The 57,671-nt window shown below is 47.2% G+C and carries 7 protein-coding genes (1 of these 7 running past the window's edge); all 7 read right to left on the reverse strand.

All coding sequences use genetic code 11. From position 1 onward, the window contains the following. Positions 1-169, reverse strand: the 5' portion of a protein-coding gene (locus BLQ87_RS20315; RefSeq protein ID WP_074610428.1) for a very short patch repair endonuclease. It extends 269 nt beyond the left edge of the window; the window shows 169 of its 438 coding nt (coding positions 1-169); it begins with the start codon at positions 167-169; its stop codon lies beyond the left edge, outside the window. A 48-nt stretch (positions 170-217) separates the two neighbouring features. Next, the gene (locus tag BLQ87_RS20320) at positions 218-871 is read right to left on the reverse strand and encodes an MBL fold metallo-hydrolase (RefSeq protein WP_074610430.1); all 654 of its coding nucleotides are present in this window, start codon (positions 869-871) and stop codon (positions 218-220) included. An 87-nt stretch (positions 872-958) separates the two neighbouring features. Further along, complete coding sequence (locus BLQ87_RS20325) at positions 959-1,930, reverse strand: 2,3-diaminopropionate biosynthesis protein SbnB (protein WP_074610432.1); 972 nt, start codon at positions 1,928-1,930, stop codon at positions 959-961. Positions 1,931-1,969: 39 nt separating this feature from the next. Then, positions 1,970-2,932 (reverse strand): pyridoxal-phosphate dependent enzyme, encoded by a 963-nt coding sequence (locus tag BLQ87_RS20330; protein ID WP_074610434.1) that lies wholly within the window; start codon positions 2,930-2,932, stop codon positions 1,970-1,972. A gap of 116 nt (positions 2,933-3,048) precedes the next feature. Next, the gene (locus BLQ87_RS20335) at positions 3,049-4,812 is read right to left on the reverse strand and encodes an ABC transporter ATP-binding protein (protein WP_074610816.1); all 1,764 of its coding nucleotides are present in this window, start codon (positions 4,810-4,812) and stop codon (positions 3,049-3,051) included. Between the two features lie 64 nt (positions 4,813-4,876). Continuing rightward, positions 4,877-23,125, reverse strand: coding sequence for a non-ribosomal peptide synthetase (locus BLQ87_RS20340; RefSeq protein WP_074610436.1), 18,249 nt, complete (start codon positions 23,123-23,125; stop codon positions 4,877-4,879). Positions 23,126-23,179: 54 nt separating this feature from the next. Further along, positions 23,180-57,160 (reverse strand): non-ribosomal peptide synthetase, encoded by a 33,981-nt coding sequence (locus BLQ87_RS20345; RefSeq protein ID WP_074610438.1) that lies wholly within the window; start codon positions 57,158-57,160, stop codon positions 23,180-23,182. Positions 57,161-57,671: the final 511 nt, after the last annotated feature.

Raw genomic sequence — 57,671 nt, forward strand, 5'->3', positions numbered from 1 at the left:
ACTTAGGCAAAACTATATCAGGTTTCCCAGGAAGATCTTTAACATGTAATCGATAACGAAATCCATGTTTATGAAGAAATTTGCGCACCAAAAGTTCAGGCTTGGTATCCTTCCCTTTAATCTTGCTCATGTTATATGAGCGTACTTCTTTTGAATGCACATCTGTCATAATCGATTATAAAAACAGAATAAACGGCAGATTGTTTATTCCCAAGCACTAATAAAAAACCAGCGGGTCCGGTCTATTCTTCCTTAACCTGAAATTCCTGAACAAATCCCTTTCATCCAACTGAAAATAAAGATTATTGTCCAACAGATAACCCATCTCCATCCCCGGCGCCATCCCAAAAGAATGCCCAGGCCAGATCAACGTATTCTTACTCAACTGCTTCTTCACATACTGCACCGAATCATATAAATCATCTACATCAGTTTCACTACAACTCCCTACCCCTTCAATAAAGATCGTATCTCCCGTAAAGCAATGTCCATTAACCAAATAACACATACTTCCCGCACTATGCCCAGGTGTCAGCAACGCAATGATTTCAAAATCACCCACCACAACTTTCGATAAATGTGCCAGCTGAACCAGGTTCAAACAACTAAAATCATACCGCTCCACTTCTACCGCCGACATATACACCGGCACCCCATATTCTCTTGTAAATTTCCCGGCAAGGTTAACATGGTCCTTATGAGAATGCGTCAGCATCACTCCTTTCAACACAATCTTATGCTCAGACAAATACCCATCGATCAACTCATAATCCCAGGCAGGATCTATTAAAATACCTGATCCCTGATGATGGATCAGGTAACATTGATTCTTCATTACATCATTTGAAACGCGAAAAACTTCAACTTTCATTCTTTCTATTTAAATTTTAAAAACGGAGTATAGCTCCATGCCCTGCAATCAACAGCAGGGACATGGAGCATACTTATATACTTATACTTAATCCGGCAATAAATGGCCAATCTTTCTGTTCAAGGCTTCTGCATAATAATATCCACCAACAGCAATGTCAAAAATTGCCATTCCCATTGGGTTAAACATCACTACATCTGTGGATTTGCGGTTACCTAATCCTTTTCCGATCAGGACCTGATCAATCGTCAGTGTATCGCTTTCCTTTAACCCTTTTTGCAGGTGCATATTCTCAATATCCGTGTTCTGGCGACAAACCTCTTCCCAATTGTCTACGATAATCGTATCCATATGGTCCTTCATTTCCACCGTATAATCTCTTAGCGAAACATTTAGCTGCAAAGAACCTTTTTTAGGTGCTTTATCGATATAAGGCGCGGCCGAGACCGTGCAGGTCACAAATACATCGGAGTTGAGGTAACATTCTTCCCAGGAAGACACCAGTTCTACCTGATCCCTGATTTCTGCATCGATCACAGACTTTTCAATTGGACTCAGGTCATGGATCAGCACCTTCTCAAGCGCAGGTCCTAATATCGCGGTGATCATTTTCAGGTGCGTCTGACCAATCGGGCCGAAACCATTGATCCCTACCACCAGCTTTTTATCTGTGGCAATTCCTTTCAGGTATTCCTTTAGCAATAACCCCGAAACTGCAGCCGTTCTGATGGCGCTCACTGCAGCGGTATTGATCACACAACGCGGAATTCCCGAATCATGTTCATTTAAGATCGTCACCGAGTTTGCCCTTAATTTTCCCTGGTAAATGTTATCCGGAAAACTGGCAATCCATTTGATTCCTGCCCAGGGTGTAACGCCACCTACATAAGCAGGCATGGCAATAATCCTGTTTTTGGCAGCTCCGTAACGGAGGTAAGGTTTCACAGGCTGTGAATAGTCATTTTTGGAAAGCATCTCTACCGATTCCCGGATCACTTCCACAATTTTGTCCCAGTTCACACCAACTTCTTTAATATTATCGGCATTCAGATATAACATAATTTTAATTTTAGCTTGTTTAATTTAATCGTTTGAGTTTTACGCTACAGCAGCAGGTTCTACTAGTTTCTCCGCTAATTCCGCAGCCCAGTCTTTGTTGTAAATCGTATCCAGGTAAGTATGTCCTTTATCCGGAAAGATCAGCAGAGAGCTGCCAGTAGCACCGTAAATCTTAGCGTAATTTTTAGCCGCCAGATAGACTGCACCTGAAGAAGCACCTGCAAAAATGGCCTGCTCATTCAGCAGCTCAGAACAACCTCTGATGATGTCGAGTTGGGTCAGGATCACCACATCATCGATCAGCGCATTTTCAATGATCGGAGGAATCTGGCTCGCCCCGATACCTGAAATAAAACGCTTCACAGGTTTCGCATTGAAGATCACCGAACCTTCTACATCTACGCCGATGATTTGAACTTCCGGACGTTGTTTTTTCAGATAAGAGGAGATCCCGGTGATCGCTCCGCTGGAACTTACCGCGATAAAGATGCGGTCCAGGTGGTCAAAGGAGCTTACAATTTCATCCGCAAGGCCTTGATATCCTTTATAATTATTGGGGTCAGAATATTGATCGGCCACAAAGGAATTGGGAATTTCAGCCTGTAACCTGTCTACCGTTTCTATCCTTCTCAGCAGGTACCCTCCGGTATAATCTCTTTCGGTCACTTTAACCACATCATAAGAGATTAGGTTCAGCAAATTTTCATAGGCAGAATTGATATTCGGGTCGATAACAGGGATAAAACGGAGTTTGAGGATTTTGCAGATCGAGGCAACAGAGATCGCAAGGTTACCGGAACTGGAAGCAATGATGGTAGTGTTTTCATTGATTTTTCCGTCCTTGATTCCATTGTAAATCAGACTATAAGAAGCGCGGTCTTTCGAGCTTCCGGTAAAGTTATTGTATTCCAGTTTCGCAAACATGCTGATGTCATCTTGCCTCAGCTCAATAAGGGGAGTGTTGCCAATAAAGGGCGCTAATTTTTCAAGTTTTTTTAACATAGGGAATAAGAATTAAATTAGGGTTGATGTATATTTTTCTTAGTTTTTCATTAAAGTTTTCTTCACATAGGCGAGCGCATTTAATTTTTAGGGGTATCTTGATTTTATGTTTAGGTTTAATTGAGAAATTGCATTTCGCTAAGGTTCTTGTAAAGGCCACCATGGACACCGATCAGCTCTTTGTGGGTACCTTCTTCTACAATCTTTCCCTTATCGATGACAATAATTTTATCCGCCTGTCTGACCGTAGCCAGGCGGTGAGCGATGACAATAGAGGTTCGCCCCTCCATCAGTTTATCCAGTGCATCCTGAACGAGTTTTTCTGATTCCGAATCCAGCGCAGAAGTCGCTTCGTCCAGAATCAGGATCCTTGGGGCTTTGAGTACAGCCCGGGCAATGGCAATCCGTTGTCTTTGTCCGCCGGAAAGCTGGATTCCCCGTTCTCCCACAACGGTATCTAAACCGAGTGGAAAACGACTGATAAACTCCCAGGCATTTGCTTTTTCAGCAGCCGCGATAATTTCATCGGTCGTTGCCCCTTTGCGGCCATAACCGATATTCTCCCCGATCGTTCCGCCAAAGAGAAAAACATCCTGCGGAACAACGGCAACCTGCATTCTCAGTTCAGAAAGCGGAATATCGGTACCCTTTCTTCCGTCAAAACTGATCTCACCGGCAATGGGATCATACAAACGTAAAAGCAGGGAAACAATCGTGCTTTTCCCCGCACCACTGGAGCCTACAATGGCGATTTTCTGTTTCGGTGCAGCTTCAAAAGAAACACCTTGCAAAACCTTGATGTCTGCTCTGGAGGGATAATGAAAATGAATGTCTTTAAAGCTGATCGATCCGCGAAGCAAATGCTGAGGGGCAATCGTATCCAGATCTGTCAGCGGTTCTATGGGTTCATCCAGTAAATCGAAGAGGTGTTTTGTTGCACCGATACTTTTCTGCAGAGCAGTAAAGACTTCGGCAAGTCCGGTAATGGCAGTAGCCACAAATACAGAGTACAGCAAAAAGGAAAAAAGATCTCCTGAAGCCACACCTGTAGTGACTCCGCGCCAGATCACGGCAACGAGGGTTCCAAAGATCCCCAGGATTACAAAGGAAGTAAAGAATCCACGTTGTGTCCCGCCTTTCATGCCCAGTTTCGCCACTTCATTCGTATGCTCGCGGTAACGTTTCATCTCCCGGAATTCGCTGACGAATGCCTTCACGCTGAAAATTCCCTGCAGGGTTTCTTCGACAATCGTATTCGACTCCGCCACTTTATCCTGCACCTGCATGGCGTATTTACTGATAAAGCGGCCAAAGATTTCCGACACGATCACCATCACCGGTAACAACAGCAACATAAAAATGGTCAGTTGAAAGGAGGTCATGATCAGGAGCACGAGACCACCGCAGACCACCACCAGTTGCCGGATCAGCTCCGCAAGGGTATTGTTAAAAATCTCCTGTAAGAGGGTGATGTCTGAAGAAATCCGGCTGCTCAGCTCTCCTACCCTGCGCTGAAGAAAAATACGCATCGGCATTTTAATCAGGTGGCTATAGATATTCTGACGAAGTGCGGCAAGGGTTTTCTCGGTCACATTGACAAACAGGACGACCCGGAAGAAGGAAAATATGGCCTGTGTAACGAGGATAACAACCAGCCACCAGCCGATATGGGTGTTTTTTCCGGAATCCAGTGCCGCTTTGCCACCATTGATCAGTTCGCCGAGCAGCTTTGGAAAAGCAAGTCCGGAAACACTGGTCAGGATTAAAAAGACCAATCCGCCGCCAAATTCCAGCCAATAGGGTTTCACATAATGAAATAAGCGGAACAAGGGCTTCAGGGAAGTTCCCCGCTTATCTTTATCTTTTATTGAGGTTTGCATGTCTTGAGCATTTTTTTGTGAATGATTCGATAAGACCTGCGCCAAAGCGCAGGCCATCAGTTTCCTATTTTTTAAATTGTTGAAAATGACGCATCAGCTTCGCGGCCAATACATGTACATTGGCATTGCCTACCAGGGAATCATGATCTCCGGGTACGGTAATCGATTTTACATTCCGGGCATATGCGGTCCAGCCGAGTTCAGGTTCTTCATGGACCTCTTCCCATTTGGTATCTACTGCTTTTACAATCAATAGTTCCGCATTAACCTGAACCCGATCCTGAACCTTATCCTGATTCTTTTCTTGATCCTGACTCCGGTCTTGATCCTGAATCCTATTCTGATCGCTAACCTGATCATTGAAATCATATTTCAGAAAACCATTGCTGATCACCAGGTTCAAAATCCGCAGCATAAATGCAGCGTAAGCCCCTTTACTGCCCATATGTTTCATCACGAGCGCAGCAATCACCGGCATAATGCTTTCCCTGTCAGAAAGAGAAAGCGCAGCTTTCATTTCCCAAACCCATTCCGGATAAGGTTCCTTAAGGAAAGCGCCCAGCTCAAAGACCAGCATGGCCAGCTTAAACAAGGTTTCTCCCTGGTTTTCATTTTCATGGAAAGAGCTGTCGGTACTTGTATCTTTATCGAGGATCACGCCTGTTTCCACTACTTCTCCCGCAGCTTCGAGCTGTTTGGTCATTTCATACAAAACAATCCCACCCAGAGAGTGACCGATAAAGCGGTAAGGTCCCTTAGGCTGCACCTCTTTAATCCAGCGGATGTTAAGGGCAGCGATTTCAGCGATATCCTGCAAAGGACTCTCCCCTTCCAATACACCCGGCATCTGCAATCCGTATAAAATACAGCTCTCCTGCAGGGCGAGTCCAAGGGCACTATAAACCTCCGTAACTCCGGAAGCACCAGGCAACATAAATACAGGGAATAAAACAGGGCCGTCGTTTAGCGGAATCAGATGCTCACTAACAGAAAGAGGCAGTTCATCCAGACTTCCTTCATCCGGACTCCCTGCAGCTGCACTTTCCAGACGTTCCGTAATCACCGCAGCCAGGGCATCAATGGTTGGATAATTGAAAATATCCCGAACTTGTACTTTGACGCCAATTTCCTTCCTGATCACAGAGATCAGCCCGATCACTAAAAGAGAAAGTCCGCCGAGTTCAAAGAAATCATCATACATTCCAATTTTAGGAACCTCCAGCATCTCCTGCCAGATCACTGCCAGCTGTGCTTCCAGAGGCGTTCTTGCTGCTACATAAGCAGTAACAAGCATAGCTTTAGCATCAGGATCAGGCAATCCTTTCCTATCGATTTTACCGTTGGAAGTCAGCGGGAACTGATCCATGGTGATAAAGAAAGAAGGAATCATATATTCCGGCAATACGCCTTTCAGCCAGTTCAGCATTTCCTCCTTTTGGTAACCGGATTTGACACATAGGTAAGCTACCAGACGCTTATTTCCGTTCGGATCGTCTTTTACCACCACCACGGTTTCCGCCACAGTTTCATATTGCTGCAACACATTTTCCACCTCTCCAAGTTCAATCCGGAACCCACGGACTTTCACCTGATCGTCCATCCGGCCCAGGTATTCCAGGTTCCCATCCGGCAACCAGCGACCAAAATCACCGGTCCGGTATAACCGTCCTTCCTTACGGAAAGGATCAGGAACAAATTTCTGGGCAGTCAGGTCGGGACGGTTTAAATATCCTCTGGAAACCCCGATTCCGGCTACACAAACCTCACCAACCACGCCCAGGGGACAAAGGTCGAGTGATGGATCAAGCACATAAACCTGCAAATTCTGGATCGGCTTACCCACCGGAATATTGATTTCTTCCGGGGCCGACCGCATCACATAATGACAAATATCATCCGATGCTTCTGTAGGTCCGTAAGCATTAACCACAGGAATCGCTCCGTAAAACGGATGCCCAAACCAATCTTTTAATACGGTCTGGCTCACCGCTTCTCCGGTAACGAGCAGATATTCCAGTTTTCCTGGTTTGACGGCAATATTTCCCCGCAGCAAAGCAGCGAGATAAGAAGGCACGAGTTCGAGTATCGTCACTTCATCTTCCACAAGTGCTTCGAGCAAGGCCACCGGTTCTAACAACAGTTCTGCAGAATAGATCACTGTACGGCCACCAGCGAGCAGCGCAGAAAACATCTGCCACACAGAAATATCGAAGGTATAGGACGCAGTAAACGCCACCGCTGTCGATTCATTTAAGCCGAGGTCATTGACCTTCGCATAAAGGTGGTTTAGCATACCCGCATGTTCTACCATTACCCCTTTAGGTTGCCCGGTAGAGCCTGAAGTATAAATGACATAGGCCAAATGCCCCGGATCTGCAATTTCAGGACTAACATCAACCGTATTTCTGTTGATCGTTACGGTATCAACCATTACGAAAGGAACAGTTGTGATTTCTCCGAGTCTATGGCTCATTCCGGTGCTCGTAACAATCAGCTTTGCATCGGTATCATTAAGGATGTAGTTGATCCTTTCTGCCGGATAAGCAGTATCCAATGGCACATAAGCCGCTCCGGCTTTCAAGATTCCCAGAATGGCGATCATCATTTCCGGACTACGTTCCAGGTAGACAGGAACCAGCACATCCGGCCCTGCTCCTTTCTCCAGGAGGTAACCAGCAAGGCTCTCGGATTGCTCATCCAGCTCTTTATACGTCCATTGTTTATGCTCAAAAACGATCGCGGGAGCTTCAGGACGAAGCATGGCCTGCTCGCGGAACAATCCTACCAGTGTGCGGTCCTGAGGATAAGGCACAACATTGCTGTTAAAGGTGAACAGCAATTGTTCTTTTTCTGCAGGGGTCAGGAGATCGATCTCTGTCCAGCTTTGCACATTTTCTTCTGCCAGCTGCAACAAGACTTGTTTGAAATGCCCCATCATCATGTCTACCGCAGCCGCTTCAAGAATCTCATCGTTATAGACAAAGAGCAAATTGATTTCTGCGCCGGTGATGACATTGATGGTCAAAGGATAATTGGTTTGGGGATGAACCACAGCATCGCTTACTTCCAGTGCGGCACCGCTTTGCATGTCTTCTTCGCTAACGGGATAATTCTGGAAAACAATAGAAGTATCAAAAAGATCGCCCCTTACGGTAGTCAACCTTTGAATATCGTTTAGCGTAGTGTATTGATATTCTCTGCTGTCTAGTTGTCCTTGTTGCAAGGTCTGTAACCACTCGGCAATATTTACCGTCTGATCCAGCTGGATGTATAAAGGAAGGGTATTGATGTACATTCCCACCTTTCTTTCAATGCCAGGAAGGTCTTCAGGGCGACCGGAAACCGTTACCCCGAAAATGATGTCTTTCCTTCCGGTATAACGGTACAAAAGATAAGCCCATACCCCTTGCATCACAGAATTGACGGTCAGGTGTTGTGCTTTCGCATAGTCGGAAACCAATCCGGTTAACCTTGCATCCAGCTGGATGATTCCTTCCTTCATCCCGATTCCACGGGTCCGGTCGGCAATTGCAGTTACAAAAGGCAACAGACAGCCTTCTTCTACTTTGGCCAGATATTGACGCCAGTAGGCAGCAATAGCGTATTTGTCCTGTTTTTCCAGGTAACGGATGTAATCTTCGTAGCGGTCTACCGCTTGTAGTTCCACCGTTTTACCCGCCGATAAAGCCTCATAATTAGCGATCATTTCTCCAAGAAGCACAGGTACCGACCAGCCATCGAGCAGGATATGATGGAAACTCCACAATAAACGGTAACGATCATCCGTCAGCCTGATCAGACACACCCGCATCAGCGGCGCCTTGTTCAGGTCAAAACCACGGTTGCGGTCGGCCTGCTCATAAGCAGCAAGTGCCAGCTCTTTTTCTTCGGCAGATTTGCTGCGATAATCGAGCAAAGTAAACGGCAGAACGGCTTCTTTATACACACATTGCACGGGTATAGCGAACACTTCGTGTTGAAATCCGGTTCTTAAAATGCTATGGTTTTTCAGGATCAGCTCCCAGCTCCGGATAAAAGCATCGGTCTGCAGGGATAACAAATCACAGGAGAACTGTTCCGTAAAAGCCCCCTGTTCGTTGTACAGGTTGTGGAACAACATGCCTTCCTGCAAACCTCCCAAACGATAAATCCCCTCCAGTTGTTCGCGGCGCGGACTGCCATCAACTTCTTCTTCCATAAAGCGGTCCAGCTCTTCCAGCGTAACGTCTTTTGCCAATCCGTAATCGGAAGGATTGAGGATCAGGCTTTGCTGTTCTTTACAATGTTGAATCAAAGTGCCCAGGTATTCCAGATACAACAGGGATAGACGTTCTATCGTAGAGGCCTCGTAATGTTTTTTACTATAGGTCCAGTCGAGGATAAGTTCCCCTCCCTGGATCATGGTATTTAAAGCCAGCTTATCTGATACCGGATAATCTGCTCCAACATTATCTCCTGCCTGTTCCACTGCCATCCCAATGACGCCTTTTTCGGCAACCATGTTGTCCAGTTGTCCGAGGTAATTGAACAAAATGTTCCATGGCTCGATCTTTTGCAGGCTTTGGTCTTTGTTCAGGTATTTTAGCACCCCATAGCCAATGCCTTTTTCCGGGATACTTCTCAATTGTTCTTTGATCAGTCTCAATTGATAACCCGGATCTTTCTCCGCTCCGATATTCAAAGACACAGGGTAAAGGTTGGTGAACCACCCTATCGTACGACTGGTATCTATACCGGCCTTAATGTCTTCCCGTCCATGTCCTTCCAATCCAACAGAAATACCGGGATGACCGGCCCATTCAGACAATGTCTGTGTTAAAGCACACAACAACACATCGTTGATTTCCGTACGGTAAGCTTGTGGCACCTCTTGTAGTAAGGCCTGGGTAGCCGACTTGTCCAGACGGCCAACGATGGTTCCGGTATCATTTACGGTTAACCTTTTAAAATAAACTTTGTCGGTAATTAAAGGGATGTAATTTCCTACTATGCCCGTCCAATAGCCATGTTGCTCTTGCAAAACTTCACTTTTTCCATATTCCAGAAGTGCCTGATGCCATTGGCGATAAGAAATACTTTTGCTGCCCAGCACAGATAATGCCGGAGCATCGGGTTGTGCGAGCATTAAGCTGAGGTCTTCCAGCAGAATCCGCCAGGAAACCCCATCCACAGCAAGGTGATGAACCACGAGTAATAAGCGGTTTTCCGGCTCTTTTCCTGGTGTCAGAAACAATACCGGACGGAAGATGATTCCTTTTTCAATATCCAGGTTGCGCTGAATCTGATCTCCATGTGATTTCAACTGATCGGCAAGCTTCTTTACAGGAATTTTCTGCAAGTCGACCAGCTCCAGTTTGCTGCTTTCTGCGCCATATTCCTGTTCCCAGCCCTCGCTGGTTTTTCGGTAAGTAAAGCGCAGGGCATCATGATAATTGCTCAATTGCTCAATAACCGCCGCCAAGATCTCTGGGCTGATCGTTTTTGAAACGTTTAAAAGTACATGCTGATTGAAATGAGAAACAGCAGGATTTTCCAGATCGAAATACCATTGCTGGATCGGTAGCAATCCACTCGTGCCAGTAAGGAAACCCGTTTCCGATTGAGACTGAACTGATTTTCTGGTCGCCAGTGCGGCCACCAGGCGGGCAATGGTCTGATGGGCAAAGAGGTCTCTTGGCTGGAATTCATAACCCGCACGTTTGGCCCTGCTGACCACTTGTATGGTAATGATGGAATCTCCACCGAGTTCAAAGAAATTATCGTGAATACCGACCTTTTCAATACGAAGCAAATCTGCCCAGATGCTGGCCAGGGCCAGTTCTGTTGCATTTCTTGGCGCTTCATACTGTTCGGTTAAACTTTCATTGGCATCTACCTCCGGCAGCAATTTCCGGTCTACTTTACCATTGCTGGTCAGCGGGAATTTTTCTAATGATACCCATAAAGCAGGAACCATATATTCCGGTAAACGTGCTTTCAGGAAGTCAATCAGCGCTTCCCGGTTGAAGTCCCCTTCGGGTATCAGGTAAGCAACGAGTTGTTTATGTCCGCGATGATCCGGACGGGCCAGTACTACGGCTTGTTTTACCAGATCACTTTGTTGTAATACATTTTCAATTTCGCCCAGCTCGATGCGGTAACCACGGATTTTCACCTGGTCATCGATACGGCCAAGGTATTCTATATTGCCATCCGGTAACCAGCGTGCAAGGTCTCCGCTTCGATACATTCTACCGTATCCTTCCTGATCATTAGAAACGCTCTGATCAAGAGCAACAGTATCATCAAAAGGAACGTCCTGAAGAAGGGAACCTGTATGCTCAAAACCAGCTTCCTGATCCGCCACAATTTTCCGGTTAAAAGCACTTTGATGACCAAAGACTATTTCCTTAAAGAAAGGATTTGGGACAAACTTTTCAGCCGTCAGCTCCGGGCGGCTTAAATAACCCCTTGCCAATCCTGCCCCACCGATACAAAGCTCTCCTGGAACACCAACCGGACTCAACTGGTTGGCGGCATTCAAAATATAGACCTGGGTATGGCTTACCGGAATTCCGATTGGCGGTACCAGTTCGCTGTTTTCTGCAAGCAGCTCATAACTGGTCGTCACCACACTGTTTTCCGTTGGCCCGTAATTGTTGACGATTTTATATCCTAATCCTTCCAGTGAAATCGCCGATAAACGGTCTCCACCGGCAAGCAGGTATTTTAAAGCCAAATCACGTCCCCTGCTTTCCGCTACAAATTCAGGAATCAGAACGGTAGATAAAAAGCTATGGGTCACTCCTGCCTGACTGTAATAATCAACCAATCCGGAAGGCGACAAACGCAGCTCATCATCAATGATATGCAAGCTTGCTCCGGCAACCAATGTTGGCCAGATTTCCCAGCCAAAAGCGTCGAAACCAATTCCTGCGGCAGCAGTACTTACACTTTGCTGATTCAGTTCATAACGTTCCAAATGCCAGCTCAGTAAATTAGAAAGACCGGCATGGGTAATCTCTACCCCTTTAGGCAAACCGGTAGAACCGGAAGTATAAATTACATAAACCAAATCAGACAAACTGATCAGTTGTTCCGGCGCAGTGACCGGATACTCTTCCGTTAACGACTCAAAATCAGCCGAATCCAGCACCTCCACATTTTCCGGAACCTGAAGGTCAAAAAGGATCTGATCCGTACTGATCAGTAAATCTGTTCCGCTATCCGAAAGCATATACAGAATTCGGTCTGCCGGATAACCCGGATCAATAGGCACATAAGCTCCACCTGCTTTCAGGATTGCCAACATACTAATGATCACTGTAGCAGATCTTTCCAGACATACGGCAACCAACACACCAGCACCTACCCCGCTATCGCGCAGGTAATGCGCCAGACGGGAAGATTGTTCGTCCAGTTCCTGATAGCTAAGCCGCTCATTTCCAAAAACAATTGCAGGATGTGCAGGCGATAAAACAGCTGCTTTAGCAAAACGCGCAACGACACCTTCCGAAGGCAGTGCCGAGATACTTTTTGCATTAAAATCGTGCAATAGTTCCTGCCTTGAAGCCGTGTTAAAAATATCCAGATCAGCAAATTTCAACCCTTCTGAACCTATCATTTGTTCCAGCACAGTAGAAAAATGACCGGCAATGGATTTCACATCTGCTGCCGATAACAGGCTGTTGTAATTGAAGTTCATGGCAATCTCCCTTCCGGCAACGATAATGATGCTGAGCGGATAATTGGTATGCTCTTCTGAGGATACATTTTCTACTTTTAATTTCCAGGGTTGTGCATCCAGTGTTTCACTAACGGGATAGTTTTCAAATACCATCAGCGTATCAAACAGATCGCCGGTAATGCCCGACAAGCGTTGGATCTCGCTAAGGCTGTTGTACTGATAGCCTCTGCTTTCGAGTTGTTCCGACTGAATCCGCTGAAGGCCTTTGGAAATGTCTTCAGACAGGCTGATCTTCCCATGAAATGGTAAAGTATTGATATACATACCCACCGCGGATTCTACGCCAGGAAGGTTTTCAGGCCTTCCGGATACCACAATACCAAAAGAAACATGGGTACGACCGTTATAGCGGTACAGCAGGTAAGACCAAACGCCCTGCATGAGCGTATTTACCGTTACCCTGTTTTGCTGGGCATAATTGGTTAAGCGGGAAGTAAATGCGGCATCAAAATGAACAATTTCATCGCCATATCCCCCATGCACCCGTGTCCGGTCTGAGCTGTTGCCGATAAAAGGCAGCAGGGTCGCATCTTCCAGTCCGCCGAGGTATTGTTTCCAATAAGCCCTGGCTTCTTCTTTATCCTGTCTTTCGATATAACGGATGTAGTCCTCATAACGGTCTTCCGGAAGTACAGGCAATGCTTTTCCATCGGATAGCTGCTCGTAATTGTTCAGCAAGCCCTCCATTAACGTCGGCATGGACCAACCGTCTAAAAGCAGGTGATGATGGCTCCATAAGAGGTAAAAACGATTTTCATCGAGTTTGACCAGGCCCATCCTCATTAAAGGAGCGGCCGTAAAATCAAATCCTTTTTTAAGGTCTTCCTCTTCGTAATAACGGATGTACCTTTTTTGTGCTTCCGGGTCCATATGACTGCAGTCCAGGATTTCAAAAGGAATGCTCACATTACGGTAAACACATTGTACCGGAATTTTAAACTCGTTATAATAAAAACCGCTGCGCAGGATGCTGTGGCGCTGTAACAACGCCTCCCAGCTTTGCTTAAAAACATCTGGATCGAGGCCAACAAGCTCACAGGTAAACTGTTTGCTGTAAGCACCCGCCTCCTCGTCGTATAAACTGTGGAACAACATACCTTCCTGCAGACCACTTAAACGGGACATGCTTTCCAGCTGCGAGCGTCGTGGCGTGCCCTGATATTCCGCATCGAGGAACTGATCGAGTTCCTCATTGCTGATTTCCTCCGCTAAATGATAATCTGAAGGGGTAAAAACAGGTTCAGCTACGGCAACACAATGGCTGATCAAATCTCTTAAATGAGCCAGGTAATTTTCTGCCAGAGTAGCCATGGCTTCAGGATTGAAATGACGCCTGCTGTAACTCCAGCTCATCTGCAATTCTCCGCCCTGAATCACACTGTTCACAGAAAGCAATTCCCTTACCGGATGTTCCGGGGCAAGAGACTTACCGGAAGATTCAAGTGCTGCAGAAAGTAAGGTATCTTCTGTTTCGGTCACGATGTTGTCCATCTGTCCGAGGTAATTGAACTCCACTTCCCATGGATCTTTGCCCTGCAATGCAGGTGCTTTGTCCAGGTATTTTAACACGCCATATCCAAGCCCGTTGTCCGGAACCTGACGCAATTGTTCTTTTAAATTCTTCAGTAAAGAAGCAGTATCTCCATCACCGGAAATGTCAAGTACGACAGGATATAAACTGGTAAACCAGCCTACCGTGCGACTGATATCTATCGCTCCGCCGATGTCTTCCCGGCCATGACCTTCCATACCGATCACTACCCGCGAATCTCCGTTCCATCCCGCTAAAGTTAAGGCCAGTGCAGACAGCAAGAGGTCGTTGATGACCGTATGATAAGCACGTGGTGCTTCCTGTAGCAGCTGACGGGTAAACACGGCATCGAGGCTAACCTCATGTTGTGCAATGTCTTTTTCTGTCAACACGCGTGTCCATCGGTACAGGGTTTTAAGTGTTCCTGCTGAAGCCTGCGCGGTAGCCCAGTAAGCAAGTTGCTCCTGCACTTTTTTGCGGTTACCATAATCCAGCAAAGCGGTATGCCACTGACGGTAAGAAGCAGTTTTATACGCAGGAAGTGAGGAACCGTTTAACAACAATTCCAGATCATCCAGGAGGATTCTCCAGGAAACCCCATCCACCGCAAGGTGATGAACCACCAGCAATAAACGGTTGTCTGCATCGGGAGTCAGGATCAGAACTGCCCTGAACACCAAACCTTTTTCCAGATCGAGACTGGCCTGCCAAACATCATTATGTGCTTCAATTGCTGCAGGCAATTCAGCTATTGCAAGTGCAGAGAAATCCGTCATTTCCAAAACAGCAGTATCACCGCCATATTGTTGCTCCCAGCCGTTTTCAACGGGAACATAACGGAAACCTAAAGCATCATGACTCGAAACAAGCTGACTGATCGCTGAAGCCAGTTTTTCCAGACTTAAGCTCTTCTTCACTTTAAGCAAAACAGACTGGTTATAATGAGACAAATCGGATGCATCAGATTCAAAATAATGTTGCTGGATTGGTAACAATCCACTCAATCCTTCCAGTTTACCCTGTTCTCCCGAGGCGGCACCTACCAACTCCGTTGATAAACGGGCAGATAAACCTGCGATCGTCTGATGCTGGAACAAATCCCTCGGCTGAAGGTTAAATCCTGCACGGCGCGCACGGCTCACCACCTGAATGGTGATGATCGAATCACCTCCCAATTCAAAGAAATTATCATAAATACCAACCTCTGGCAGGTGCAAGAGTTCTTGCCAGATTACGGCAAGCAATTGCTCCTGTTCGTTGCGCGGTGCCACGTAGTTATTGCTTTGCAAAGCCCCTTGTTCGGGTTCAGGTAAGTTCTTGCGGTCGATCTTGCCATTGCCGGTTAAAGGCAGCTGATCCATCGCTACAAACCAGCCTGGAACCATATATTCCGGCAGCTGGCTTTTCAGCCAGGCAACCGTTTGTTCTCTGTTAAATTCAGCTTCGCTCACTACGTAAGCCACGAGACGTTTATTCCCGCTTTCATCGGTTTTCACGACAACCGCAGCCTGAATGATACCTTCAGCCTGCTGAATCACCGTTTCAATCTCTCCAAGTTCAATCCGGAAACCACGGATTTTCACCTGGTCATCAATCCGGCCAAGGTATTCTATGGTACCATCCGAAAGCCAGCGGCCAAGGTCACCAGTCCGGTACATCCGGTTTTCCGGAGCTTCAAACGGGCAGGATACAAACCGGGAAGCCGTCAGGTCGGGACGGTTCAGGTAACCCCTTGCCACACCGATTCCGCTCACACAAATTTCTCCCGGAACACCTACCGGACACAATTGTCCGGAAGTAGAAAGCACATAGATCCGCATGTTCTGCACCGGTTTTCCGATCGGCACATTGATCCTTTCCGGGGCTTTAGACATGATATGGTGACAAATATCATCGGATGCTTCTGTAGGTCCGTAAGCGTTCACGACCGGAATTCTGCCATAGTCTTTATGGGCAAACCATTGTGCCAGTAAAGGTTGGCTTACTGCCTCACCGGTTACGAGTAAATAGCGTAACTGATGCAGCGTAGCCGCAATATTTTCCTGTAATACAGCAGTCAGGTACGAAGGAACAAGTTCCAGAATCGTAATCCTGTCACTCTCTACCGCTTCGATCAGCTGTGCAGGTTCCAGCAATTGTGCAGAAGAATAAATCACGGTGGTACCTCCGACCATTAAGGCAGAAAACAACTGCCATACTGAAATGTCAAAAGTATAAGATGCAGTAAAGGCAACTACCGTATTTTCATTGAGTTGCAGATCGTTGATCTTCGCATACAGGTGGTTCAACATCCCTGCATGTTCTATCATTACCCCTTTGGGTTTTCCGGTAGAACCGGAAGTATAAATCACATAAGCCAGATCAGCCGGTCCTGCGGGATGTACAGGAACACGGCTTCCCCAGGTCTGGATTTGTTCCCAGTCGGCATCGATTAGTACCGCATCCAGCTTAGCAAAAGCCTCATTTGAAGCTTTCAGTTCAGCGCTGGTTACAACAACTGTGGCCTGGGTATCTTCCAGCATAAAGCTGATCCGTTCTGCAGGATAAGCAGGGTCAATCGGCACATAGGCCGCGCCCGCTTTCATGATGCCCAAAATGGCTACCGCCATTTGTGCGGAACGTTCCAGACAAACCGGAACGAGACTGTCTGTGCCTACCCCTTTACTGCGCAAATAACGCGCAAGCTGATTGGCACTTTCGTCCAGGGATTTATAGGTATACACCTGATCTTCAAAAACAATGGCTTTCGCATCAGGACTTAGCAACACCTGTGTTTCAAAAAGACTGATGGCAGTTTCGGTATGCGGATAAGCAGTTTCTGTGGCATTGAACCCCTTAAATAATTGTGCCTGCTCTTCTGCTTTCAGCATGTCGATTTCGGCAAGGGTTCCGCTCTCCTGGACCAGCAACTGCTCCAACACCTGTTCAAAATGTCCTGAAATTAAGCGGACATAATCATCTTCCAGTAAAGTACTGTTGTAACTGAACAGGATTCCAATCTCTTCTGCAGCTGAGACAATAAGACTGAGCGGATAGTTCGTCTGTTCCTGTAAGGATGCGTTTTCCAGTTCCAGATGATCTGATGTACCTTCCACGACTTTACTCGCAGGATAGTTTTCATAGACGATGAGGCTGTCGAAAAGATCCCCTTCCACATTGGCGAAACGCTGGGTAACGTTCAATGGGGTATATTGATATTCCCGGCTTTGCAACTGGTTCATCTGTAACTCCTGTAACCATTGTACGATACCCGCTTCAGGATCTATAACGGTATACAGGGGTAAGGTATTGATGTACATTCCTACCGCCCGCTCTACTCCCGGAAGTGCTTCCGGACGACCAGAAACGGTAACGCCGAATACCACATCAGGGCGACCGGTATAGCGGTATAACAAATAAGCCCAGACGCCTTGAATAAGGGTATTTACCGTAACCCGGTGCCGTTGCGCAAAGCGGAAAAGCTGTGCAGAAATCCTGGCATCGATGATGACCGGCAATTCCCGGTAAAGCCCAAGGCCTTTGTTCCGGTTTACCGTAGTACTCACAAAAGGCAGTAAACAACCTTCATTAAGCCCTTTCAGGTAACTGCGCCAGTACAGTTCTTCCTCTTCCTTATCACGTCTTTCCGTATAACGGATATAATCTTCGTAGTTGTCTTTGGCCATCACCGGCAGGCTTTCTCCGGAGATCAATGTTTCATAAGCCAGCAATAATTTTTCCAGCAAGACCGGAATCGACCAGCCATCGAGTAACATGTGATGGAAGTTCCACAACATGCGGTGCCGCTGATCCGTCAAGCGGATCAGTGTGAGGTTCATCAGCGGCGCATTGGTAAAATCAAAACCTTTACGCTTGGCCTCAACTTCATACGCTTTAACGGCCTTTTGCTGATCGGCCTCTTCCATATCCCGGTAATCCAGCATCGTTAACGGCAAGGCTACTTCTGCATATACACATTGAAGCGGAATAGAGAAGCGGTCGTAATGAAAACTGCTCCTCAGGATACTGTGGTGTGTCAAAAGGTATTCCCAGCTTTGCAGGAATGCAGGCACATTCAGATCGGTGATATCGCCCATAAACTGCTCCACGTAAGCACCTGCTTCTTCGTCGTAGATGCTGTGAAACAACATTCCTTCCTGCAAACCACTGAGCCTGTAAATCCGTTCTACTCCTTTAGAGCGGGGAACGCCCTGATGTTCTTCCTTCAGAAAAGCATCCAGTTCATCAATGCTGATGATTCCGGTTAAGTTGAAATCTGCAGGCGTAAAAGAACCGGCAGTTCCAGAGCTGCAATGCGCAATGAGTGTTTCCAGGTAAAAGAGATAGCGATCAGATAAACCTTCCACCCCTTCCCTGCTAAAATGCAAATCAGAATACGTCCAGGTCAGGGTTAAGTTACCGCCCTGAATCACACTGTTGACTGATAATTTCTCCCTTACCGGAAATGCTTCATCAGCCGCGGCACCTGTATTTTCTCCTGCCTCATCCGATACATCTGCTCCATTTAATAAGGCCTCCGTTTCATTCAGCGTATGTCCTACCTGTCCGAGGTAATTGAAAATCAGGTCCCAGGGAGCCTTTCCTTCCAGTGTACTTTCTTTGTTCAGGTATTTTAACACGCCATATCCAAGTCCTTTATCCGGTACAGCGCGCAATTGCTCTTTAACCGCTTTCAGCTGATCACCAATCGACTGCCCTTCTTTTACTTCCAGAAGAACCGGGTACATGCTGGTAAACCAACCTATCGTCCTGCTGGTGTCCAGGCCTTCTAAAATATCTTCCCGGCCATGTCCTTCCAATCCGACAGACACCTTTGAATGCGCATTCCATTCCGAAAATGTCAGGGCCAGTGCACAAAGCAATACATCATTGATTTCTGTATGATAAGCCTTTGGCACTTCCTGCAACAGTTTCTTTGTGGATGCTGCGCTTAGACTGGCGGTATAATTTTGTGTATCTGCTACGGTCAATTGAACCGATGCTGTTTTCTCTGTTTTTAGCGGATGATATTCCTGCTGGCTTTTTTCCCAGTACGGCAGCTGGCTGAGCAAACGACGACGCTGTCCGTAGGTATTTAATGCGGTATGCCATTGTCTGTAAGAACTGCTTTTGGCACCGAGCACCATCGTGGCCGGCTGTTCAGGATGTTGTAACAACAGGCCCAGGTCTTCCAGCAGGATGCGCCAGGAAACCCCATCTATCACCAGGTGATGTCCGGCAAAGAAGAGCCGGTAATGGGCATCAGTTTCTGGTGTCTGGACTAATAACGCGCGGAAAACAATTCCTTGTTCCAGGTCCAGGCCCCGCTGTATGCGGTCGCAATGTGTTGCTATTTCTGCACTCAGCTGATCCGCGGGCACTTGCTGTAAATCTGCAAGCTCCAGTTCGGTCACTTCCGTACCATAATGTTGTTCCCATCCATGAAGTCCGGAGGAATAAGATAACCGCAGGGCATCGTGGTAATTGCTCAGTTCGGCAATCGCTGCGCGGAGCAGGGCGATGTCTGTGGTTTTATCGATGCTCAGCAATACCTGCTGGTTAAAATGGGAAGGATTTGGACCGGCATCTTCAAAGAACCATTGTTGTATTGGCAACAAACCTGCTGTTCCGGCCAACTGCCCTTGTTCTGCGGTCACCTCGGCACTTTTTCTGGCCATCAGCAATGCAGAGAGTTTTTCTATCGTCTGGTAGATAAATAGATCTTTAGGCTGTAATTCATAGCCGGCACGTTTGGCACGGCTCACCACCTGAATCGTGATGATGGAATCTCCACCCAATTCAAAAAAGTTATCGTAGATCCCTACCTGTGCGATGCCCAGCAAATCCTGCCAGATGGCAGTCAGCACCTGCTCTGTAGGATTACGCGGCGGGATATAAGCACTGGAGGAAACGAGTACATCTCCAGGCTCAGGTAAGGCGTTTTTATCGGTTTTTCCATTTTGAGTCAATGGCATTTCTTCCAGGGCTACCCATAAAGCAGGGACCATATAAGCCGGAAGTTTGTCTTTCAGATAGGAAATCAGCAGTTCTCTGTCGAACTCTTGAACAGGAACCACATAAGCGATCAGGCGTTTGTTCCCCTGAGGATCTGCTTTAGCCAGTACGACTACCTGTTTCAGTAAACCGCTTTGCTCCAGGACGTTTTCTATTTCACCAAGTTCAATGCGGTAACCACGGATTTTCACCTGATCATCGATCCGGCCAAGGAACTCAATGTTCCCTTCCGGCAGCCAGCGGCCAAGGTCGCCTGAACGGTATAAGCGCTCAGATTTCAGGAAAGGATGTTCAACGAAACGTTCTGCCGTCAGCTCCGGACGGTTCAGGTATCCACGGGATAAACCTGCGCCACCCAGATAAATTTCTCCACTCACGCCTATAGGAACAGGGTTTAAGCCTGCATCCAGAATGTATGCAGTACGGTAATCCAGCGGCCGGCCGATAGGAATATGCCCGGCATCAGCAATAGGATAAGTTAAAGAGAAAGTCGTGTTTTCGGTAGGCCCGTATCCGTTGACCAAGGCAATTTCCGGATAGGTTTTACGCATCCGGTATACATGTTCATCGGAAAGTTTTTCACCTCCCGCAAGGATCACAGCAAGTCCTTCAAACACGGTAATATCGGTATCGATTAGCTGGTTAAACCAACTAGAAGTAAACCACATTTTGGTTACCCCATGGCGGCGGATCTCTGCTTTCAGTAAAGCACTATCCAGCAGTTTATGCTCCGGACAAAGGATCAGTTGTCCGCCGTTCAGCAGCATCCCCCAGTATTCAAAGGTTGTTGCATCAAAAGAAGCAGAACCGGTAGATAGCAGGACATCCTGTTCGTTCAGGGAAACATAACTTACATTTTTTACAAGGCTAACCACATTTCGGTGTAACACCAATACCCCTTTAGGGATCCCGGTAGAACCGGAAGTATAAATCACATAAGCCAGGTTTTCATCTGTCAGCATGGTCTTCAGCGGACTTTTCGCATGGGCGGAGATTTCTTCCTGCGCTTCCTCAAACACCATCACTTCCACATGATCTGCGAGGTGTGACAATTTTGATTTGTTCTCCTGATCGGTGATGATCACGCTGGCGGCAATGTCATTTAAAATATAGCTGATCCTGGTTGCCGGATATTCCGGGTCAATGGGTACATAGGCCCCTCCTGCTTTCAGGATACCCAGAATACCCACCATCATTTCCAATGAACGGTTCATGAAAATGGGAACCAGGCTTTCTGTAGTTACGCCTTTAATCTGTAAATAATGTGCGAGTTGGTTGGCCTGCTCGTCCAGGTGTTTATAACTGATGGATTGCCCTTCAAAGAAAGCAGCCCTGGCATCAGGTGTTTTTTCTACCTGTGCGGTAAACTGTTCCACAATCGTACCTCCTTCCGGAAGAGAAAGACCGTTTGCAAGGGGAAGTCCAGCAGCAGGAGAAAGATCATCTGCGGGAGAAATGCCCTGCGCAATCTGATTAAAAGTATATAACAACTGATCTTGTTCCGCTGTACTGAGGAGCTGAAGCTCGCTGATCTTTGTTTCCGGATTGGCAATGATTGCAGATAACAATGTTTTAAAATGTACGATCATCCGGGAAATCGTTTCCTCCCGATAGAGTTCTGTGCAATATTCTACCGCAGCTACCAATCCTTTTGCCGTTTCACGCATGGTAAGCGTGAAATCAAATTGAATTTTGCTGTGTTCCATTGGTTCAGAAGAAAGCGCCACATCTTTCAGTTTCAGCTCTCCATCCTCCGGAATATTCAATAGAGAAAAGCAAACCTGGAATAAAGGATTCCGACTTAAATCGCGTTCCTTCACCACCGCATCCACAATTTTCTCTAAAGGCAGGTCCTGATGTTCGTAAGCACTAAGCGTGGTATCTTTTACCTGTTGCAACAATCCGATAAAATCAGGCTGAGCGGAAAGGTCAGTTCTTAATGCCAGCGTATTGACGAAAAAGCCGACCAGCCCTTCCAGTTCCTGTATCGTTCTTCCGGCAGTTGGCGTACCTACACAAATGTCGTCCTGACCGGTATACCGGTACAAAAGAACTTTAAAGGCTGTAAGCAAGGTCATAAATATGGTGGCATCTTGGCGGCGCGACAAAGCGTGCAACGCTTCCGATACCGCCTGATCCAGCTCAAATTCCAGCACGGCACCTTTGACACTTTGCATGGCCGGATGTGGAAAATCTGCCGGTAGATACAGGTTGGAGACCCCAGTCAGGTTATTTTTCCAGTAGTCCAGGTGTTGCTGCTGTACCGGAACCGAATAACGTTCCCTTTGCCAAAGCGCATAATCTGCATATTGCAGTTCAAGGACCGGAAGTTCGGGAGCCCTGTTTTCTAACAGGGCGTTGTAACATTCAATCAGTTCGTTGACAATGATGCCCGCCGACCAGCCGTCGGAAGCAATGTGGTGCATCGTAACCGACAACACAAACTCTTCCTCGCCAAGTATCAGGAGGTAGGCACGCAACATATGGTCTTTGGAAAGGTCAAAAGGCGCATCAGTCAGCTCCTTAACTCCGCTCCTCAAACTTTGCTCGTCTTTTCTGTAAATCAGGTCGTCGATCAGGTTCAGCTTCCAGCCATTTTCCGGCAGGATGCGCTGATAGGCCATTCCTCCCTCCTCTTCAATCACGGTGCGCAGGATCTCATGGCGGTTCACGATAGCCCTTAACGCAGATTCTAAGGCACTTTTATCCAGTTTCCCACGTAACCTCAGTACGGTGGGAATGTGGTAGGCTGTACTTCCTTCCAGCTGATCCAGGAACCAAAGGCGTTCCTGTCCGGAAGACAAAGGAATTCTGGTCACGCTTTCTCTTGGGAAAGGGGTGATCTTGTTATCATCACTAACAAGAGCGTTGTTTCCATGCTTTTTAAAGTAAGTGATGATGTATTCTTTTTTCAGCTTGAGTTCGTCCAGAAGACTGCTGTCTATCTTCTGGTCTTTGTGCATCTTAATCTTTAGCTTGTCTTCATCTAAAGAGATTTTGACACCCTGGTTATTGGCTTTATTTAACAGTTCTACTACGTCAATCAAATTAAAACTAGACATATTTATTTTTTTTATAGGTGAGGTTCTTGGTTTTATGTAGGTGAAGTTCTTCGTTTACAGTTCTATAATTGTGGCGTCTTCGTCAGCAAGATCATCCTGCTGAAGCTGGATATACTTTGCGAGTGTATCTATCGTGCTGAGCTCAAATAAGGTTCTTACGCTGACGTCGGTACCAAATGTTTTCCGGATCGCTGAGATCATCCGCATGACCTGCAGGGAATGTCCGCCGAGCTCGAAGAAGTTGTCGTAAATACCGATCTGGCCTAGTCCCAGCAGTTCCTTCCAGATCTCCGTAAGGAGTTCTTCCGTTGAGTTCCGCGCAGCAACATAAGCGCTGGCCGTCAGGACAGTCACATCGGGTTCTGGCAAACTGCGTTTATCGATCTTGCCATTGGCGGTCAGTGGCATATGTGGAATCTGAACCCACCACGCAGGCACCATATAATCCGGCAAACGTTCCTTCAGGAACTGGATTAACTCCTCTTGGTTAAAGTCTGCTTCTTCAGCCACGACATAACCTACCAGACGTTTATGACCGGCATCATCGGTTTTTAACACCACCGTTCCCTGGGCCACCAGAGGACATTGCTCTAAAGCATTGATGATCTCTCCGAGTTCGATACGGAAGCCACGGATCTTCACCTGATCGTCATTACGGCCAACATAGCTCAGGTTTCCATCTGGCAAAAGGCGACAAATATCTCCGGTTTTATACATCCGCTCCCCGCTTACAAAAGGATCGTTCAGGAAGGCTGCTGCAGTCTGTTCCGGAAGGTTCAGGTAACCACGGGTCACCTGTACGCCAGCGATGTAAAGCTCACCGGATACCCCGGCAGGAACCGGTCTTAACAATTCATCCAGCAGGTAGGCCCTGGTATTACCCACGGCACGACCGATCGGTACACCTTCCTGAAGCACTGCGTCATTCGGATATTCGTACCTGATGGCCACGATACTCGTTTCTGTCGGCCCGTATTCGTTATAGAACCTGACGTAAGGTTTCCATTTTTCGGCCAGTGAAACGCGGCAGTATTCTCCACCGGAAACAATTCGTTTCAGTCCGCCGTAATTCCCGGCAGCCATGGTTTCCAGGAATCCCGGTGTTGCATCGATATGGGTAATCTTTTCATTAATCAGCAGCGCTTCTAGTGCAGATGGATTCAGACGTGTTTCTTCGTCCAGCTGTACCACCGTTCCTCCATAGAATAATGCCAGGAAGATCTGTTCTACCGAAGCGTCGAAATTATAGTTCGAGAACTGAAGGATGTTGTCATCCTCGTCTGTTCCGAATTTCTCCGCGAGATAGGTCAGCAGGTTGATTACCCCCCCATGCTCTACCAGTACCCCTTTCGGCAATCCTGTAGAACCAGAAGTATAAATCACATAAGCCAGATCTGAAGGGCTTTTGCCAATCGCCGGACTTAGGGCTGAACAATTGCTCCAGACTCCTTCCGGATCGTCGAGTAACAAGACCGGCAAACCTGTTTCCGGTAAATTCTCTGCACTGATGCTACTGCTCAGGATCATACCTGCTTTCAGATCTGCCAGGATATAAGCCGTCCGTTCTGCCGGAGAATCCGGAAGTATAGGAACATAAGCAGCACCGGCTTTCATGATGGCCAATATGCCGACCATCATTTCCACAGAACGTTCGATGAACAAAGGAATCATCACCTCCTGACCTGCGCCAAGACTGATCAGGTGATGGGCCAGTTGATTGGAGCGTGCATCCAGTTCCGCATAACTAAGGCGGCTGTCCTGGAAAACCAATGCAGTTGCCGAAGGCGAAAGCAAGGCCTGCTCTTCAAAAAGATCAGTCATGGTTTTATCTGCAGGATAATCAAATTTGTTATCGTCCGCTAACAGGGAGCTGCGTTCTGCTGCCGACAAGATTTCGATGTCGTCCAGCGTTCCTTTTTCAAGTTGCAGTATTTCCAGTAATGCAGCATGGAAATGACCTGCCATGGCTTCTACATATGTAGTATCAAGCAAACTGCTGTTGTAATTAAACGTAATGTTGATTTCATCGCTTGTGCCAATGACCAGACTCAGCGGATAATTGCCCTGCTCGTTCATGCTCAATCCTTCCGTCTCTAACTTCCATGATTGTGCAGAAAAGACTTTGTCGACCGGATAATTTTCAAAAACAAGTAAACTATCGAACAGCTCACCAGCTACCGAAGACCATCTCCGGATCTCATTCAGGCTGCTGTACTGGTATTGGCGACTATTGATCTGATCGGCCTGTATGGCTTGTAACCAGGCCGGGATCACAGGCGAATTGGCGGTAGAAGCCCTCAGTGGCAGGGTATTGATGTACATCCCCACCCTTTGCTCCACACCATTCAAATCGTCCGGCCGGCCGGAAACAATGACGCCGTAACTCACTTCCTGATGACCGGTATAACGGGACAACAGGTAGGCCCAAACCCCTTGCATTAAGGTGTTCAGGGTGATGTGCTGGCGTTGAACGTATTGGGTCAAACGGCTGGTCAGTTCCCGGTCGAGGTATAGGTTTTTGTCTTTAAACTCACCTATCCCCTTGGTCCGGTCTGCAGTAATGCTGATGAAAGGCAGTAAACTCGCCTCTTCCAGGCCGTTCATGTATTTCTGCCAGTATCCGCTTGCTGCTTCCTCGTCCTGTCGCTCCATGTAACGGATATAATCTTCATAACGGTCTTCTGCAACAGGTACCAAAGCTTCCCCGCTAAGGAGTGATTCATAAACCTGCAACAGTTCTCCAAGCAATACGGCCAGGGACCAGCCATCGAGTAACACATGGTGATAAGTCCAGAACAGGCGGTACCGGTTTTCCTCCAGACGAATCAAACGGATGCGCATGAGTGGCGCATTCTTCAGGTCAAAAGCATCCAGACGATCTGCCTGCTCGTAATCATGAACATAATTGTCGCGCTCCTCTTCATTCATCATGCTGCAATCCAGGATGCTCAACGGAATCTCTACCTGGGTATACACACATTGCACCGGAATCTTAAACTCGTTGGTATAGAAACCGCTGCGCAGGATGCTGTGGCGCTGAAGCAATACGGCCCAGCTGTCGGCAAAAACTGCAGTATTCAGGTTGTTTAATATCGTGGTAAACTGTTCAATATAAGCACCCGCCTGATCATCGTATAAACTGTGGAAGAGCATGCCTTCCTGCAGGCCACTTAAACGGGACATGCTTTCCAGCTGTGAACGGCGGGATGCACCCTGATATTCCGCATCGAGGAACTGATCGAGTTCTTCATTGCTGATCTCTTCCCCTAAATGGTAATCTGAAGGGGTAAACACAGGTTCAGCTACGGCAACACAATGGCTGATCAGATCTCTTAAATGAGCCAGGTAATTTTCTGCCATGGTGGCGATGGCTTCCGGATTGAAATGGCGACTGCTATAGCTCCAGCTCATCTGCAATTCTCCGCCCTGAATCTGACTGTTCACACTGATCAGTTCCCTCACAGAATGTCCATCAGCAATGGATTTCCCAGAGGATTCCGGCGCACCGGAAAGTAAAGTATCTTCCGCTTCACTTACGAGGTTATCCAGTTGTCCGAGGTAATTGAATTCTACTTCCCATGGATCTTTGCCCTGCAATGCAGGCGCTTTGTCCAGGTATTTTAACACACCATATCCAAGCCCTTTATCAGGAACCTGACGCAATTGTTCTTTTAAATTCTTCAGTAAAGAAGCAGTAATTCCATTGAAAACGGTCTCTCCATTAGAAGAGATATTTCCATTGGAAGCAGGATCTTCATTAGAAGAGGTATTTCCATTGGAATTGATGTGTCCGTTAGTAGAAACGTCCAGGACCACAGGATATAAACTGGTAAACCAGCCTACTGTTCGACTGATATCGATCGCTCCGCCGATGTCTTCACGGCCATGGCCTTCCAGGCCAATCACTACCCGCGAATTTCCATTCCATCCGGCTAAAGTTAAGGCCAGTGCAGACAACAAGAGGTCGTTAATTACGGTATGGTAAGCACGTGGCGCATCCTGTAGCAACTGACGGGTAAAGACCGCATCCAGGCTAACCTGATGTTGTGCGATGTCTTTTTTGGTCAGTATTTCCCTCCAGTTATACGTGGTTTTAAGTCCCCCTGCCGATGTCGACATACCAGTTCCTGCCTGTGCCGAAGTCCAGTAAGCCAGTTGATTTTGCACTTTTTTCCGGTTGCCATAACCCTGCAAGGCGGTATGCCACTGACGATAAGAAGCCGTTTTATAAGCAGGAAGTGATGAGCCGTTTAACAACAATTCCAGATCCTCCAACAGGATTCTCCAGGATACTCCATCCACCGCAAGGTGATGAATCACCAGCAATAAACGGTTGTCGGTTTCAGCATGAGGGGTCAGGATCAATACTGCCCTGAACACCAAACCATTTTCCAGATCGAGGCTGGACTGCTGCTGGTCATTGTGTGCTTCAATAGCTTCATGTAATTCTGCTATAGCAAGTGCAGAAAAATCAGTGACTTCCAATGCAGTGGTATCCGCACTATACTGTTGCTCCCAGCCGCTTTCAGTGGAAACATAGCGGAAACCTAAAGCATCATGGCTTGCCCCAAGCTGATTAACCGCTGCAGCCAATTTTTCCAGACTTACGCTCTTCTTCACTTTAAGCAGAACAGACTGGTTATAATGAGACAAATCCGGAGAAGCAGATTCAAAATAATGCTGTTGAATCGGCAGCAAACCACTTGATCCTTCCAGTTTTCCTTGTTCTCCCGATGCGGCACCCAAAGCTTCCGTTGACAAACGGAGAGATAGACCAGCAATCGTCTGATGCTGGAACAAATCTCTTGGATGAAGGTTAAATCCTGCACGGCGGGCACGGCTCACCACCTGAATGGTGATGATCGAATCGCCTCCCAGTTCAAAGAAATTATCATAAATACCTACTTCTGGCAGGTGTAACAGCTCTTGCCAGATTCCAGCAAGCAATTGTTCCTGTTCGTTGCGCGGTGCCACATAGGTATGACTTTGTAAAACCGCCTGTTCCGGCTCAGGTAAGTTCTTGCGGTCGATCTTGCCGTTGCCGGTTAAAGGCAATTGCTCCATCGCCACAAACCAGCCTGGAACCATATATTCCGGCAGCTGACTTTTCAGCCAGGCCACCGTCTGTTCTCTGTTAAATTCAGCTTCGCTCACTACGTAAGCCACCAAGCGTTTATTCCCGCTTTCATCGGTTTTCACTACCACTGCGGCCTGAATGATGCCTGCTGCCTGCTGAATCACCGTCTCAATCTCTCCAAGTTCAATCCGGAAACCACGGATTTTCACCTGGTCATCGATACGGCCAAGGTATTCAATCGTACCATCAGAAAGCCAGCGGCCAAGATCACCAGTCCGGTACATCCGGTTTTCCGGAGCTTCAAACGGGCAGGATACAAATCGGGAAGCTGTCAGATCCGGGCGGTTCAGGTAACCCCTCGCCACGCCAATCCCGCTCACACAAATCTCTCCGGGAACTCCTGCCGGACACAATTGTCCGGAGTTGGAAATCACATAGATCCGCATGTTCTGTACGGGCTTACCGATCGGCACATTGATCCTTTCCGGCGCTTCCCACATGATGTGGTGACAAATATCATCAGATGCTTCTGTAGGTCCGTAAGCGTTCACCACCGGAATCCGGCCATAGTCTTTATGGGCAAACCATTGTACCAGTAAAGGCTGGCTTACCGCTTCACCCGTTACAAGTAAATAGCGCAACTCATGTAGGGTAGCCGGGATGTTTTCCTGCAACACTGCAGTCAGATAAGAAGGAACGAGTTCCAGAATCGTAATCCTGTCGTTCTCCACCTGCTGAATTAGTTTTGCCGGTTCCAGCAGTTGTGCGGAAGAATAAATCACGGTAGTACCGCCAACCATTAAGGCAGAAAACAACTGCCATACTGAAATGTCAAAAGTATAAGATGCGGTAAAGGCAACCACAGTACTTTCATTGAGTTCCAGGTCATTGACCTTCGCATACAGGTGGTTCAACATCCCTGCATGCTCAATCATTACCCCTTTAGGTTTTCCGGTAGAGCCGGAAGTATAAATCACATAAGCCAGATCGCCAGGCGCAGCAGGCTGTACAGGAACAGAATTCTCCCAGGTCCGGATTTGCTCCCAGTCGGCATCGATCAAGACCGCATCCAGTGTAGCAAAGGCTTCGGTTGAAGCTTTCAGTTCAGCACTGGTCACGACAACTGTGGCCTGAGTATCTTCCAGCATAAAGCTGATCCGTTCTGCAGGATAAGCAGGATCGATCGGCACATAGGCCCCTCCTGCTTTCATGATGCCCAAAATGGCTACCGCCATTTGCTCTGAACGTTCCAGACAAACCGGAACGAGGCTGTCCTTTCCGATCCCTTTATCGCTCAGGTAACGTGCAAGCTGACCGGCACGTTCGTCCAGTGCTTTATAGGTATACACCTGATCTTCAAACACAATGGCATTTACATAAGGACTTAGGAAGGCCTGTCTTTCAAAAAGGCTGATGGCAGTTTCGGTATGCGGATAAACTGTTTCTGTGGCATTGAACTGGCCAAGTAACTGCTCCATTTCTTTGCCATCCAACATTTCCAGTGCTCCGGTTGGAACAGCAGGATTTTGAACCGCAGCTTTTAGTAAGGTTTCAAAATGTCTGCTAAATTTCTCTATTGTTGCTGCCGTGTATAAGTCTGTACAATAAGTGATATAACCGTTCAAAATGCCATTGCTTTCCAGCATATTGACCGTCATGTCGAACTGTGCCGTTGCGATGTCGACTGTTTCTGTAGTCAGCTCCAGCTCTCCCAGACTCAGTTCCGGTACTTCCGGCGTATTGTGCAATTCAAACATCACCTGGAATAAAGGCGTACGGCTGAGGTCTCTCTCTTTTACCACCGCTTCCACCACTTTTTCAAATGGCAATTCCTGATTTTCATAAGCGTTCAGCGTGGTTTCTTTCAGCTGCTGCAGGAAGTCAATAAAGGAATTCGTTGGTTCATACTCACTGCGTAAAGCAAGGGTATTCACAAAAAAGCCGATCAGTCCTTCTGTTTCCTCTTGTCCCCTTCCTGCAATGGAACTGCCCACACAGATATCTGTTTGTCCGCTGTAACGGGCAAGCAGGACTTTAAATGCTGTTAGCAAAGTCATGAACAAGGTTGCCTCCTGCTGACGTGAGATCAAATGTAACTGCCCCAGCAACTCCGCAGAGAGTGCAAAAGTGTGTATCGCAGCGTTTTTACTTTGCAATGAAGGACGCTGGAAATCTGTTGGCAGCTGCAGGGCTTCTGTACCCTTAAGTTGTTCTTTCCAGTAATTCAACTGCTTGCTGAGTAATTCCGGTGTCAGGTGCTTCCGTTGCCAGATGGCAAAATCTGCATACTGAATTTGCGGTGCAGGCAATTCGTTTGATTTACCACTTGAAAAAGCTTCGTAATACGCAGCAAGTTCATTCACAAGAATAGACACAGACCAGCCATCGGAAGCAATATGGTGCATCGTCAGGATCAGTACCGCATCCCATTCGCCCAATAAGATCAGGCGGGCACGAAGCATGTGATCTGTTGCCAGGTCAAAAGGCTTCATCGTAAATTCGGAAAGAACCGCAGGCAACAGGCTCGCATCTTCCTGCTCTTTTGCAGAAAGTTCAATAGATTCCATTTGCCATAAATCTTCTCCCAGAACCTCCTGACGCGCTTTACCATCTTCTTCCAGGATCACGGTCCGCAGGACTTCATGACGGTTCACAATCTGGCGGATTGCCTGTTCCAGTGCAAAGCGGTTCAGATAACCTTTTAGCCTTAATGCTGCAGGAATGTGATACTGGATACTGCCTTCCAACTGGTCAATAAACCAGAGTCTTTCCTGGTTAAAGGACAGCGGAATGTGCTCCGGCCTGACTTGTTTTTCAATACTTTCTCTAAGTAGCTGAGGAGTCTGTTGCTCCAGATAAGCGGCTAAGCCGGCAATATCAGGATAGGTAAACAGGCTCTTCACTGCGATTTCTGTCTGTAATATTTTCCGCGATGCCGAGATCAGGCGCATGGCGAGCAGGGAATCTCCGCCAAGGTCGAAGAAGTTATCGTGGATACCGACCTTTTCTACCTGGAGCAGCTCTGTCCAGATGCCAGCCAGGGCCAGTTCTGTTGCGCTTCGTGGCGCTTCATACTGTCCGGTTAAACCGTTATTGGCATCTACCTCCGGCAGCAATTTCCGGTCTACTTTACCATTGCTGGTCAGCGGGAATTTGTCCAGTGATGCCCATAACGCAGGAACCATATATTCCGGTAAACGTGCTTTCAGGAAGTCTATGAGGGCTTCCCGGTTAAAGTCCCCTTCGGGTATTAGATAAGCGACCAGTTGTTTATGTCCGCGATGATCCGGACGGGCCATTACTACGGCCTGTTTTACCAGATCACTTTGCTGTAATACGTTTTCAATTTCACCCAGCTCGATGCGGTAACCACGGATTTTCACCTGGTCATCGATACGGCCAAGGTATTCTATGTTGCCATCTGGTAACCAGCGTGCAAGGTCTCCACTTCGGTATATTCTGCGGTATTCTTCCTGATCAAAAGAAAGGTTCTGATCTGTCACAGATCCATGGTTGAAAGCATTTTTATAACCAGAAACTATTTCCTTAAAAAAAGGATTTGGGACAAACTTTTCGGCAGTCAGCTCCGGGCGGTTTAAATAACCCCTTGCCAACCCTGCACCACTGATACAAAGCTCTCCGGGAACACCAACAGGACTCAACTGGTTGGCGGCATTCAGGATATAGACCTGGGTATGACTTACCGGAATCCCGATTGGCGGCGCCAGTTCGCTGTTTCCGGCAAGCAGTTCATAACTTGTCGTCACCACGCTGTTTTCCGTTGGCCCGTAATTATTCACAACTTTATACCCTAATCCTTCCAGCGAAATCGCCGATAAACGGTCTCCACCAGCAAGCAGGTATTTTAAAGCCAAATCACGTCCCCTGCTTTCCGTTACAAATTCCGGAATCAACACCGTAGATAAAAAGCTATGGGTTACTCCTGACTGGCTATAATAATCAACCAGCCCCGAAGGTGATAACCGCAGTTCATCATCAATGATATGCAGGCTTGCTCCGGCAACCAATGTTGGCCAGATTTCCCATCCAAAGGCATCAAAACCAATTCCTGCGGCAGCAGTACTTACACTTTGCTGATTCAGTTCATAACGTTCCAAATGCCAGCTCAGTAAATTAGAAAGACCAGCATGGGTAATCTCTACCCCTTTAGGTAAACCGGTAGAACCGGAGGTATAAATCACATAAACCAAATCAGATAAACTGATCAGTTGTTCCGGTGCAGTGACCGAATATTCTTCCGTTAACGACCCAAAATCAGCCGAATCCAGAACTTCAATACCTTCAGGAATTTCAAGGTGGGCAAACAGTTCTTCATTGCTGATCAGTACATCAGACCCACTATCGGAAAGCATATATCCGATACGCTCTGCCGGATAACCCGGATCGATCGGAACATAAGTCCCCCCTGCTTTCAGGATCCCCAGCATACTAATAATAACTGCGGCAGATCTTTCCAGACATACAGCAACCAACACACCAGTGCCTACTCCATGATCGCGGAGGTAATGTGCCAGACGGGAAGATTGTTCGTCCAGTTCCTGATAACTAAGCTGTTCATTTCCGCAAACAATTGCGGGATGTGCAGGCGATAAAGCAGCTGCTTTTGCAAAACGTGCAACCACATCAGCTGTCGGCAATGCCGAAATGCTTTTTGCATTGAAATCCTGCAACAATTCCTGCCGCTGCGCAGCAGAAAGTATTTCTATTTCATTTAATAATACATGATCTGAGGCCACCATGGCTTGTAATGCCTCATTAAAATGTCCGGCTATCGCTTCCATATCGGCAGTTGCCAACAGGGAACTATTATAGCTGAAGTAAACCGTAATTTCTGCGGCCACCATCACCGCTACGGTAAGCGGGTAATTGGTATGTTGTTCTTTTCTGAAATTTTCGACGTTCAGGCTAAGTGCCTGACCTGTTTCAGGAGCAGAAGGATAATTTTCATAGACGAGCAAGCTGTCAAATAAATCGCCCGAAATTCCTGCCCAACGCTGTATTTTATTTAAGGAAAGGTGTTGGAATTCCCGGCTTTCCAATTGTTCTTTCTGAATGCACTGCAACCAGTCTGCTACCGTTTGTTGCCCCTCAACAGTAATGTGGAAAGGCAAAGTATTGATGTACATGCCGACGGCACGTTCCACCCCAGGTAAGCGGTCGGGCCTGCCCGATACGGTAATTCCGAAAGTCACTTCCTGCTGTCCGGTATACCGATGCATCAGATAAGCCCATACGCCTTGCATCAGGGTATTCATCGTGATGCGCTGACGTTGGCTATAGCGCGACAAACGGTTCAGGATGCCTGCATCCAACTGCAACACATGCGTCCGGTAATCTCCGATTCCTTTATTCCGATCGGCCGTAGAACTGATGAATGGCAATAAGCTGCCTTCAGAAACTTTCGACAGGTAATTTCTCCAGTAAGCTTCCTCTTTCTCCTGATCAGACTGTTCGGTATAGCGGATATAATCCTCATAGCGGTCTTCTGCAGGCGATGGCAATGGTTTCCCGGCAAGCAATAACTCATAATTTGCCAGTAAGCCTTCCATCAATACCGGCATAGACCATCCGTCGAGAATGATGTGGTGATAGGTCCAGCACAGGTGCTGCTGCTGATCATTCAAGCGGATCAGGCAGATGCGCATTAAGGGGGCAGTACTAAAGTCAAAACCTTTGAGTAAATCTGCCGCTTCATAATCCAGGATCGCCTGTTGCTGTGCAACTGCATCTTTATCGCGGTAATCCAATAAAGTCAGCGGAACCGTTACATTTTTATAGACAGCCTGTACCGGAATGGCAAAGGCATCGGTATAGAAAGCAGTCCTCAGGATGCTGTGTTGTTTTAGCAAATGGTTCCAGCTGCCGATAAAGGCATCCACATTCAGTCCCGACAATTCTCCGGAAAACTGTTCCACATAAGCATGTGCGGTATGGTCAAACAATCCATGGAACAACATTCCTTCCTGTAAACCACTTAAACGGTACACACTTTCTATTTCAGTTCTGCGCGCTTTCCCCTCAGTTCCTTCTGTTTTCCCCTCCACCTCTTCCTCCATAAAACGGTCCAGCTCTTCAATACTAACCACTCCGTTCAGGCCAAAATCAGCAGGTGTAGCGATCGTTACTTTTTGTGCAACACAATGGTCCAGGATGGCTTTTAAATGTTTTAGATAGGCATCAGCCATTCCTGCCACACTTTCTTCATTGAAATGTTTGTTACTGTAGCTCCAGTAGAGCTGCAGGCTATCGCCGAAAATCATTCCGGCAACCGATAAAGGCTGACTAACCGGTGTTTGATCCGCCGATGCGGCAGCAAAGGAATCCCATTCCGGACGACTAAAATTGCCATGACTGGAACCCGAGCCCGACTGTCCAAGGTAGTTAAACAAAACATCCCATGGATCTTTGTCGGCTTTTGCCGGATTGCTGCCCATGTATTTCCATACGCCATATCCCAGACCTTTATCCGGAATTTGCCGTAATGTTTCTTTCACCTGTTTCAGCGAATCCCCAGGTCCATTTTTTGCTTCCAGAAGTACCGGATAGATCGTCGTAAACCAACCCACAGTACGGCTCAGATCTATATTTGAGGCAATGTCTTCACGGCCATGCCCTTCTAATCCGATAGATACCGTTGCCGTTTCATTCCATTCCGCTAAAGTCAGCAGCAAAGCTGTTAACAAAATGTCGTTGATTTCCGTGCGGTAGGCTTTTGAAGCTTCCCTTAAAAGCCGGTCGGTATACACCGGGTCGAGTTCAACTTTATAGCTGTTTATCTCTCCCAGACGGAGCTGCCCTTCCGGTTGTTTATCCGTTCTCAAAGGCACAAATGCCTTGCTGATCTCTTCCCAATAGCTTTGCTGCGCAAGGAATTTCTTCCCCTGACCATAGCTATTTAAAGCATGATACCATTGTCTGTAGGCACTGGTTTTGGCACCCAATACTACCGATGCCGGTTGTCCGGCATGTTGCAGCAGGAGTTCCAGATCTTCAGAAAGGATGCGCCAGGAAACGCCATCTACCGCCAAATGATGAATGATGAAACACAGTTGATGTGTTTCCACAATGGATGGCGACAGGAATAACAAGATCCTGCATAACACCCCTTTTTCAATATCCAGTCTTTCCTGATTTTCCAGCGTACGGATGGCGACCTCTTTATGGAAGTTCTCCTGATCCAGGAATTGCAGGTCGATGACTTGCAGCTCCGGCAATTGCTCCGTATAAGTCTGGGTCCAGAAACCGTCTTTTTCCTGATACGCAAAGCGGATCGCATCGTGATAACTGATCAGCTCTGTTACTGCTGCAAAAAGTACTTTCAGGTCCGTATCTTTAACCAAAGAGAAGCTCAGTTGCTGGTTATAATAAGACCTGGCAGGATTTTCTGCCTGCAGGAAGCGTTGCTGAACCGGCAATAATCCGCTGCTTCCCGATAACAATCCTTGTTCTGAATCTACTGTTGCACTTTGCTGAACTGCCAGCTGTGCCGCCAGACGTGCAACCGTCTGAGCGGTAAATATATCTTTCGGGTTCAGTTCATATCCTTTGCGTCTGGCACGGCTCACGACCTGAATCGTGATGATGGAATCTCCGCCCAGCTCAAAGAAGTTGTCGTGAACCCCGATTTTGTCCAGTCGCAGGACTTCCTGCCAAATGGTTACAAGGGCCTGTTCTGTTTCATTGCGTGGTGCAACATAATCGCTGACTAGCAAAGCATTGATATCCGGTTCCGGCAATGCCCTTCGGTTTACCTTTCCATTTGCCGTCAGCGGAAGTTTTTCCAAAGCCACAAAAAGCATGGGAACCATATAATCCGGTAACCTGGTTTTCAGGTAAGTCAGGATCGCTTCTTTATCAAAAGTCCCTTCCGGTACGATATAACCTACCAAACGTTTGTTTCCAGCTTCATCAGCTCTCGCCAGGACGACTGCCTGATCGACCAGTTCACAAGCCCTTAATGCCGTTTCAATTTCACCAAGCTCAATCCGGTATCCCCTGATCTTCACCTGATCATCGTTCCTGCCGATGAACATGATGTTTCCATTCGGCAGGTATTTCACGGTATCGCCCGTGCGGTAGAAACGCATGCCGCTCTCCGGAGCAAAAGGATCTGTAATGAATTTTTCCGCAGACAGGCTTTCGTTATTCAGGTAACCCTTTGCAACGCCATATCCACCGATCAGCAATTCTCCAGGCACCCCTACCGGACATAAATGTCCGTTGGCATTAACCACGTAGACTTTGGTATTTGAAAATGGCTTCCCGATTGGGATATTTTCCTGATCTGTATAAATATTTTTCACCACATGAAGCAGTTTACCGATCGTGGTTTCGGTAGGTCCGTAATGGTTGACCACCATACAGTTGCTTCCTGACTGCCTGATCTGCTGAACCAGTTCTCTGGAAAGTGCTTCTCCTCCAAAAATGAGGAGTTTTTCCGGCAGGAGCAGAAAATCAGGTGTAGAGAGTGCTTTCCAATGTGAAGGCACAATTTTAATGCAATCTACCGGATGTTGAGAAAGATAACTTTTCAATTCATCAGGGTCATTGACGGCTGCTTTAGAGAAGACATGCAAAGCCCCACCATTTCGCAATGCGGTAAATAAAACCGTATTTCCAAGGTCGGTGGCAATGCTCGACATCAGACCGAAAGAGCGGCATTCCAGAACCGGAAGCGCATCCTGTAAACCCGCCATATAATCCGACAGGTTATGGTGGCTCAGCAATACCCCTTTCGATTTTCCGGTACTTCCCGAAGTATAAATCACATAAACCAGATCGGTCTTAGTTACCTTTACTGCCGGAGCATGAACCGGATAGCTGTTCCACAAACCGGCTTCCGAATCCAGGCTTAGCACCTGATCATCGGAAAGCGACAATAATGGTTTACAGGCGGCACTGCTCAGGGCGATGGTAGCTCCTGTATCTTTCAGCATATGGCTGATCCTATCGGCCGGGAAATCCGGATCGATCGGTACATAGGCTGCTCCAGCCTTTAAAATTCCCATCAGACCGACGATCATGTTCAGCGAACGTTCGATGCACAATGGCACTAATGCGCCTTTCTGAACGCCTTTATCAATCAGGTAATGCGCCAACTGGTTGCTTCGCTCGTCCAGTTCCTGATAGGTCAGGGATTCCTGTTCGTACATCAGCGCGGTAGCTTCCGGAGTACGGATTACCTGTTCCGTAAATAAATCTACAAAAGTGAGTTCTTCGCGATAGGTAACTGCTTTCTGACTAAAGCTTGTTATTTCCTGAAGCTCAGTTGCGCCGAGCAGGCTCAATGAACGCGGACTAATCACTGCTCCTGAAGCGAGCTGTAGCAAGACCTGTTCAAAATGTTTTGAAATCATGTTTACCTGACGTTCGTCCAGTAATTCCTTGTTGTATTCAAAACGAATGTGGATCTCTGCTCCGGCCATGATCACCAGCCATAAAGGATAATTGGTTTGTGAAGTGATCGAAGCATCTTCCATCTTCAGTTGCCATTTCCGGCCTTCCAACACTTCCGTTACCGGATAGTTTTCAAATACCAGTAAGGTATCAAACAGTTCTCCCTCTACTGCTGCCAAGCGCTGCAGCTCATTTAATGGGGTATATTGGTATTCGCGGTTCTGTAATTGTTCCGTTTGGATCGACTGAAACCATTCCGAAAGCGGGTTGTCAGCCACTTTCACAAACAGTGGTAAGGTATTGATGTACATTCCTACCGCCTGTTCAATTCCTGTTAAAGCTTCCGGGCGACCCGATACGGTGACGCCGTAAACGACGTCCGGGCGACCGGTATAGTGAGACAAAAGACAGGCCCAGACACCTTGCATTAAGGTGTTCAACGTAATGTGATTGCGTTGTGCATAGGCAGATAGCAGGGCAGTTGTTTCTTTGCCGACAACCCTCTCTTTCAGACGGTAAGTTCCGATTCCCTTACTACGGTCGGCGGTGGTGCCGACAAATGACAGTAAGCTTCCTTCCTGAACAGGCTCCAGGTAATTTCGCCAATGGTTTTCGGCTTTCCCCTGATCGTCTTGCTGCAGGAAGCGGATGTAATCTTCGTAACGGTCTTCCTTTAGCAAAGGCAAAGCATTTCCGCTGATTAATTCTTCATAAGCTTCCAGTAATTCCTGCAATAAGACCGGTACAGACCAGCCATCCAGTAAGATGTGGTGGAAGCTCCAAAGCATATGGGTACGTTGCTCATCCAGACGCGATAAGCAGATGCGCATCAAAGGAGCCTGTGTAAAGTCAAAGCCTTCCAGACGGTCTGAGGCCGCATAGTCATGCAAAGCCTGTTGCTGTGCCGCAGCATTCAGATGGCGGTAATCAAAAACAGACATCGGTAAAGTCAGTTCTTTATACACGCATTGCACCGGAATGTTAAAAGTATCATAATAGAAAGCACTTCTCAGGATGGTATGCCTGCGCATCACCCAATTCCAGCTTTCCATCAGCAGCGTTTCATTTACGGAAGTCAGTACGGTATTGAACTGCTCCACATAATTTCCGGCAGCAGCATCATAGAGTCCATGAAATAACATCCCCGACTGAAGCCCGCTTAACGGGTACAACCGATCGATCAGGGTTCTTCGTTTTTTACCATGAGCACTTCCGCTACCGGGAACATTGGCGTTAGCGGGAACATTTTCTTCAAGAAAACGGTCCAGTTCCTGGTAAGTCATCACTTTACCCAATCCGTAATCGGAAGGCGTAGCAAGCGGACTGCTTACTGAAACACAATGGTCAATCAGGGCATTCAGGTGCTGAAGATAGCTTTCGCCGATGCGCTCAATACCTTCGACAGTAAAATGTTTGGTGCTGTAGCCAATGTCTATGATCAGTTCTCCGTTGCGGACCATGCTGTTGATGGCCAGCTTGTCCTGGAAAATAAAATCTCTACCTACGGAAGCACCTGCGTCTTCAGTAGCAATAGACAGGTGTCCGACTCCGCCTGCGGCATTGTCCACTTGTCCTAAATAGTTAAATACGACATCCCATGGGTTTTTGCCCTGCAGGGATGGAGATTGATTAATGTATTTCAACACGCCGTAACCAATCCCCTTTTCAGGGATCAGGCGCAGTTGTTCTTTGGTGTTTTTAAGGACATCAGCTGCTCCTTTTTCGGTACCGATGGTTAACAGTACAGGATACAAGGCCGTAAACCAGCCTATTGTCCGGCTGATATCCGCAGCCTCAGAAATGTCTTCCCGGCCATGGCCTTCCAGCCCGATGGAGATCCGGGTACTTTCATTCCATTCTGTTAAAGTAAGGGCCAGAGCGCTCAGCAAAATGTCATTGATCTCGGTATGGTAAGCTTTCGGTGCTTCCTGTAATAAGCTGGAAGTTTGCAGCGCATTTAGCGTTAATATATAACTGGCAGTATCGCCTGAGCTGATCGCTGTGAGGTCTTCTTTTTCCGTTTTTAATGGCAGGTATTGGGTTGTTGTAGTTTTCCAGTAATTTTCCTGATTCAGTAGCGCCGGGCGCTTACTATAAGTCTCCAGTGCTCCCGCCCATTGGCGGTAAGCATAACTTTTAGCAGCAGTTAAAACCGGATTTTCTGAAGGACCTTCGGGCAAGTTTTCGGCAGGACCTTCCATCAAGAGTACCAAATCGTCCAGTAGGATTCTCCAGGAAACCCCATCAATGGCGAGGTGATGTACCACGATGAGCAAGCGGTCAAAGGACTCCGTTTCCGGTGTCTTCATCAATAGGGCACGAATCAAAATGCCCTGCTCAATGTCCAGGCTTCCCTGTAAGCGGTTACCTTCCTCCCTGATCGCTTCAGCAAGCTGATCCTGGGAAACGTACTGAAGATCTGCAAGCTCCAGTTCTCCTTCATAGGTTCCGTACAACTGAATCCAGCCATCCGGACTTTGCTGATAGCTGAACCTCAGCGCATCATGGTATTGTATCAATGCTTTAATCGCTTTTTCCAATGCCGGAGCAGCGGTGTTTTTAGCGATATTTAATAAAAGGTGCTGGTTAAAATGTGAGCTGACCTGTGCGGCATCTCCAAAAAACCATTGTTGTATTGGTAATAAATCACTTTCTCCGCTCAGTAGTCCCTGTTCTCCGGTGATAGATTTAAAGCTGGATTTTTCCAGCTGAGCAGCCAGTCTGGCCAGGGTCTGATGGATAAACAGATCTCTTGGCTGGAATTCATACCCCGCACGTTTCGCTCTGCTGACTACCTGTATGGTAATGATGGAATCTCCACCGAGTTCAAAGAAGTTATCGTGGATGCCGACTTTTTCTACGCGGAGTAAATCTGCCCAGATGCTGGCCAGAGCAAGTTCTGTTGCATTTCTTGGCGCTTCATAATGGTCGGTTAGCGCGGCATTGTTGTCTACCTCAGGCAGCAATTTCCGGTCTACCTTTCCATTGCTGGTCAGCGGGAATTTGTCCAATGATGCCCATAACGCAGGAACCATATATTCCGGTAAACGTGCTTTCAGGAAGTCTATGAGTGCTTCTCTTTTAAATTCTCCTTCTGGTATCAGGTAGGCAACCAGTTGTTTATTTCCACGATGATCCGGACGGGCCATTACTACGGCCTGTTTGACCAGATCGCTTTGCTGTAATACGTTTTCAATTTCACCCAGCTCGATGCGGTAACCACGGATTTTCACCTGATCATCGATACGGCCAAGGTATTCTATATTGCCATCAGGTAACCAGCGCGCAAGGTCTCCGCTTCGGTACATTCTGTCATTTCTTTCCTTAAAGAAAGGATTCGGGACAAACTTTTCGGCAGTCAGCTCCGGTCGGTTTAAATAACCCTTCGCCAATCCTGCACCACCGATACAAAGCTCTCCGGGCACACCAACCGGACTTAACTGGTTGACGGCATTCAGAATATAGACCTGGGTATGGCTTATCGGAATCCCGATTGGCGGTGCCAGTTCGCTGTTTCCTGCAAGCAGTTCATAACTAGTCGTCACCACACTGTTTTCGGTTGGCCCGTAATTGTTGATGATTTTATACCCTAATCCTTCCAGTGAAATCGCCGATAAACGGTCTCCACCGGCAAGCAGGTATTTTAAATTCAAATCACGTCCCCTGCTTTCCGCTACAAATTCCGGAATCAGCACGGTAGATAAAAAGCTATGAGTCACTTCTGCCTGGCTGTAATAATCAACCAGCCCCGAAGGAGACAAACGCAGCTCATCATCAATGATGTGCAGGCTTGCTCCGGCAACGAGTGTTGGCCAGATTTCCCAGCCAAAAGCATCAAAACCAATTCCTGCGGCAGCAGTACTTACGCTTTGCTGATTCAGTTCATAACGCTCCAAATGCCAGCTCAGCAGATTGGAAAGACCGGTATGCGTAATCTCTACCCCTTTAGGCAAACCGGTAGAACCGGAAGTATAAATCACATAAACCAGGTCAGATAAACTGATCTGCGCTTTAGGAGCAGTTACCGGATACCCTTTTGTAAACACATCAAAATCAGCAGCATCCAGAACTTTCACATTTTCCGGAACCTGAAGACCGGAAAGCAAAGCATGGTTACTGATCAGTAAATCCGTTCCGCTATCTGAAAGCATATACAGAATTCGGTCTGCCGGATAACCCGGATCAATAGGCACATAAGCACCTCCTGCTTTCAGAATCCCTAACAGACTAATAATCACTGCGGCAGATCTTTCCAGACATACGGCAACCAACACACCAGCTCCTACCCCGTGATCGCGCAGGTAATGTGCCAGACGGGAAGATTGTTCGTCCAGTTCCTGATAACTAAGCTGTTCATTTCCAAAAACAATTGCCGGATGTGCAGGCGATAAAACAGCTGCTTTTGCAAAACGTGCAACGACATCGGCCGTCGGCAATGCCGAGATACTTTTTGCATTAAAGTCATGTAACAATTGTTGCCTTGCAGCCGCACTGAAAATATCCAGGTCAGCAAATGTCTGCACTTCTGAAGCGATCATTTGCTCCAGCGCTGCTGAGAAATGACCGGCAATAGATTTCACATCTGCTGATGACAACAGGTTATTGTAATTGAAGTCAATGGTAATTTCGCTTCCAGCAATGATAATGATGCTGAGCGGATAATTGGTATGTTGTTGTCCAACATCCACATTACTCAACTTTAAGCGCCATGGCTGGGCTTCAAGCGCTTTGCTCAGCGGATAGTTTTCAAACACCATCAGCGTATCAAACAGATCGCCGGTAATGCCCGACAAGCGTTGTATTTCGCTGAGGCTGTTGTATTGATAAGCCCTGCTTTCCAGTTGTTCCGTCTGGATCTGCTGAAGGCTATTGCTAATATTTTCAGATAAGCTGATCTTCCCATGGAAAGGCAAAGTATTGATGTACATCCCGATTGCGGATTCTACACCGGGAAGATTTTCAGGTCTGCCGGATACCACAACGCCGAATGAGACTGCTGTCCGACCGGTATACCGGTAAAGGAGGTAAGACCAGACGCCCTGCATCAGCGTATTCAGGGTCACCCTGTTTTGCTGCGCATAACGCGTTAAACGGGAAGTAAATGCGGCATCAAAATGAATAACTTCATCTCCATATTCACCATGGCCTTTCGTCCGTTCCGACTGATTGCTGATAAATGGCAATAAGGTGGATTCTTGTAACCCATCCAGGTATTGTTGCCAATAGTGCTCTGCGGCATCCTTATCCTGTCGTTCTATATAACGGATATAATCCTCATAACGGTCTTCTTTAAGGACTTGCAATGGTTTTCCATTGGACAACTGCTCATAATTGTTCAGCAATTCTTCCATCAATACCGGCATAGACCAACCATCGAGTAAAATATGGTGATGGGTAAGGCAGAACACATAACGGTTTTCCTCCAATTGCATCAATGCGATGCGCATTAAAGGGGCTGTGCTAAAGTCAAAACCCTTGTTCAGGTCTTCGCCTTTGTAATGCTTAACGGCCAGTTCCTGTTCCTCAGCGGTAAGCCCGGAATAATCCAGAAAGGTTACCGGAATCTCTGCTGTTGCATATACACACTGCACCTGGAACACATCATAATAAAATGCACTGCGCAGGATGCTGTGTTGTTTTAACAGGTGTTGCCAGGCGGCGATGAAAAGGTCGATATCGGCGTCTTTCAGTTCGGCAGAAAATTGCTGTACGTAGGCACCGGGCTGTTGTGCATAAGCAGCCGATTGCTGGTCATTTAAACTATGCTGATCGTATAAACTATGGAACAGCATGCCTTCCTGCAAACCACTCAACCTGGAAATACTTTCCACTTGCCCTCTTCTTACACTTCCCTGATGATTGGCATCCAGGAACTGATCCAGCTCAGTATAGCTGATTAATCCACCCAGGCCATAATCAGATGGACTGAAAGCAGGTACTTCCCTCTCCAGACAATGCCGGATCAGGTTTTCAAGGTTCGACAGGTAGTTAGCCGCCAGTTTAGCAATACTTGCTTCCTCAAAATGAAGCGGACTATAGCTCCAGTACATCCGCAATTCTCCTTCGATGACCATACTGTTCAGGGCAAGTTTTCCCTGTACCTGAACATCTTTTCCTGCGGATGAACCGAACTGTTCCCAATGCGGAGTCGTGTAAAGTCCTGCCGTACCCGCATTGCCCGACTGCCCCAGGTAATTGAACAGGACTTCCCAGGTATCCTTACCTTGCAGGGATTCGGCCCTGCTCATGTATTTCAAGACACCATATCCGATTCCTTTATCCGGAACCTGACGCAATTGTTCTTTAATGTTTTTCAATTGTGATCCGGGATCTGTCCCCGTTTCTGTTTCTGTTTCCAGCTGAAGTAAAACAGGGAACATGGTCGTGAACCAACCTATCGTCCGGCTGGTATCCAGCTCCGCATGGAGATCTTCACGCCCATGCCCTTCCATTCCCAGCAACACGGTGTTGCTGTTGTTGTGAGCGGAAAGTGTTTGCGCCAGTGCACACAATAAGATATCGTTGATTTCTGTATGGTAAGCTTTGGGAACTTCTTTCAGCAATTGCGCCGTGGCTTCAGTGTTCAGTTTCCCGATATGGGTCCTGACATCATCCATAGTGACCGGACCTTCGAAATAATGGTCCGTCACCATTGGCTCAATAGCCCGGCTGTTCTTTTTCCAGTAAGCTTCCTGATTGCGTAAACGGCTGCTCTTTGCATACTCATTCAATCCGCCATACCATTGACGGAAAGAACTTGTTTTGGGACCTAAGACTTCTTCAACCGACTGACTTTGTTGTTGCAGCAGTTGTTCCAGATCCTGACTAAGGATGCGCCAGGAGATTCCATCCACCACAAGGTGATGAATCACGAGCAACAAACGGTTCGCCTCTTCCTGATCAGGACTAAGTAATAAAGCCGCCTGTACCAATTTTCCCCGCACCAGGTCCATACCCTCTTGTAAAACTTCTAATTTGGCAGTAAGCGCAGCCGAAAAATCAGCTTCCTGATTGGGTTCAATGACTTCCAGTTCCAGGCTGGCCCCGGTGTAACGCTGGTGCCAGGTTCCTTCTTCCTGATGGTAAGCAAAACCTAAAGCATCGTGATGGCTCAATAATTTATGTAGCGCCAACTCCAGTTCTGCCGGGCTAACGTGCTTGTCGACAGTAAATACCAGGTGTTGGTTATAATGGGAATGGTCTGCGATTTCGGAATCCAGAAACCATTGTTGTATCGGTAATAAACCGCTCTCTGTGCTAAGCTGTCCTTGCTCTGCCTTTATTGAACCCTGCTCCTGTACTTCCAGCAATGCCGCAAGTGCTGCAATGGTCTGACAGCTGAACAAATCCCGCGGACTGAGTCCGTAGCCTGAGCGTCTGGCCCTGCTGATCACCTGAATACTGATGATAGAATCACCTCCAAGTTCAAAGAAATTGTCGTGAATACCTACTTTGGCGATGCCCAGCAGGTCTTCCCAGATGAGCGCCAATGTCTGTTCTGTTTCATTGCGCGGACCAGTATACTCCTGATCACTTAGCTTTTCCGAATCAGGATCAGGAAGTGCTTTTTTATCCACCTTTCCGTTACTGTTTAACGGGAATTGCTCCAGAAGCACCCATAATGCAGGCACCATATACTCCGGCAACCTGGTTTTCAGGAAGTTCATCAGTAATTCACGGTCGGCCGTTGTTCCTTCCGGAACCACGTAAGCCACCAGGCGTTTATTGCCCCGTTCATCGGCTGTTGCCAGCACGAGTGCCTGTTTAACCTGAGGGTGTTGTTCCAGGGTGTTTTGAATTTCCCCCAGTTCGATCCTATAGCCTCTGATTTTCACCTGATCGTCATTACGGCCTACATAGCTCAGGTTTCCGTCTGGTAACAGGCGGCACATATCCCCGGTTTTGTACATGCGTTCTCCATTTACAAAAGGATCTGCAAGGAAACTTGCAGCAGTCTGATCAGGACGGTTCAGGTAGCCGCGGGCCACCTGAACCCCGGCGATGTACAACTCTGCCGTTACTCCGGCCGGCACCGGGCGCAATTGTTCGTCCAGCAGGTAAGCCCTGCTGTTGCCCAGTCCTGTTCCTATCGGCACGCCTTCTGATAAAGAAGCGGAACTTTGCGGATATTGGTATTCGAGGGCAGTTACCGTTGTTTCGGTAGGCCCGTATTCATTATAAAAGGTCACATAAGGTTTCCATTGTTCTGCCAGGGTACTGCGGCAATACTCTCCACCGGAAATGACCCTTTTCAATCCTTCATAACTTCCTGCTTCCAGGGTTTCCAGGAATCCTGGTGTAGCGTGCAGGTGGGTAACTCCTTCTTTATTCAATAAGGCGGTCAATGCTTCCGGGTCGAGACGCGTATCTTCATCCGGCAGTACCAATGCTGCTCCTGTGGATAAGGCCAGAAAGATCTGTTCCACCGAAGCATCGAAATTATAGTTCGAGAATTGCAGAATTCTTTCCCTCTGGTCTATGCCAAATTTTTCAGCCTGATAAGTAATCAGGTGCACTACACTGCCATGTTCTACCAGTACCCCTTTAGGCTGGCCTGTTGAACCGGAAGTATAAATCACATAAGCAAGATCCGAAGGAAGCGGATTTGGCAAGGGGATTGTTGAAGTACCAGAAGATCTGGAAGAACCGGAAGGTGTAGCAACAGCTGAAGGTTCGTCTGCTAAAACCGAAGGTTCATCCACAAAAATCAATGGCAATGTCTGATTTTCCAGCAATGCAGAACTTTCGCGGCTCGTCAGAATCATCGAAGCATTGATGTCCTTCAGGATATAGTCGATACGTTCTGCAGGATAAGCGGTATGTAAAGGCACATAGGCTGCACCTGCTTTTAATACTGCCAATATTGAGATCAGCATTTCCGGAGACCTTTCGATAAATATCGGAATCAGCACATCCCTTCCCGCGCCAAGGCTGATGAGCTGGCGGGCAAGCTGGCCGGCCTGCAGGTCAAGCGCTTCATAAGTCAGCTGATGTTCTTTAAAAATCAAAGCCACTGCTTTGCCAGAAGCCGCCACCTGAGCGTCAAAAAGACCAGTGAGGGTTTGTTTGGAAGGATAACTAAAATTACCTTCATTTAAACCTGAAAGCAATTGTGTTTTTTCCTCAGCACTCAGTATCTCAATCGCATTGAGTTTGATGTTTTCAGTTGCGGTAACCTGCAACAGGATATTTTGCACGTGTCCTGAAATTCTGCTGATTTCTTCATCGCTCAGCAGACTGCTGTTGTATTCAAAACGGATGTTAATTTCATGTCCCGCTTCAACGGTAATGCTCAGCGGGAAATTCGTTTGTTCTTTCACCTTTACCGATGAAAGCTGTAATTTCCATGGACGCGCCAGGACGGCTTCATCTACCGGGTAATTCTCAAATACCAGGATACTGTCGAACAACACGCCCGAAACCGGACTTTGGCGCTGGATATCACTCAATGCGGTACATTGATATTCCCTGCTCCGCAATTGTTCTTCCTGTATCGTCCTTAACCAATCTCCCATTTCCTCTTCCTGATTAATCAGGGTATGTAAAGGCAAGGTATTGATGTACATCCCTACCGCACGTTCTATTCCCTTCATGGTTTCCGGTCTGCCGGAAACCGTAACCCCATACACCACATCTGTACGGCCGGTATAGCGGTACAATAAATACGCCCAGATTCCCTGGATCAGCGTGTTCAGCGTGATCCGGTTTCTCTGTGTATAGGCAGCAATGCCCGCCCTGGCATCCGAAGCGATCCGAAGGTCTTTGGTACGGAATTGCCCGATTCCACCGGCATGTCCGGCGGTTGAAGAAATGAAAGGCAAGAGACTACTTTCCGTCAAGGTCGACAGGTATCCTGCCCAGTAATTATTCGCTTCTTCCGGATCAAGTGCTCCGATAAAACGGATGTAATTTTCATAATGGTCCTGTTCGATGCCGGAAGTCTGCTGGCCGATAAACAGGGATTCGTAAATCGTCAGCAGTTCTTCCAGCAATACCGGCATCGACCATCCATCTAGTAAAATATGGTGAAAGCTCCACAATAAACGATACTGCTCATCTGCAAGACGGAACAGCATCAGCCTCATTAATGGGGCATCTGCAAAATCAAAACCCTTCAGACGATCGGCATCCATATAAGCCTGGATTTCTCTTTCCTGTCCAGCTTCTTCCAGTTCCCTGTAATCGATCAGGCCGACCGGTATTTTCAGGTCTTTCAGCACACATTGCACCGGAATGTTAAACACATCATAGTAAAAGGCAGTCCTCAGTACCGTATGTTTCCTAAGCAGGTATTCCCAGCTTTGGGCAAACAGCTCCAGGTCTACCGCGCCCACATTTGCAGAAAGCTGTTCTACATAAGCTCCGGCACTGGCATCAAATAATCCATGAAAGAGCATTCCTGCCTGCAGTCCGCTAAGCGGATAAATACTTTCGATCTGCTCCGGCCCTGCAGGTAATCCTGCCATAAAAGCATCCAGTTCCGGGTAGCTGATCAGTCCCGACAGCCCAAAATCTGCCGGAGTATAATTTGATGTTTCTGCGGAAGCACAATGGTCAATCAGCTTTTCCAGATGAACCAGGTATTGTGAAGCTAAAAAGGCAATACTTTCTGCGGAGAAATGATAATGACTAAACCTCCAGTCGACCTCCAGTTCTGCTCCTTTAATGCTGCTGTTGATGTAAAGTTTATCCGGCACATTAAAACTTTTGCCTACCGGCGAGCCAGCGGCTTCAGTTGCCGGACTAAGGATGTCTTCGGCAAGCAGCACATTGTCTACCTGCCCGAGATAGTTGAACACCACATCTCCGCAGCTTTGCTGTAATGCAGGAACCCGGTTGATGTATTTAAGGATTCCAAAACCGATTCCTTTTTCCGGGACCTGGTGCAGTTGTTCTTTAATACTTTTCAGCAGGTCTCCTTCTGTTTGTCCAGGCAGCACCTGCAATGAAACCGGATACAGACTTGTAAACCAGCCCACTGTACGGCTATGGTCAATATCTTTGGCAATGTCCTCACGGCCATGACCTTCCATTTTGATCGTTACCGTTTGCTCCCCGTTCCATTCCGACAAGGTAATGGCCAGCGCAGCCAGCAGCAAATCATTGATTTCGGTATGGTAAGCCTTATGAACATTTTGCAGCAAACGGCGTGTTTGCACTGCAGTCAGACTAACGCTCAGGTTACTCGTACCTGAGTACGTAACTGAGCCTGTAAAGTCGTAATCCGTTTTCAGGCGGACATATTGTTTGGATACATTTTCCCAGTAAGCTGTTTGTGAAATCAGGCGGGAATGAGTGGAGTACTTCAGTAAAGCTTCCTGCCATTGACGTACAGAACTGCTTTTTTTGCCCAGAACCACTGCTGTTGTTCCGGAGGAAGTATCTTCCAGCAGCAGTTTAAGGTCCTCCGTCAGGATGCGCCAGGAAACGCCATCCACCGCAAGGTGATGGACGATGACCAGTAAACGGTTTTGTTCCGCTTCCTCCGGCAACTGCATCCATACCGTCCGGATTAAAATCCCCAGTTCAGGATTCAGACTGCGCTGGTATTTTTCGGCCACTGCATTGATCGCTTCAGGAAGCTGATCCATGCTCCAGCTGCTCAGGTCTTCGACATCCAATAGCCCTTGATATTTCCCGTATTCCTGTTCTCCTTCTGCCGGACGATAGGTAAAACGAAGCGCGTCATGGTAATTCACCAAGCTCGCGACCGCCTTTTCCAGTTGCGTCCCTGTGATATGTTTGGCGATGTTTAATAAAACATGCTGATTAAAATGATTTGTTTTTTCTCCTGCGATGTCAAAGAACCATTGCTGGATCGGCAAGAGGCCGGTTTTTCCTTTCAAGGTTCCCTGTTCTGCGAAATTCTCCTGCGCCTTTCTTTGTTCCAGTACTTCTGCCAGCACGGCGATCGTCTGACAAGCGAATAGATCACGTGGCTGCAGTTCATAGCCCAGACGTTTTGAACGGCTGACCACCTGGATCGTCACAATAGAATCGCCGCCAAGTTCAAAGAAATTGTCATGAATGCCGACTGGTGTTACCCGAAGCAATTCCTGCCAGATATGGGTCAGGTCTTGCTCTATCACATTCCGCGGAGCGATATACCGCCCGGCAAACAACTGTTGAACATCTGCCTCAGGTAAGGCTTTCTTATCCACCTTACCATTTTTGGTGAGCGGTAATTTGTCCAGTGCGATCCATATCGAAGGGATCATGTATTCCGGCAGCAGGGCTTTCAGGTAGGCAACGATCCCTTCCTTATCAAAATCTCCTTCAGGTACCACATATCCGATCAGGCGTTTCACCGTTCCGTTTTCTGATTTGGCAAGGACAACCGCCTGACTCAACAATTCACTTTGTTGCAATACATTCTCGATTTCGCCGAGTTCTATGCGGTATCCCCTGATTTTCACCTGGTCATCTATCCTTCCCAGGTATTCTATATTGCCATCCGGTAACCAGCGTCCGATATCTCCAGTTTTGTACAAGCGCTGTCCTTTTAACAAAGGGGCATTGATAAAGCGTTCTTCCGTTAGATCGGGACGATTTAAATAACCTAAAGACAAACCTGCTCCTCCCAGGTATATTTCGCCAGGTAAACCGGCAGGCACTAACCTCAGCTGTGCATCCAGAATATAGGCTGTCCGGTTGTCCAGGGGTTTACCGATCGGAATCAGGCCACTGTTGTCAATAGAAAAAGTAAGTGAAAAGGTCGTGTTTTCCGTAGGTCCGTATCCATTAATGAGTCTGGTTTCCGGATGCGCTCTTCTCATTTTGCCCACATGCTCTGCGGACAATTTTTCTCCACCGGCAAGCACTACAGATAAACCTGTAAATACTTCGATATCTGTATCGATCAGCTGGTTAAACCAGCTTGCAGTAAACCACATCTTCGTCACCTTATGCCGGCGGATTTCTGCTTTCAGCAAACTGCTATCCAGCAATACATCATCACTGCAAAGGATCAGTTGCCCCCCGTTCAGGAGCATTCCCCAATACTCAAAAGTAGTCGCATCAAATGAAGGGGAACCCGTAGACAATAGCACATCATCGCTGTTTAACGACACATAGCTCACTTCTTTGACCAGACTGATGACATTGCTTTGGCTCACCAATACGCCTTTTGGCCGGCCGGTAGAACCGGAAGTATACATCACATAGGCCAAATCGCCCGGATTAACCGATGGAAGCGGGTTTATTTCCCCCGGAAGTTCCAAACGGTCTAATGCGATCAGTTCCAGCTCAGGACTGATGCTGTGCAGCAATTGCTGATGAATACTTCCCGTAAGGGCCAGTATTCCTGCCGTATCCTGTAACATAAAGGAAATCCGGTCCTGAGGATAATCCGGGTCAACAGGTACATAAGCTGCCCCTGCCTTTAAGACCGCCAGAATCCCCGTCATCATGTCCAGACTGCGTTTCATGCAAACCGGAACCAGGGTTCCCGGCTGTACGCCTTTTCCGATCAGATAACTTGCCAGGCGGTCGGAACGTTCGTCCAGTTCCGCATAGCTGAGTGACTGGTCTTCAAATAAGACCGCTTTGTCCTCCGGATTCAGGCCTACCTGTTCCCGGAATGCATCCGCGATGCTCAGTGCCGGATAATCACCGAAGGTATCATTAAACTGCTCCAGTAAGACTTCTTTTTCCGGATCAGCCAGCATTTCTACTGCAGAAATTGGGCCTTCTGCCAGTTGGATAAACTGTTGTAAGACCTGCTGAAAATGCTGCGCGATTCCTGCCGCGTATACCGGATCGATCAGACTTGAATTGTAATTAAGATCTACCTGAATCGTCTCTGCGGTCAGGATGATGATGTTGAAAGGGTAGTTTGTATGTTCGTGTAATCCAATATTTTCCAGTCGCAATTTCCAGGGATGTTCCTGCAGCACTTTGCTCACCGGATAATTTTCGAAGACCAGTAAACTGTCGAAAATATCGCCAGAGATCCCGGAAAGGCGTTGTATTTCATTCAATGTCGTAAACTGATGTTCCCGACTTTCCAGCTGACCGCTTTGCAAAATTTGTAACCAGCGGGTGATGGCTTGATTTTCTTCTACCACCGTATGTAAAGGGAGCGTATTGATGTACATCCCTACTCCTCTTTCCACACCCGGAAGATCTTCCGGACGTCCGGACACAATGATCCCATACGTCACTTCGGCTTTGCCCGTATAGCGCGACAACAGGTAGGCCCAGACGCCCTGCATCATCGTATTCAAGGTCAGCTGGTGCCTTTGGGCAAATTGCTGAACTGCAGTTGTTGCCGCTTTGTCCAGTCTGAATTGTTCCTTTTTATAAAGCCCGAAACCTTTGTTACGGTCGGCGGTACTGTTGATGAATCCCAACAGGCTTCCTTCTGTTACATTTTCCAGGTATTTGCTCCAGTATTTTGCTGCTGCTGCTTTATCCTGACGATAGATATAGCGGATATAATCGTCGTACCTCGTATTTGGTGTCAGGGTAAGGGCTGTTCTGGTGACCTTTGATTCATAGGTACGCAGCAATTCTTCCAGCAATACCGGTAACGACCAGCCGTCCAGCAGAATGTGGTGATAGGTCCAGATCATCTGATAACGATGTTCATCCAAACGGATCAGGCACATGCGCATTAAAGGTATTTCGGTAAAATCAAAGCCCTTTAGCCGGTCTTCCCGCTCATATTCTGCGATGGCTTTTTGTTGCGCCATGCTGTCCAGCTTTCTATAATCCAGCAGGACAACCGGCATTTCTGCTTCCCGGTAAACACATTGTACCGGGACAGCGAATGCTTCATGGTAAAATGCAGTTCTTAAAATGCTGTGCTGAGCAATCAGGTGCTGCCAGCTTTCCAGAAACACCTTTTCATCCAGGTCTTGCAGTCCGCAGTAAAACTGCTGAATATAAGTCCCTGCCTGATCATCATAAAGGCCATGAAACAACATTCCTTCCTGTAAGCCGCTCAATCGTGCCAGGCCTTCGATCTGTTCTTTGCGCGGGGCACCATTGTGCTCCTGCTCCAGAAAATCATCCAGTTCAGCTACGCTAATCAGTCCGCCCAGCTCATAGTCTGAAGGGCTTAACGAAGGATTCGTTTGCGACTTGCAGTGACTGATGATTTCTTCCAGTTTTTCCAGAAAGTTTGCCCCCAGTTCTTTTATATTTTTTTTATGAAAATGAAGCTTACTGAAATCCCATTGAAACTCCAGCACTCCTTTTCTGATCATACAGTTCAGGGCGATTTTATCCCTTAGCGGATATTCCCGGGCAACCGAAAGTCCGAAGCTTTCCCATAAGGGCCTGCAGGCTTGCTCTTGTTTTGTTTCTTCCATTTTCCCCATGTAGTTGAAGACCATGTCCCATGGATCTTCAGTTTGCAGGGAAACTTCTTTATTCAGGTATTTCAATACGCCGAAGCCAAGTCCTTTTTCAGGAACCTGCCTTAGCTGCTCTTTAATATTTTTCAGGATGACACCCGGATCATTGCCTTTAACCTCCAGCAATACCGGGTACAAGCTCGTAAACCAGCCTACTGTTCTGCTCGTGTCCACATCCCCGCTAATCGCTTCGCGTCCATGTCCTTCCAGACCTACAGACACTGCTGACGCCCCGTTCCATTCCGATAAAGTAAGTGCAAGTGCCGTTAGCAGCACATCGTTAATGTCTGTACGGTAAGCCTGTGCAACATCCTGTAGTAAAGCTCCGGTTAGCTTTTCACTGAGTTTCAGGGTAACTGTTCCGGTATCTGCAGTGCTTGCCTGCTGCGTTGTTTTCTTGTCTGTTTTTACCGGAACATAATGTTGTATCGCATTTTCCCAGTAAGGCAATTGCGATGAAAGGGCTGGTGTCCGTCCATATGCCGTTAATGCTTCCTGCCATTGGTAATAGGCTGTTGTCTTTCCTCCTGCCAATTCCGAAAGGGATTTCCCCTTTGCTTCCGGCTGCAGTAACAGCAATAAATCGTCGATCAGGATTCTCCAGGATACCCCATCTATGGCCAGATGATGAACCACCAGTAAAAGCTGATGATGGCTCCTGCTTTCCGGTCCTTTGATCCTTACCGCATGAATTAAGATTCCTTTTTCCAGATCCAGTCTTTTCTGCTGGATGGAGATCAGGGTTTCCATGTCTTCCGGAACGCCTGTAAAAGGAATTTCTTCCAGTATGGGTTCATAGTCCCCATACTGCTGGACTATTGTCCCTTCCTGCTCCCTATAAGAAAAGCGCAGGGCATCATGGTAATGAACCAATGCTTTAACTGCCTGATCCAGCCTTTCTGCAGAGATTTCCTTATCGATTTCTAATAAAATATGTTGGTTATAATGCGCCTTGTATGTGGTTTCTGCTTCAAAAAAATGTTGCTGAACAGGCAACAATCCACTCTCTACGCTCAGGAATTCCTGAGCCGCCTGTGTTTTGAAAAGGACCTGTGACGATAAAAATTCCGCCAATGCGGCAATGGTATAATGCGCAAACAAGTCTTTAGGCTGTACGTTGATGCCCAGTCTTCTCGCCCTGCTCGCCACCTGTATCGTGGTAATTGAATCTCCGCCCAGTTCGAAGAAATTATCGTAAATCCCCACGCGGAATACCCCCAGCAGTTCCTGCCAGATTGCCGCCAGTTGCTGCTCTCTTTCGTTCCTTGGCCCGACATAGGAAGTGCTCATTAAAGCTGAGGCATCAGGCTCCGGTAAAGCCTTTTTATTGACTTTTCCGTTTGCCGTAAGCGGGATCTCCTCAATCGCCATAAAGAAAGCTGGAATCATGTACTCAGGCAGTTTTTCTTTCAGCTTTGCGATGATCAGTTCTTTCTCAAAATCAGTTTCGCTGATCAGGTAAGCCACCAGTCTTTTATGACCGTTTTCATCGGTTTTTACGGCAACCACCGACTGGATAATTCCTTCGCACAATTGCAGTTCTGCTTCGATCTCCCCCAATTCAATGCGGAAACCACGGATTTTCACCTGGTCGTCGATCCTTCCCAGGTATTCGATCGTACCATCCGGAAGCCAGCGGCCAAGATCCCCTGTCCGGTACATCCGGTAAGCGCTATCCGCATCAAAAGGATGGGAAATAAACTTTTCTGCAGTCAGCTCCGGAAGGTTTAGGTATCCTCTGGAAACACAGATCCCGGAAACGGTGATTTCCCCCGCTACCCCTATCGGGCAAAGCTGTAACTGTTGATCCAGCACATATAATTGTGTATTCTGAACCGGTGAACCCAATGGCACATTGATCCGTTCCGGTGTCTCGTACATGATGTGGTGACAGATGTCATCCGATGCTTCTGTAGGCCCGTAAGCATTGACCACCGGGATTCTGCCATAAAAGGGATGGCTAAACCATTGCTTCAATACCGGCTGACTTGCCGCTTCTCCCGTGACCAGTAAATATTCCAACGCCGTCAATGAAGCGACATATTGTTCCTGTAATACCGTGGCCAGGTAAGAAGGAACCACTTCCCAGATGCTCACTTTATCCTGATCAATTGCAGCGATCAGTTTAGCCGGTTCCAGGATCAGTGCCGCAGGATAGATGATCGTTGTTCCGCCACATAACAAGGCCGAAAACAATTGCCATACAGAGATGTCAAAAGTATAGGAAGCGGTAAATGCCACAACCGAAGAAGCGGACAATTGCAGGTCATTCACTTTGGCATACAAGTGGTTTAACATTCCTCCATGTTCCACCATCACCCCTTTGGGCCTGCCTGTTGAACCGGAAGTATAGATCACATAAGCCAGATCTCCCGGGGCCGGGATATTTTCAGGACTGGTATCCGGCTGCAAGGCGATTTGGGCCTCCTCCTCGTCCAGTAACACCAGGCGAACGGCAGGGTTATTCCTGAATTTTTCGGAAAGTCCGGCTGTGGTCAGCAGGGTTGCAGCGCCGGTATCTTCCAGCATATAGCTGATCCGGTCTGCCGGATATTGGGGATCAATTGGCACATAGGCACCACCCGCTTTCATGATCCCGAGGATGCTCAGCAGCATTTCCAGGGAGCGGTCAAAACAAACCGGAACCAGGCTGTCCTTCCCTACCCCTGCAGCCTGCAGGTAATGCGCCAGACGATTTGCCTTTGCATTGAGTTCCTCATAGGTATAGGTTTCATTTTCAAATTTAACAGCGATGGCATTTGGATTTGCGATGGCCTGATCCTGAATGATCTCTACCAGGTTTTGATGTTCCGGATAGGAAACGGTCACCTCGTTAAATTTTTGCATCAGTTCCAGTTCTGCAGGCGGGATAATGTCAATCGCTCCTGAAGGAGCTGTCATCCGGTCTTTGAACTGTCTGAGGATAAACAGCAGACGTTCCGCCAATAATGTCATTTCCTCTTCTGAGAAGAACTGCAGCTGGTAATCAATACTCAATCGTAAAGGCTGGTCTTTACCAAGGTCTTTCCACCAGATTTCCATTGGGTAACGGCCGTGAGCCGTTGGTATTTCATGAAAACTGGCCTTCATTCCTGCTCCGAAATCCAGGTTGAAATCGATCATCGCATAATTAATCACGACTTCCAGTAAAAACTCTTCTGTGGCATTGATTTTAAAATAGCGGCTCAGGTCGCCGATCTGGTAATTGAGGTAGCGGTAATCTTCCCGCTGTGTGGTGGTGATGTGTCTGATCAGGTCGCCGACCGGAAGTTCCGGTTGATAAGTGCCTTTAAAAGGCATGATGCCAGTGAACATGCCCACGATATCCCTTACTTTTTTATTTCTTCTTTTATGTAAAGGGGTACCAAATATAAAATCCTGACGGTCGGTTGTTTTACCGAAATAGATCATCAGGGCGGCAATGGTCAATTGCTGGAGGCTGGATTTGGTTTCTTTCTGCAGCTCTTCCAATAAACGGATGTCGCCCGGAACCAGGTCTACGATCACTGTTCCCGACCTTCGCTGTTCCTGTATATTGTCCAAAAACCTGCGCTGTAACAACTGCTCAGGTTTGGTTTCTATTTTGTCTTTCCAGTATTTTCCTTCTTCTTTATATTCTTCAGAATGATAATAGGCATCTGCTCTCTTTGCTTCCTCCTGATAAGAGACAAACTGAAAATCTGTCTCATTTTTGCTGACCATGGTATTGTATTTACTGGCCACGTAACGGTTCTGTGAAGACAGGCCAAAACCATCTGAGATGAGGTGATGGTATTTGAAAAAGTAATAATGCTCTTCTTCCTTTAATTTAATCAGGTAATGTTCAAAAAGGACATCGTCTTTTTTAAGTTCAAAAGCTTTGTTGAATTGTTCTTTCATCCAGACCAGCAATACTTCTTCAGCGCCTTCCTGCTGGCTATAATCGAGCTCTATCACCTCCAATGTCCTGTAGTTGTCGTCGAACTGAACACGAGGGGTATCCTCTTCGATGTCAAACCTCATCCGGTAAGCATCGAAGACTTCAGGTACCGACTTGACTGCGGCAATAAATATTTCTTTTTCTAATGGTCCTATAATTCGGGTATATCCTCCGATATTATAATAAGGATTACCAACATTGATCAGCTGATCCAGATAAACATCTTTTTGTGCAGGGTGCAAAGGGGACTTACTAATTGACATAATTGTGCATGAGTTTTACGATTGGCCTAAAAAATTTTTGATATACTTTCCCCTCCGGCCAAAATTATTGGCCGTTAAGGGTTCAGCGTGGCGCATCTATTTTTGAAAACAGACTATGATTTTAGCACATAGGAATAGCTTTGTTTAACTTTTTTCGGGTTAAACAGCTTTCCATTCTAAAGAAATAGAATGCCTTCAGATGATATGGTTGACTTAAATTTTCCTTATGCGCTAAGGTCAGCTGTGGAGCTGGATTTAAGTCCCAATATTCTACAAATAAGATGCTGAGGTAGAGGAATACAACAGGAAGAAAGGATCAACAGCGGATGATTATTTCCATTTGTTGAATTGGTATAGCATTTATACTTTCCAATCAGGGGTTCAGTGGGTAGCTTGCCGCCAGTCTGCGGGGCTAATCTTCGATTTTTTAACATGGGATGAATGTTAGTTTGAGAGTTAGGGAGATTTCAGATTTCCGGATTAAGGACTATTATGTGATGATTTTATATAT

The organism is Pedobacter steynii (assembly GCF_900103665.1).
Classification (GTDB): Bacteria; Bacteroidota; Bacteroidia; order Sphingobacteriales; family Sphingobacteriaceae; genus Pedobacter; species Pedobacter steynii.

Coding starts and splice junctions, on each gene's coding strand:
- BLQ87_RS20325 (WP_074610432.1), bottom strand. CDS start 1,930: ATGTTATATCTGAATGCCGATAATATTAAAGAAGTTGGTGTGAACTGG.
- BLQ87_RS20335 (WP_074610816.1), bottom strand. CDS start 4,812: ATGCAAACCTCAATAAAAGATAAAGATAAGCGGGGAACTTCCCTGAAG.
- BLQ87_RS20340 (WP_074610436.1), bottom strand. CDS start 23,125: ATGTCTAGTTTTAATTTGATTGACGTAGTAGAACTGTTAAATAAAGCC.
- BLQ87_RS20345 (WP_074610438.1), bottom strand. CDS start 57,160: ATGTCAATTAGTAAGTCCCCTTTGCACCCTGCACAAAAAGATGTTTAT.
- BLQ87_RS20330 (WP_074610434.1), bottom strand. CDS start 2,932: ATGTTAAAAAAACTTGAAAAATTAGCGCCCTTTATTGGCAACACTCCC.
- BLQ87_RS20320 (WP_074610430.1), bottom strand. CDS start 871: ATGAAAGTTGAAGTTTTTCGCGTTTCAAATGATGTAATGAAGAATCAA.